Genomic DNA, 57155 nt, shown 5'->3' on the forward strand with positions numbered 1-57155 from the left:
GAAATGAAGTAGAGCGTCTGTTTCGCCGCTTGAAAGGTTTCCGAAGAATATTTAGTCGATTTGATAAGTTGGATGTCGTTTTTAAGTTCTTCATCAACTTTTCATTGATCGCTGACCGGCTAATTAGTGTTAACAGGCCCTAAGGAGTTAAATGAACTTGCAGCGGCTGCGGATAGTGGCGATGCAGTGGCCCAATATATCTATGGTTCTCGTCTTAACACCTTCCGATATTTTAAACGTTACTTGGAAAAAGTTGATCTGCAGTATAAAACTGCTAACGCTTGGTTCACTAAGTCTGCCAAAAGTGGCCTTCCCAATGCCCAGTATGAAATTGGCCGCAATATGCTTGCAGGTAGAGGGTGTGAGGTAGATGTTGTTAACGGCTATAAATGGATTAATGCGGCGGCTATCGGTGGTTACTCGCCAGCGCAAAATACTCTGGCCCAGTCTGCACTTTCTGAGCAGGATAATTTGCCTGCAAAGTCACGCGCTGCCATTGCTTGGCTGAGGAATTCTGTGCAGTCCAATAACTTTACAGCAAGGTTATTGTTGGCCTGGGAACTCTCAACTTCCAATTTCAGTGAACTCAGAAATGGAGAGGAGGCCCTGAGGTTGCTTGAATCCAAGGCCGATAATTATTTTGATGAAGTGAGAATCATGGAAACCAGGGCGGCGGCTTACGCGGAATCTGGTAACTTTAAAGCGGCCATCAAATGGCAGAAGAAAGCACAAAAACTTGCCAGCAGTCTCGGTTGGAGTATTCCGCTGATATCGGAACGCCTGGACGGATATCGCCAGAATGTGCCCTTTAGGGGATCCTACTATTGAATTCCAAAAATTGATTGAACAGGCATTCAGGGCGCCTGGAGTGTTCAAGATTTCCCCGAGAGTGCCATTGAAATCCGGCAACTCGATAAGTTGCCGGATGAAGGTAATACAAGGATGTACTACCGCCGGGCGGAAGTCTGTGCAAACCCCTGAAAAGCCAGCTATTGCACCTAATTGCGCAGCTTCTCAAGGGCGATAATCCAATCGATGAGGGATCGTCAATTGGATTACCGGGTTGATGCTGTTGGCGACCTCCCCCAGTGGGGTCAGTTGTCCTGCAGAAAACGGGCGATGGTGCGCACGCCCTGCCCCTTGGCGCCCTGGGCCCAGAGATCGGTGGCGCTGGGCTGATAGGAGCCGGACAGATCCAGGTGCGCCCAGCCCCGGCCCTGGTCGCGCACAAACCGCACCAGGAAGGCCGCTGCAGTGGTGGCTCCCGGGCTGCCCGGGGCACCCACATTGGCGATGTCCGCAAAGCCCGAAGGGATCTGCTCCAGGTGGAATTTTTCCAGGGGCAGGCGCCAGGTTTTTTCATGTTCACGGGTGGCGGCATTCAGTATCCGCCGGGCTGAGTCGTCCTCCAAGCTCAGCACGCAATTGTAATCCCGCCCCACGGCGATTTTGGCGGCGCCGGTAAGGGTGGCGGCGTCGAGAATCCAGCGCGGCTCCTCCGCCGAGGCGGCGATCAGGCCGTCCGCCAGCACCAGCCGGCCCTCCGCGTCGGTATTGAGTACTTCTGCGGTTACGCCATTCTTGTAGCGGATGATGTCCCCCAGCTTGAAGGCGTGGCCGGAAACCAGATTTTCCGCGCAGCACAGGTACAGCTTCACCCGCTTGCGGAGCCCGCGGGCTATGGCGAGCGCAAGGCCCCCGCTGACCATGGCGGCGCCACCCATATCGGATTTCATGGTGGCCATATTGTCCGAAGGCTTGATGCTGTAGCCGCCGGAGTCGAAGGTGATGCCTTTGCCCACCAGGCAGAAGTCCACCGGTGCACTGTCGTCGCCCCTGGGGTTGTAATCCAGTTGCAACATGGCCGGCTCGCGTTCACTGCCGCGCCCCACCTGGTAAATGCCGGCGAAGCCCTGCTGCTGCAGCTCCTCGCCGGCAATGATTTGATAGCGCACCTGGTCCGGGGCCAGCTTGTGCAGCATTGACGCGGCGCTCTCGGCCAGAACCCGCGGTGACACTTCCTCGGGGGAACCGTTGGTGATTTCGCGCACCCAGCGCAGGGTCTGCTCCCGCGCCTGCAGTTCCTCCAGCTGGGCCCTGTCCCCGCTTCCCCATTCCAGCTGGTTGTCGCGCCTGGGATTGTAGTAACCACACCAGAATGCCCAGCGGCTCTCCATATCCCAGCCGTCCCCACTCAAACTGACCGCCGGCACGCCCATGCCGTCGAGGCGGCGCGCTGCGCGCTGCGCCGCGACCGAAGCGCCGCCGGTCGCTTCGCTGGCGTGCACAGTGGCGCCCTGGGCGGAAAAACTCAGCAGCGCGTTTTGGCCCCAAATCTCCGCCGCCGGGGTTTGTACCAGTTGAACCTGCATAGTGTCGGTCATAGGGTTTCCTGTTGTCGGTCAGTTGTCGGTCAGTTGTCGGTCAGTTGTCGGGCGGTGAAATTAACCCAAAGTGGTGTATCCCGTCCAAGCTTCCGGCTGTGGAGGAAGCAGTTGGCCGGCCACTATTTGGGGTGGGCTATATCGCTGTGATTGACCAGCTCCCAGGGCAGGCCCCGGTTGCGGTAGATTCTTTTGTTTTTGTTGGGGTAGTCGGCCACGTCGTGATCCAGGCGCTGGCCCACCACGATACACCGCAGAAGTTCTCTGCCCGTATTGCGCATGGTGTGGGGCGGACCGCCTGCGGGATAGCCGATAAAGTCCCCGGCGGTCACTGTGTGGATCTCCTCGCCGATCTGGACTTCGGCTTCTCCCTGAAGAATGTATACGCATTCATCTTCAAACTGGTGGCAGTGATATTCGGTGGATTCCCGTCCCGGTTCCAGTTCGATGATATGGAACCCAACACCGGATATTCCGGTGAGATCGCCCAGGGATTTATTGCGACGCACGGCGTTGGGGTTGAGAAAGTGCACCTTGTGCTCGCCTTCCATTGCCACAATCTGCGCTTTTTTCAGGATATATTCACTCATGTTCCCCGCTCCGTTGTCGCTTATATTGTCGACGGATCTGCCGCTGCCTCTGTGGCCCCCGCCTGTGGGCGCCGGTAGAGCATCAGCAGGGCGAGGACAAAACCCGCCAGCAGGCCGCCGGCGTGTGCCCAGTAGGCGACGCCGGCGTCGCCATAGAAATAGCCGAACAGTTCCTTGGCCAGCCACAGTGGCAGTATCAGCAGCGCGGGCGCGCTGAATTTCCCCAGCAAAGAGCCGCTCCTGCCCAATGCGTGCAGCCGGGCCAAGCCGTAAATGGCTACGCATGCGCCCATGACTGCGGAAACGGCTCCGGATGCGCCGACCATCGGCATGGGACTGCCGGCGTCGGCCACCAGATGCAGGCCGGCAGCGGCGAGACCGCCGAACAGATACAGGGCCAGAAACCTCAGGTGTCCGAGGGCCAGTTCCACCGACAGGCCAAACAAAAGCAGGAAGATCATATTGCCGATCAGGTGATCCCAGCTCCCGTGTAGGAACATATGCGCGAGCCAGGGGGAAATTCCGGGATCGGACGGCACCAGCCCGAGGGCAAAGCTGCTGAGCCTGTCGCGCAGGGTGGCGAATTCACGCCGGGCGCCCAGCCACTCCGCCTCTCCCTCGGCCTGTAACTGGGGCAGCAGCCAGCGGTGGAATTCCCGATTGGCCATCAACTCGCGGTAGACGAAGTCCTGCCCCTGGGCGTCCAGCTGAGAGCGCCACTCGGGGTGCCTCTCGTTGACATAGATCAGAAACCGCTGTTCCTCCAGCAGGGGCAGTTCGCTGGAAAAGTAATAGTCCTCGGCCTTCTGCCAGCGCTTTTCATCACCGCTCTGGTAGAACACGAAAACCAGCAGGTTCAGCGCGATGAGGGCAGCGCATACGAGGGGCAGCCCGGGCCGGCCGGATCTGTAGTGGGCGGGGGTGGTCAGCACAGGCTGCGGTGTCCCGGGGCAGTGAGTGAAAGGTGTGGGCACCAGAATACAGGCCGGGGGCCGGCGAAACAAACCGCCCCCCTGGTGCTGGGGTCTGCCGCGCGGGCGATGGTGATTGCCGGGGATTGGCTATTTCTTTACCTGGCGGGTTACCGACAGGGGCGCGTCCCAGCTGCGCAAGTGGAGATCCCGCTGGGGGAAGGGTACTTCGATGCCGTGCTCGCCGAATGCCCGCAGCAGTTCCAGGTTGTAGAGCGCATGCGGGTCACCCAGGGGGGATACCATGTTGCTGTTAATCCATACCACCAGCTTGAAGTTGAGGGCGCTATCGCCAAACTCCATCAGCCAGACTTCGGTTTTGCGACGCCAGTCAGTGTGGGTGATGGGCACCCGCTCAGCGGCCTGAATGGCGGCTTCCCGCACCAGGTCGGGGTCGGAACTATAGCCGACCCCGAAGGGCACATGGATGCGCCGCACCGGGTCATCCAGGGTGTGGTTAATGACCTGATTGGCCACCAGCTCTGAGTTGGGCACCAGAATGTCGATGTTGTCGCGGGTGGTGATGCGGGTCGAGCGGACATTGATGTCGCGGATGCGGCCGAAGACTCCCGATTCCAGTTCCACCAGATCCCCTACCCGCAGGGGTTGTTCAAACAGCAGGATCAGCCCGGAAATAAAATTGGAAAAAATCGACTGCAGGCCGAAGCCGATACCCACAGACAGTGCGCCTGCCACCAGCGCCAGCTTGGAGGTGTCCAGCCCCAACATGATAAGCGCGACCAGTAGCGCTATGGCGATGATGCTGTAGTGGAGTACCCGCCCCAGGTTGTACATGGAGGATTCGGCAGCTTTTTTTCTGCGCACCAGGCGGTTGAGGAAGCGGCGGATCAGGTTGGAAAGCAACCAGGCGGAGATCAGTACAAACAGGATTCTTGCCACCACCCGCAGGGTGATGGGGGTCTGCGAAATGGTAAACAACTGATAGTCTGCCAGAAGGCGCCAGCGCGAGTAGGCGATATTGGAAAAGTATGCGGCCCGTTCCCGAACCGTTGCCCACCACCCTTTGCGCTGTTTGAATACCGTGAGCTGCGCGGTTTGGTACCGCTCCAGATCCTTTACCAGGTCGTCGATACGGGCGATGCCGCCGCTCACCTTTTCAAAATACTCCCACCAGCGACTCATTGCCTGAGGTTCTTCGCTGGTCCAGCTGGCGATCTGGCGCTGGCGCAGGTTCAGCTCGCGCAGGGTTTGGTCCACCACCGTACGGGACGCTGCCACCAGTTCGCGAATTGGCACCAGTGATTGGTCTCCGCCCTCGGGATCCAATGCCGAATTGATGGACAGGAGTATTTCCCGTTTGCGCTTTTCCAGCCGCAGTTCCGTTTCCTGCACTTCCAGCTCCAGCGCCGCCAATTCATTTTCCGCCGCTGCAGCCGAGTCGCTGGATAGGAGTACGGCACTCTGCAACTTGTTGCGCCGCTCCACCAATGTGCCAATTTCCCCATCCTGGGTTTCGATCTCCCTCTCCAGCCGGTCGCCGCTGGCGGCGCTGAAAGTCAGTTCCGCCAGCATGCGCGTCAACTGTACATTGGCCAGTTCGATTTCCTCCTGCCACGCCTCCAGTTGTTGGGTGGTCACGGCAAGGCGCTCGATGGTGTTCAGGTGTTGCATCTCGGCCAGGAAGAGTGTCAGGCCGGCTACCATGGCCGCCCCCTCGTCGTCACCAACTCCGCGAAATACGGTGACCTGTTGGCGTAGCTTGCCCAGCGACTGCTTGGTGGCCTGGTCCAGTTTGCGCGTCTCCAGCTTTACACTGAGTGAGCGTTTGCGTGCCCGCGCCAGAATCGCGTCGGCTTGCGCCCACTGATCCACATTGGGGTTTTGCGGAAATTCGATGCCCGGCAGCAGGGCTATTTGCTGATACTCCTGCGCTTTATCCCAGGTTGTTTGAATGTTGGTAAAGCTGTTGTCGATCTCCTGCGCCAGTTCCTGCAGGGGCGCGGATGGGGGTAACCGCTTACTCCACTCGCGCCAGCCCTCCTCTAGTGCTTCGAGCCACTGCTGCCGCTCCTGCAGAGACAGTTCCGGCCACTGGGTCCACCAGTCGGCGGTGGGCGCGCTGAAGTCGGGCACCACCGGCTGAAACTGTGCTGGCTTGTCCAGGCCCGGCAGCTGCGCTATGGCGAGGGTGCTGAACAGGGTGAAGGTGAATCCAAGCCACGCAAAAGCGCAGCGACGGAGCAGGCGGCGCCACCGTTGTTCGGAGGAGAGAGAGAAAAGATGGCTGGTGCCCACCATAGCCGGCCTGTTTCCCTGGCACTGTTGAGCCGACATTCGGCATAAATTGCCCCGGCAGTTTTTAGAGTTGCCGGGTTAATGGCTGCAAGGTACAGCCCTGGTAAAAGTGTAGCTGAGGCGTTGGAGCGCCCGCGGCCGCTGTACCCCCCATTCGGGTCTGGGGCGTTGGCGTTAATTGTTGCGGTCGCGACGATACTCGCGCAGACAGCGCCGATAGACCAGGCGGTTGCTTCTGTGCAGATCAAGCCGGCGTCGATCTTCCCGGCCGGCGGAGCGGGTGCGGCGGCCGGCATCGGTGGCGATAAAACGGCAATAGCTTTCTCGATCGACACGGTCTTCCCAGTAGGGTGCCCGCAGGGTTTCGCTGTCCCTATCCCCGGTATCGGAGCGGGTTCTGACGGGAGGGAAGGCGCGCGGATAGACGGTAATTTCCGGGGCCAGTGGATCTCGATAGTAATTGCGCCAGTTATAAGGGGGGCTGGCTACGGTATAGGTTCTGCGGGTGGCGCTGTAGAGAAAGAAGGTCCCGGTACCGGAGAGAAAATAGCGTTTGTCGTCGATGGAAAAGAAGGTGCCCTGGGATGGCAGCCGCGGAACTGTCGCTCCCAGCGGCGCCTCTACGGGCAAAAAGTACCGCTGTTCCTTGCGATAAAAATAGCCGTTGGAAAAATAATAGGTTTGTCCCTGGTGGCTGAGTGTTACCGCGTCACTTGGCAGCGCAGGCACAAGATCCTGTGTCCTACCCTTGTCTGTGTGGAAAACCGCCCCCAGGGCGACGGTGACAACCAATGCAGAGACCAGTCCCATGACAGACAATCCAACAACCAGTGGATTGTCCCAAGTGTAGTCGGTGACCTATAGGCCACCCAGCCACGGGGTCGAACTCGTGCAGTTACAGAGTGGACTGGGATTCGGTATCCGTGGCTTCGCGCCCGGCGATTTCCGGCAATACCTTGACCTTCTGCCCCGGCTGCAACCGCTCGGCACCCCGCACTATGACTTTGTCGCCGGCCAGGATGCCGCCATTGACCCCGATCCAGGCGCCGTCGCCGCTGGCGGTTTGCACCGCCAGTCGTTCGGCAGTGGCGTCGTCGGACACGCGAAACACAAAGGCGCTCCCCTCGCGCAGCACCAGCGCGTCCCGCGGCACCGCTACCCTCTGCTGGCTAGGGGCGACGGGCACCGCCACCTGAACCGGCATACCCACTATCCAGCCGGACTGTTGCGGCAGACTCACCATCAATTTCACGCGGCGTGAATTGTCGTTGGTCACCGGTACTGACTGGCGCACCCGTCCCTGCAAAAGTCCCTGGCCGGGAAGACTGTCGGTGTCCGGCTGCGAAATTGCATCGCTGCGCAAGGTAATTACATCCCCGCTTTGCAGCAGCGGTAGGGAGACGATGGGAATGTCCGCCTCCACCTCCAGCTGTGACATATCCAGCGCCCGCAGCAGCTGTTCGCCGGAACGCACATACTCGCCGGTCTGGCGCTCGCGGCTCACCACCAATGCGTCGAAGGGTGCGCGGATATCGGCCTTGGCCAGCTCATAGGCGATACGGTCGCGCTCAATCCGCGCCGCCTGCAGATCTTCCGCCATGGCCTCGCGTTCCGCCTGCTGTTCATCCAGTGCCGCGCGGGAGGTACTGTTGGTCTCGCTGAGCTTGCGCAGGCGTTCCAATTGGGTATCCAGATAGGTGAGGCGCGCCTGCAGCTGGCGTATGCGGCTCTCGGCACTGCGCAGTTGCAGGTGCCAACGGGTGGCGTCCAGCTGCGCCAGACGGCCCCCCTTTTTGATGATGCTGCCGGGCTCGGCGACAAACTCCAGCGCGCCTTCCAGTTCGGCGGCGATTCTGATGTCCCTGCGACTGACCACCCGGCCCGGCGACCACTGGCTCGGGGCTATGTTTCGCAGCTCGGCGCTGTCCACAGCTACGGCGGCCGGTCCGGGTTGGGCCAGGGCCGGCATAGCTGCACTCGCCAACAGGAGAAGCGCCCAGGCCGGTATAGTCTTTTTCATGGTGTATTCCTTATGGCCGCCCGGCCGCGCCACCCTGCAAACCGCGGCAGGGAGAAACCGTCGGTTTGCAACAGGGCCGGCAGTAGAATCAGGGTGAAGAAGGTGCTGACCGCCATGCCGCCGACGATCACTGCGGCCATGCCGCGGTAAATGACGCTGCCTTCACCCGGTGCGAGCAGTAGTGGCAGCATGCCGAACACACTGGTGAGAGTACTCATAAAGATGGGCCGCAGGCGCAGGCGCAAAGCCTGTTCCACCGCCGCTGTGCGCGTCGCCCCTTCCCGCTCGGCAGTGCGGGTCTGGTGAACCAGCAGTATGGCGTTGTTCACCACGAGTCCAAGCAGAATGACGAAGCCGATCATGGTGAGGAGGTCCAGGGGCTGAAAGCCAATCAGGTTCAACAACCGCAGGGCCAGCACCCCGCCCACAGTCGCCAGTGGCACTGTGAGCAGTACCAGCGCGGCGTCCCGCAGCGAGCGGAACAGTGCGCTCAGTAACAGGAACAGGATAACTAGCGCGAGGATAAAATTTTGTGCCAGGGCGCGCAGTGCCTGGTCCAGGTCGCTGGCATTGCCGCCCACCAGGATGTTGCCGTCGGCGGGCATTGCCGCTTCTATTTGGGGCAATATCTCGGTATCGATTTGCGCCCGCACTTCCTCCAGGGAGACGTTGTCTGGCGGCACTATATTCAGCGTGATAGTGCGGCGCCCATCCACCCGGCGCAGACTGCCGGGGCCGACGTTGCGCTCGATGCGGGCCAGCTGGTTGAGGGGCACAACCTCACCGCGAGGGGTTGCCAGTGGCGTATTCTGCAACTGCTCCGGAGTATTCCACTGGCGCGCTTTGAAGATGACGTCGAGACGTTTTTCGCCGTTGAAGTATTCGCCCACATAGAGACCGTTGCCGAGGGCGCGGATCAGCCCACCCAGATCCTGGCGGTTCCAACCCTGCTCGTGCATGGCGCGGTCGTGGGGATGTACCGTGAGTTCTGGCTCCGACAGCGACAGTCCCGGATTCGGCTGCACCGGCACTCCGGGCATCACTTCTTCGATGACCTCGACCCCGCGCGCCGCCGCCTGCATCAGCCCGTCGGCGTCACGGGATTGCAGGTGCAACGTGATCTGGCGGTCGCCGCCGAATTGGCCGAACAGGTTGCCGCGCGCGGCGAAGCCCTGCAGGTCCGGGATATCCACCAGCACTTCTTCGCGCAGAATACGCTCCATTTCCCCGGCCTGGTCCATGTTCTTGACCCGCACGCCCATGGTGCCGCCATTGGGCCAGGCGAGGATATAGTAGTTTTTCAGTGCCGGTTCCCGCTCGCCCCGCATGTAGGGCCCCATGCGGTGGTCCAGCTCGGCGATTATCTCCCGCGAGATGGTGCCGGTGTTGGTGGCGGCGGGAAAATTCAGCCACACGTCCACGGCGTCGCGTTTTACCGGCGGCAGATAGTCGAGCTTGGGCAGCAGCATGTAACTGGCCCCCACCGGCAACAGCAGCAGTGTGCAGATCACACGCCAGCGGCGCCCGGGTGTGCGGGTCAGGCGCATGACTCCCCCGGTGAGTTTTCCCCAGGCGGGCGCCAGGCGATCGCGGCTGGAGAGGTCCGGCAGCCACAACCTGGCGGCTACCGGCACCACCGCCACCGCCACCAGCAGGGAGAATACGACAGCCACAGCGATGGTCAGCGCCAGGTCGCCGAATACCTGTCCCTCCACACTGTCGAGGAAAAATACCGGCAGGAAAATCGCCACAGTGGTGGCGGTGCTGGCCAGCAGTGCACCCCACACCTGACGGGCGCCATCGAGACTGGCGTCTTCCGGCCGGCGGCCGCTCTCGCGCAAGCGCAGGATGTTTTCCAGCACCACTATGGCCGCATCCAGCACCATGCCGGTGGCAAATGCCAGCCCTGCCAGGGAGATGACGTTCAGGCTGCGTCCGGCCGCCGAGAGCACCACGAAAGTGGCGCACAGGGAGATGGGAATGGCCGCCGCGACGATCAGGGTGGCGCGCATGCGGCGCACGAACCACCACAGAATTCCCACCGCCAGCAGGATACCCAGTACCAGGTTGCCACCCAGTAGATTGAGTGCCCGATAGACAAACACCGATGCGTCGAAGGACTGCACCAGAGTCAGTTGTTCCGGCCCCAGTGTCGTCCTGTTCAACGCCTCTACTTCGGCTTTTACCCGCTCCAGGGTGGCGAGCATGTTGGCGTCGTTGGCGCGGTTGATACGCAGGGATACCGCCGGGTTGCCATTTTGCGTGGCGAGACCATTGGCGTCCGAGGGCGCCACGCGAATCTGGGCGATGTCGCCGAGGCGGACCGGGCGGCCGTCGCGCCATTCCAATACCAGCTGCGCCAGGTCATCGGGGTGGTATTCGCCGGCGAAACGCAGTGTGTAGCGGCGCCTCCCGACATCGGTAAACCCGCCGGAAACGTCCCGCGCTGAGGCCAGCTGCTGGGTGACGGCGGGCAGTTGGATGCCCAGTTCGGCGGCCTTCCAGGGATCGAAAACCACCTGCAGCTCCTCGCGGGCGGAGGCGCCGTTCTGCGCTTCGACACTGGCAACTCCAGGCACAGCTTCCAGCGCCGGGCGAATGACATCGTCGATCAGGCCGGTGTAGTCATTCAGGCTGTTTGGGTTGCCCGGCAGTTGTTGCAGAAAGAAATAGGTGAGGGCTGGGGTGCCGCCGCCCCAACCCCCCAGCATCACCCGGGGCGGTTCCGCATCCCGGGGCAGGGGCGGCAGGCTGCCCATGCGGCTGATAACATCGATCAGCACCTTGTCCATGTCGGTGCCCATGGCGAATTCCAGATTCACCCAGGCGCCGCCGCGGCCGGCATTGACCTGCATCTGCTCCAGGCCGGTGAGGCCCTGCAAAACTGATTCGATCGGTTCGACAATTTCCGCTTCGATTTCTTTCGGTGAAGCGGCGCGCCAGCTGGCCTGAATGGTAATGCGCGGGTTGTCGATGTCCGGAAATAACTGGACCGGAAGCTGACTGGCGAGAAAGAGTCCCAGCAGAACCGCCATGACGACCGCAACGGCGGCGGCGGCGGGGTTTTTCAGTGCAGTGGCAGTGAGGGCCATACCCCAATTCCGTATTGGTTTTTATAGTCTGGCAGATTAGCTGTTCGGCCGGTCCGGGCAACAGACTTGCGTTCAGTCGTCGGTTTTTTCGGACCAATTCCGGGATGGGGTTTTGGCGCAGGTTAATGCGGCACAGGGATGCGCCGCCGCTAGCTTTTGGAAGGCAAGCGATTCCGTTTAATTAATCAGAGATTCTTTAGTAGTTACAGGAAGTGCTGCACTTTGTTCTTGTAACTGCGGCTCATTTTCAGGCGCTCACCATTGTTGAGCACCAGATAGTATTCGCCGTTGATATGGGCACAGATTTCCCGCACCCGCTCCAGATTGACGATTGTGGAGCGGTGAATGCGCTGGAAGCTTTTGGGGTCCAGCTGTTGTTCCAGCTCTTTCATGGTGATGCGCATGACGTGTGTTTCGCCCTGCGCATGTACGCACATATAGTCGCCGGCAGCGTCTATCCAGTCGATTTCCCGGGCTGGCACCAGGGTGATTTTACCGGCGTCCTTGATGGCGATTTTTTCCGGGTACTGGCTGCCGCCGAGATCTCCGGCGGCGAGTCGCTGTTCGAGTTCCAGGGGCGATTCGTTGGTCAGGCCGGCCACCGCTTCCAACAGCTGTTCGCGCTGATTGGCGATATCCGCGCTGGCGCGTTTTTCACGCACCCGCTCCAGTGCCGCTGCCAGTCGCTCCTCTTCAATGGGTTTTAGGACATAGTCCACAGCGTTGATCTCAAACGCTTCCACTGCATACTGGTCGTAGGCGGTGACGAACACAATCTGCGGCAGCTGTTCCGGGGGGAGGTCGCGCACCAGTTCGAGACCGCTGATGCCGGGCATCTGAATATCGATAAAGGCCACATCCGGCTGCAGTTCCAGTATCCGCTCGCGCGCTTCGCGCCCGTTGGTGCATTCCGCCACTATGTCCACATCGCGGAGTTTTTCCAGGCGCAAACGCAGACCCCGCCGGGCCAGCGGTTCGTCATCCACAATGACGGCGGAGAGTTTTGTCGTGCTGTCGCTCATGCGCTATTCCTTTTCGAACGGAATTCTGATGTGGACCGCCAGGCCGCCTCCCGGCTGGTTGCGGAAGCGGACTTTCTGTTCCACACCGTAAAGCGAGCGCAGGCGGTCGCAGGTATTGCGTATGCCCACGCCGCGGCCGGAGCCCAGCTGCGCCAGTTCCGCTTCCGCAATCCCGGGGCCATTGTCACTGACCTCCAGTAACAGTTCACCGGCAAAGGTGCGTGCGCCAATGGTAATTTTCCCTCCCATTTCACGCTGAGAAATGCCGTATTTTACCGCGTTTTCCACCAGTGGCTGCAGCAGTAGCCCCGGGACCAGGGCCTGGGGTGAATCCCCTTCCAGGTCGATGTCCACCTGCAAGCGGTCGGCGAAGCGCACTTTCTCGATATCCAGGTACAGCATCAGCGCCTCCACTTCCTTTGCCAGGGTCACCTTCAGCATGGGGTCGTTGTCCAGGGAGTGGCGCAGAAACTGCGACAGGCGTGTGACCATGGTGTTGGCGGTGCGCCCGTCCTGGTCCAGGATCAGGGTCGAAATGGCGTTCAGAGTATTGAACAGGAAGTGAGGATTGAGCTGGTAGCGCAGCATTTTCAGCTGCGCCTGGTGTGCCATGGATTCGGCGCGGAGAGTCCTTTCCTGCTGGGTCAGGGAGGCCTCGTAGTATTTGATTCCATAGTAGAGCGCGCCCCAGGTCAAAAAAATCAGAAACGAGTAGGAGAACCAGTAGATCGCCAGTACTATCGGGTGCTCGTCGCTTTTTATTCCGTAGAGCCACACCGATCCGCCCCACTTGAATGCCGCCCACACCAACGCCGCGGCTATGACCACGCCGAAGGAGCCGAACAAACGCTCCAGAGGTCCTTTGTCCCAGAGCCTGCGAAAGCCGCGACGCATGAGTTCGGACAGGGCGATTCCCGAGGCGGTGGCCGCGGCAATATAGCCGGTGTGGAGCCAGTGGTTTTTCACCCAGAAGAAGCTGCCCACGAACGTCAGCAGGGTATAGCCACCCCAGCCGGAAAGCTGCAGTGCCCAATAGCGCCACCGATGTGAACCCAGCCGCTGCCACAGCCATTCAATTGCTCTGTTGCCCATAAAGCCCCACAGTTGCCGCTAACCGCCGCCGCGGGTAGCGAGTTGACACTTCTACAAGCCTTCATACTAAATGGGCCGGGGCGATGGCGGAATGCCACCGGGCGCAGCATTGTCACAGGTTGCCGCATTGGGGTGTGCCGGTGCGGCACTATTGACCCGGTGCGGGAACTGTCGATCGAGGATGCAGATGAACTACTGGCTGTTTAAGTCGGAACCGGACGTGTACGGAATCGCCGATCTGGCGGCAGAACCCGACAGGACGGGGCGCTGGGATGGTATTCGGAATTATCAGGCGCGCAACTTCCTGCGCGATCAGGTGCAGGTGGGGGATGGGGTGCTCTTCTACCACAGTGCCTGCCGGGTGCCGGCGGTGGTGGGTACGGCGGAGGTAGTAAGGGCCGCCTATGAGGACCCGGCCCAGTTCGACCCTGGCAGCGAATATTTCGATCCCAGGTCTTCCGCAGCCAAACCGCGCTGGTACTGTGTGGACATCCGCTGGCGCAGCCAGTTCGCCCGGCCGGTGCCGTTGGCCACAATCAAGCGGGATCCGAAGCTGGCGGCGATGGTGCTGGTGCGGCAGGGGCGGCTGTCTGTTCAACCGGTGACGGCGCGGGAATGGCAGAGAATTCTGGATCTGGGCGGTCACTAGCCGCCGGCGTCACAGGAATTCCGCTATCTCTTCCAGTGGTTTTTTCTCGATAGCTGGTACCAGGGCGCCCTCCGCCGGCAGGCCCGCCACCAGGATCATATAGGGTTTTTCGGTGGCCGGACGGCCGAGGATCTCGTTGAGGAATTTCATCGGACTGGGTGTGTGGGTCAGCGTCGCCACACCGGCATTGTGCAGCGCCGCTATCAGCATGCCGGTGGCGATACCCACGGATTCGGCGGTGTAATAGTTTTTTAGCTTTTCGCCGGCGTCACCGCTGCTGAATTTTTTCAGGAAGATCACGATCAGATAGGGCGCGGTCTGTAGAAAAGGTTTGTGCGCATCGGTGCCCAAGGGTTCCAGTGCATTGAGCCATTCGGTGGACGCGCGGCGCTGGTAGAACTCGCGCTCCTCCTCCTCCGCCGCCAGCCTGATCCGGCGTTTGATCTCCTCGCTCTGCACCACCGCGAAGTGCCAGGGTTGCATATTGGCGCCGCTGGGCGCGCTGCCAGCGGTGCGGATCGCGTCCTCAATTACCGCGCGCGGTACCGGGGCGGCGGAAAAATCACGCACACTGCGGCGCGCCCGCATCTGTTCATAGAAGTCGCGCCCGCGCCGGCGCATTACCGCTTCATCGAGATGTTCGAATTCCAGCGGCTGAAAATTTTTGCTTTCACTCATGGGGACTCCGGTACAGCATTTCACACGACGCCCTTGGTGCGCGCGATCATCAGGCTCAGCAGCGAAAGCAGGGTGAGAACACCGACTATCACCGCCAGCAGCAGCCATGGTCGAAACGGTTTGCGCTCCACATCGTTGACACCACTGTGCAGAAATTTGTCCACCCGGGCCTGGTCCTCGTCGGACAGTTTCTTTGGGTGGACCCCGCTGTCAGAGGTTTTGGGTGCGTCTCGTTTATCGGGCATAGGGGCTGTGCGCTTATATTTTTTCTGCATCGAGTTTAGAGGAAAGACTCCCCTGATGAAAGCGCCGCCGCTGCGCCCGGCGTCCTGTTGTTGGGTTTGTTTGCGGGGGATAAATACCGCAGCTGAAACCCCAGGCGCCGGTGGTTCCCACCCGGTTTTGGCGGGAGCTGCGCACCCGGGCTAAAAGCTGTCCGGGTTGCGAATGATCTGCTGCGCCCTGGATTTCAGTGCCCGCAGCTCCTGGGGCTTCATCCTGTTCAGCAGACTCAGCATCATCGCCATGCGGGGATTGCCCTGGAAGTATGCCCGTTTCTCCGCCAGGAAGTTCCAGTAGAGACTGTTGAAGGGGCAGGCGCTGTCCCCGGTTTTCTCTGTGACCCGGTAGTGGCAGTCCTCACAGTAGTTGCTCATTTTGTGAATATAGCTGCCGCTACTCACATAGGGCTTGGTGGCCACCAGGCCGCCGTCGGCGAACTGACTCATGCCGCGGGTGTTTGGCAACTGTACCCACTGTACGGCGTCTGTATAGATGCCCAGATACCAGGCGTCCACCTGATCCGGGTGCACCTGGGCCAACAGGGCGAAGTTGCCGGTGATCATCAGCCGCTGTATGTGGTGGGCATAGGCGTGTTCCAGACTGTTCCTGATGGCGTGGTGCAGGCAGTTCATACGGGTGTGGCCGGTCCAGTAGAATTCCGGCAGGTGCCGCCGGTTGCGAAGGCGGTTGCAGCTTGCGTAGCCGGGCATTTCCCGCCAGTAGACACCGCGCATATACTCCCTCCAGCCGAGGACCTGCCGTACAAACCCCTCCACCTGACTGATATGGATCTGGCGTTTGTGGGCCCGCCAGTGGGTGAGTACTGCCTCAATGACCTCGCCCGGGTGCAGCAGTTTGCTGTTCAGGGCGAAGCTGAGGCGGCTGTGGAACAGGAAGTCTTCACCGGGATCCATGGCGTCCTGGTAGTCGCCGAAGTGCACCAGCAGTTGCCGGCAGAAGTGGCGCAGGAGCTTCAGGCAGTCGGCGCGGGTGCTTGGCCAGTTGAAGTGCAGCGGATCTATTTCGCCCACAGTGGCGACGCCAGCGGCTGCAATGCGCTCCAGGGTGGCGCGAACATCCTTGCGAAAACCAACCCCGCGGGGAACCGCGGGCCGGCCCCGCCACTTTTTGCGGTTGCTCTGGTCGTAGTTCCACTGTCCGCCCTCCGGTTTGTCGTCGCCGGTCATGAGGATCTTGTGCTTGCGGCGCAGCTGGCGATAAAAGCTTTCCATCAGCAGGGTTTTTCTGCCCTGGAAGTATTCCGCCAGCTCGGTGCGTGTGGTGAGGAAGTGCTCACTGTCGACGGCTTCGCACTCAATGTCGAGATCCTCGCTCAGCTGCCGGAGCTGCTGTTCGAGCCGGTATTCGTCTGGCAACTGATATTCGAACCTGTCGATGCCATGCCTGCGGATCAGATCGCGGATATTCTGTTCCAGCCACTGGGTATTGTGGGGGTGATCCAGTGGGTAGTGGATGACCCTTTTGCCGCGGGACTCCAGCCAGCGGGCGAAGGCCTGCATGGCCTCGAAGAAGGCCACCAGCTTCTGGATGTGGTGTCTGGCGTAGTCGGTCTCCTGGCGCATCTCGGCGATAAAGTACAGGGTGTCTTTGTGGTCGTTGCGATACCAGCTGTGCCTGTGGTTGAGCTGGTCGCCGAGGATCAGGCGCAGAGTCTTCACAAACAGTGTCCGTTTTTGGGTTGCGCCGCCGCGGAGTCGGCAGCGTTCATCTGCGGTGTCGCTGGTCGGCGCCAATGCCTGGGGCCTGTTGTCCCGAACAGGGATCTTCGGGGCGCAAATCAAGTTTGTAGCTGCTTGATTTATCCTGGAGGCTTTGCGGACATCGCCGCAAACCCGGTTGAGGAAAGCCTGGGAAGGCTTTTTCAACATTCTGATAGAGGTTAGTTCAGAAGCGGTATCGCAAGAGCCTTGTCTTAGTGTCAACAGGCCCTAGGCAATTATCCCCTGGGTCTGAAACTGTTGGATTTCTTCCGCGCTGTACCCCAGCGTGCGCAAAATCTCGCCGGAGTTTGCGCCGGGTTGCACGCCGGCACTGTGGCGCAGGGGTTTGTCGGAGCCAAAGCTCAGAGGGGTGTTGATTTGTGTCTGCTCGCCGCCTCCGGGCAAGCTGGCCTGGCACAGCATTTGTCGCTCCTTTATCAGGTCGCTCTGCGCGGCTTCGGAAAAAGTCAGCACCGGTTCCACGCAGGCATCCAGCGATGCCAGGTCCCTCAGCCAGTCGTCGAGACTGCGCGTGACTATGACTGCGGCGATGTCCCGTTTGAGGGGTTGCTGTTGCGCCGGGTCCAGCAGGCGCTGCTGCCAGTCGGGGTGCCCCAGCAGCTGAAAAAAGCGCTCGGCAAACTGTGGTTCCAGCCCACCCACGGCCAGGTGACGGCCGTCGGCGGTGGCATAGTAATCGTAGTGGCTGCCGCCGTTCAGCAGCTCCTGTTCCAGCTTTGGTTCCCCGGCGCCGGCCAGTGCGTTGGCGCCGCAGATGGCGTTGAGGGCAAAGGCGCAGTCGGTAATGCTGAGGTCGATATGTCCGCCGCGGCCGGTGCACTGGCGCCGATACACGGCGGCGAGAATACCCATTACCGCATGGTGGGCGCCGCCGGCGATATCCGCTACCTGGGTGCCGCTGAGACTGGGGCCGCCGTCGCGCCGGCCCGAATAGCTGGCCAGGCCGGACAGGGCCAGGTAATTGATGTCGTGCCCGGCGCGAGCCCGCAGGGGGCCGCTGTGGCCATAGCCGGAGATGGAGCAGTAGATCAGGTCCTCGCGGACCTGCTGCAGAGCGGTGTAGTCCAGCCCCAGTTTGGCCATCACCCCGGGGCGGAACTGCGCCAACACTATGTCGTACTCGCTTAGCAGACGCCGCACTATTTCTGTGGCGCGGGGGGCTTTTAGGTTCAGTGCGAGGGATTTTTTGTTGCGATTGATGGTGGCATGGGCCGCCGACACGGCGCCGACCATGGGGGGCAGGTTGCGTAGCAGATCGGGGCGCGTGGGGGATTCGATACGCAGTACTGTGGCCCCCATATCCGCCAGTAGCATACTGGCGTAGGGGCCCGGCAACAGGGTGGAGAAGTCGAGTATTTTGAGGCCGTTCAGCGGGCCCTGGATTTCCCTCATGGTCGTTTCGTCACCCGAGTGCCGCCCCCCGATGTCAATCCTTGAGCAGCTCCCGGGAGATAATCACCTTCATAATCTCGTTGCTGCCGGCGTAAATACGCTGCACCCGCGCATCCGCCCAGGCGCGGGCAATGGGGTATTCCCACATGTAGCCGAACCCCCCGTGCAACTGCACACATTCGTCCAGCAGTTTGCACTGGAAGTCGGTAGTCAACAGCTTGGCTTTGGCCGCGGTGGCCACGTCCAGTTTGCGCGCATAGTGCAGTTCCAGGCAGTGGTCGACAAAAACCCTGAGTGCAGTCAGTTCGCTGGACAACTCCGCCAGCTTGAACTGGGTATTTTGAAAGGCGGAGATGGGTTTGCCAAACGCTTTGCGTTCGCGCACATAGTCGATGGTCCACTGGAGAGCGGCCGCAGCATTGGCTATGGCACCGATGGCCACGCTGAGCCGCTCCTGTGGCAGCTCCTGCATGAGGTAGACAAACCCCTTCCCCTCGGCCCCAAGCAGATTCTCCGCCGGCACCTCGACGTCGTCGAAAAAGAGTTCGGAAGTGTCCTGGGCTTTCATGCCGATTTTTTCCAGGTTGGTGCCCCTCCTGAAGCCGGGCAGGTCCGCTTCTACCAGCAACAGGCTGATACCGGAGGCGCCCTCACCCGGATCGGTCTTGGCCACCACCACTATCAGGTCGGCCATCTGGCCGTTGGTGATAAAGGTCTTGGAGCCGTTCAGAACATAGTGATCGTCGCGCCTGACGGCTGTGGTGCGCACGCCCTGCAAGTCGGAACCGGCGCCCGGCTCGGTCATGGCGATGGCGGTGATGATTTCACCGCTGATGCACCTGGGCAGGTATCTCCGTTTCTGATCCTCGGAGCCGTAGTTGACGATGTAGGGGACGGCGATATCGGAATGCAGTCCCCAGCCGATGCCGGTGAGACCCAGATGTGAGATCTCTTCGCCGATGATGGCGTTGTAGCCAAAGTCCAGTTCCAGCCCGCCGTAGGCCTCCGGAGCCTGGGGGCACAGGAAGCCCATTTCGCCGGCCTTGTTCCACAGGGCGCGGTCCACCTGTCCGTCCTTTTCCCATTGGGAATGGTGGGGTACCGCTTCATTTTGCAGAAACTTGTGCACTGTATCGCGGAACTGTTCATGTTCTTGGGTGAATACGGTTCGGGGGATCATGGCGGGTCTCCGAATTTATTGCCGTTCATCTCTCAATTGTTGCCTTTGTGCAGCCAGAATCCGCAGTGATTCCGTCGGTTGCAGCTGCTGGCCGTAAACTTCGCTGAGCGCCAGGGCGCGGCGGTAGAAGGCCTCGGGTCCGTATTGATTGATATACTGCAGTGCGCCACCTGTCCAGGGCGGGAAACCAATACCGAAAATGGAGCCGATATTGGCATCGCGCACGCTGCGCAGTACCCTTTCGTCGTAGCAGCGCAGGGTCTCCAGGGCCATAGTGAACAGCAGTCGCTCCTGAACATCCCGCAGTGGCGGCTGTTCACCATTCGGGGCAAACTCTCTGCGCAGAGCCGGCCACAGACATTTTTTGCGCTCCTCTGGGTAATCATAAAAGCCACCGCCCGCGGCTTTGCCGGCGCGGTTCAGGGCCAGCATGCGGTCGATGACCGTATCCGCCGGGTGGGCGGCGGGGATCCGGTTTTCCCGCCGCATATCGGCCAGGGTCTGCTGACGGATTTTCGCCATCAGGGCCAGCGACACTTCGTCACTCACCGCCAGTGGCCCCACGGGAAAGCCCGCCAGCAATGCCGCGTTTTCGATCAGGGCGGGGCTGACGCCCTCTCCCAGCATGGCAATGGCTTCCCTGGTATAGCAGCCGAAAACACGCGAAGTGAAAAAGCCGCGGCTGTCGTTGACGACGATAGGTGTTTTGCCGATTTGTATGGCGAAGGCAAAGGTGCGGGCGAGAGTGGTGTCACTGGTGTGCTCACCGCAGATGATCTCCACCAGTGGCATCTTTTCCGCCGGCGAGAAAAAGTGCAGGCCGATAAAGTTCTGCGGCCGCTCCGAGGCCTCGGCGAGACCGGTAATGGGCAGGGTGGAGGTGTTGGAGGCGAAGATGGCGTCCTCCGCCAGTTGCGCCTCGGTATCTGCAGTAACTTTCGCCTTGAGGGCGCGATCTTCAAATACCGCTTCGACAACCAGTTCGCAGCCGCGCAGATCCTCTGCCTCGGTGGTGGGGTGAATGCGGTCGAGGATGGCCTCCATGCCGGCTGTATCCATACGTCCCCCTTGCACACGTTTCTGCAGGGACTTTTCCGCGTAGTCTTTCCCCTTTGCGGCGGCTTCAGCGGAAACATCTTTCAGGACCACTTGAACACCCTTGGCGGCGCAGGCGTAGGCGATTCCGGCGCCCATCATGCCGGCGCCGAGAATACCGACTTTGTTCAGGGGGGCGGTGTCTATCCCGCGCGCGTCTGCGGGCAGAGAGGCGCCGGCCTTGATGGCGTTCAGCCCGAACCAGAAGCTGCCGATCATGTTTTTCGCCACCTGCCCACAGGCCAGCTGGACAAAGTAGCGGGATTCAATGCGGGTGGCGGTGTCGAAATCCACCTGCGCCGCTTCCACTACCGTTGACAATATAGCCGCCGGTGCCGGCTGGTGGGCCCCGGCTCGCTGTTTCAACATCGCTGGCGCCGCGATGAGAAACCGGGCGTTGAAGGGGTCTTTGGCATCGCCACCGGGCATCTGGTAACCGGGCCTGTCCCAGGGCTGCGACATGGCATCGCCAGCGTTAGCGAGGACAAAGGCGCGGGCGCGGGCCAGCAGTTCCCCCTCGTCTTTGGCCAGCTGGTGGATGAGGCCGGCTGCCAGGGCCCGGGCCGGCGCCAGCTGCCTGCCCTCCAGTAAATAGGGCAGGGCGTTTTGCATACCCAGCAGGCGCGACATGCGCACACAGCCGCCGCCTCCGGGGAGCAGCCCCAGGGTCACTTCCGGCAGGCCAATTTTTGTGGTGTGGCGGTCGATGGCGATACGGTGGTGGCAGCTCAGGGCAATTTCCCAACCGCCGCCGAGGGCGGCGCCGTTGATGGCTGCCACCACCGGCTTGCCCTGGGTTTCCAGCCAGCGCAGATCCTCTTTCAGTGCCTGGCACTGCTGGAACAGCTGCTGCGCATCGTCCTCGGTGGCGGCGTAGAGGCGGTTCAGATCCCCACCGGCAAAAAAACTGCTTTTGGCGGAGCGCACAATAATGCCGGCGTAGTCCTCCCCGGGCAGCGCCTGTACCACTGAGCGCAGCGAATTGGTGAAGTCGCCATCCATGACGTTGGCGGAGGCGTTGGGATTGTCCAAAATCAGGTGGATTATATTGTCATTGTCTTTTTCTACGCGGATGGATTTCATGGTCTGCGTCCCGCTCTAAAGTCGCTCTATGATGGTGGCGACACCCATGCCGCCGCCCACGCACAGCGTCACCAGGCCGTAGCGCAGTTGGCGTCGCTCCAGTTCGTCGAGGAGTGTACCGATCAACATGGCGCCGGTGGCGCCCAGCGGGTGGCCCATAGCGATGGCCCCGCCGTTGACGTTGACTTTTTCAGGATCGATATCCAGCTCGCGCTGAAAACGCAACACCACCGCGGCGAAGGCCTCGTTAACCTCAAATAAATCAATATCCTCTATTTTCAGCCCCGCCGCCGCGAGTGCTTTTAAAGTTGCGGGGGCCGGGCCGGTGAGCATGATGGTGGGATCGGTACCCACCACGGCGGCGGCAGCAATACGCGCGCGCGGGGTGAGACTCTGTTCCCTGCCCGCCCGCTCGCTGCCGATCAGCAACACCGCAGCACCATCGGCGATGCCGGAGGAGTTGCCGGCGGTGTGCATATGCTCGATGTGCTCCAACTGGGGGTAAGTTGCGCGGGCGACGCTATCGAACCCGACTGCACCCACTGCGGCAAACGATGGCTGCAGCTGTGTCAGCCCTTCCAGGGAGGTGTCGGCGCGCACCAGTTGATCGCGTTGGAGAATGATCAGGCCGCTCTGATCCCGCACCGGCACCACAGACTTCTGGAAGGCGCCCCCGGCCCAGGCGGCATCGGCCCTTTGCTGTGAGCGGAGGGCGAAGTTGTCCAGATCCTCGCGGCTGAAGCCATCGAGAGTGGCGATCAGATCGGCACTGACGCCCTGGGGAATGAAGTTGGTATCCAGTGCGGTGCGCGGATCTGTCGACCAGGCACCGCCATCGCTGCCCATGGGTACCCGTGACATGGACTCCACACCGCCGGCCACGATTAGGTGCTCCCAACCGGAGCGCACTTTGGCCGCGGCCAGATTCACCGCTTCGGCGCCGGATGCGCAAAAGCGGTTCAGGGTGACGCCGCCCAGATTCCAGTCCCAGCCTGCGACCAGAGCGGCGGTCTTGGCGATATCGGCACCCTGGTCGCCGATGGGAGTGACACAGCCCATCACTAGGTCGTCCAGTTGCCCCGTATCGAATTGGGAGCGGCTTTGCAGAGTGTCCAGTAGACTGGCGAGGAGGCTTATGGGCTTGACTTCGTACAGCGCACCGCCGGGCTTGCCTTTGCCCCGCGGCGTGCGGAGGGCGTCGTAAATATAAGCTTCGCTGGGCATGGCTCGGCCTCTCTTATCATTGATCCGGCACAATCCGGCGCCGGGCCGGCAACCCGGCTGTTTTGATTCCCGCGCAACCGGCTGGCGCTGAGGCTACCTTAGTCCGGCTGTCGGGTGGCGCAATGACGACAGGCGCCAGCGTCAGTGACGTTGGCGCCTCGGGGAACGGAAAGGAGGATTGGTATCGAAGGTGTTGACCATAAAGCCACCGCTGAAAAATCGCAGTGGTTTATTCGGAATCGGACTAATACGCCGATGTGGTGGCCATACACTGAGTGGAGGTATTGAGCGGTATCCAGTGGTGAGGACAGATCATGGCCGACAATGTATTGGAGTTGGCGGGGTGTCAATTGGGTTCCCCGGGCCTGAATGCACTCGGCAGTGCCCTGGGTCTGCCGTCGGGGGGTGAGGCGGCTGCTGTCGATAGTGGAATAGCGTCAGTACTGGCGGGCATGCTGAACAAAAGCGAGAGCAAGACCGGGCTCACCAGTCTCTTCAAAGCGATCGCCGACAGTGATGAGCTGGATTTTGCCGCAATCGGTATTACCTTTGGCGACGCGGCCGGAATGAGCAGCCTGCAGCAGACCGGGGGCAAGATATTGGAATGCCTGTTTGGCAGTAAGGCCGCCGATGTGGGCGGTTTACTGGCGGGCAGCCTGGGGGTGGGCAAGAATACCGGGCTGGGCCTGTTGCAAGTGGCCGCTCCGGTGGCGATGTCACTATTCAGTACCAGGGTCAGGGACGGCGGCCTCGACATGGGTGGCTTTGCCACCCTTCTGTTTAGCCAGAAAACATTTATTCAGGACAAGCTGCCCGATGGCCTGTTGAAAACCATCGGGGTACACGAGTTCGCGGACCTGGGGCAGCATCTGGAGCCCCATGGCCACCGGGAACCCCTCACCGTGCGGCCGCGAAAACCGGCCGACAAGGGCAGAGCTTACGGCAAATGGGTCTGGCCACTGTTGATCGTGCTGGCGGTGCTCTATAGCCTCAATATGTGCGCGCGCCGGGATGCCGGCAGAGAGAACAACGGTGCCATAGTCCTGGAAGAGGAACAACTGGTGGTGCAGGCAGCGCCGGATTTTGCCCGCAGTCTGCGCGACCATATCGCCAACGCCGAACGCGACCCCAACCGCACTTTTCCCCTGGACATCCGCTTCGGCGACCGCAATGCCATCGCCACCAGCGCCTCTGTGCCGGATGTGCAGGCCCTGGCAGCCGTCATGACAGAGTATCCGGGTCTCACCATCGCTATCAGTGGCCATGCCTCAGGTGAGGGGAGTGATGCGGCCAATCGCAAGCTGGCACAGGAACGCGCTGACACAGTGCGGCGGATGCTTTTGAGATTGGGTATAGCCCCCGACCGGATTACCGCTGCCGCTATGGACTCTGCCAAACCCGCAGTGGACAAAGGCGGTGTGCAAGGCGGACAAAAGAGTCATCCTATTACTGTGCAGGTAGTGACGGTCCGCTAACCTCTGGATGGATTTGTTACCCGCTGACTGCGAATACCTGCTTTAGCGCCCCGCGTTGTTGCGATATTTGTCCCGATAGGCGCCCGGTGCCAGGCCGGTCCATTTTTTGAAGGCGCGATTGAAGGCGCTGGGCTCTGAAAAGCCCAGCCGTTCCGCTATTTCCGCCACAGCGGTTTCCTGCTGCTTCAACTGGTATACCGCCATGTCGCGGCGCACCGAGTCCTTGATGTCCTGCCAGCTGTTGCCCTCTTCCTTTAAGCGCCGGCGCAGGGTTTGTGGGGACGTGTGCATCCGCGCCGCCACGCCGTCGAGGGACAGGTTTTCCACCGTATCCTGCTGTTGCAGCATGCGGCGGACACGGCCGGTGTAACTGTTGTCGGACTTGTATTGCGTCAACAGGCATTCCGGTGCGCGGGCGAGAAATTCCCCCAATTGCTGCTCATCCCGCACCAGCGGCATCTGCAGGTAGCGGGTGCTGAATACCAGGCAGGTCTCCCGTTGGTGAAAGTAGTGCCGGCAGGGAAACATGTCACTGTAGTCCTCGCCGTAGTCCGGTGGCGGAAAGGCCAGGTGTACGCGCTCCAGCAGGATAGTGCGGTCGATCAGCCAGCTGAAAAAGCGCAGCCAGATAACGGCAATGGATTCAACGAAAATCTGGTTTGGCAACTGCCGGCGGTTGCTGTGGTGGATCAGCAGGCGCGCCTCCTCGCCATCTTCCACCAGTTTTATGTGTAGGTCGTCACAGACCATGGCCACGAAACGGCCCGAGCGCGCCAGGGCCCGTCTCAGGTTGGGGCTGCTGAGCAGGGCGTGCCCCATCATGGCGAAGGTGCCGGGCAGCCAGGGGCGGGAGAGAAAACCGCCGGACTCGTCGCCCAGTAGATCCCATTCGCGGCGCAACAGGCTGGCGACTTTTTCCCGGCCGATGCGGCAGTCGGCGTCGTCCAGCCGTAGGGGGTCTATCCCCGAGTCCAGCAGCAGTTGTTGTGTGTCCAGGCCCGCCGCACGGGCTCCCGCCAGTTGCGCCTTCAGTGCAGTGGCGAGAATACCCGGCTGCACTTCGCTCGGTATCTGAGTCTCGGTTTCCACAGTCTCAGCCCTCGATCTTGTCCTGCACCGACAATGGATCGCCGGTGTGGCCTGGGATTATGCGCCAAGCAGTGCTGAAAGTCAGGCCAGTCTTGCGGCCCTGTCCGGGAGTAAGCCAAACAGGCCCTGTTCAGGTGCATCCTGTGTCTGATCCTCTGTGGTTGCTGCGGGCCTCGCTTCCGCAGTGTGAATACAAAGCCCGGGGCAGGTGGGAAAGATCATCCGCTTCGAGAATGGCGGCCCCATGGCCGCCCGGAAGGGTGAGCTGGGAATCGCACTGTGTTACAACAGTGTTCCAGGTAACGGTGGAAGTGGATTATGTCTCTGCAACTGGAAAGCCAGCTCAACCCAACAATTTGTCGGCGGATGTTGATCGCCTACCTGATTGAACTGCTGCCCAAAGCCAATAATCCGGCTCTGGAAGAGGCCACTGGCTGGCCGCGACGCACGGTACAGGACATCATCGCCAAGGGATTGCCCGGGCACGGCGCCCGGGTCGAGTTCATACAGGAGGGAGTGCGCAACAACGACGGTTACTATGTGTTGCGCGACTGGGGTTCTTTCGACCGGCAGTGGGTGCGCGAACACCTGCCGGCAATCCGTCGGGCACTGGGGGTGCCCGCGGACTGATACAGGCCCAGACAGCTGCCGGTGGTGGCAGCTGAATCTACTCGGCGGGTTGCGCAGCCTGCTGCAAAATCTTGTTGACCCTTTCCAGCAGCGCCGGATTGTTTCTCAAGCTGGCGGCAATCTGTTGATACTCCTCCTTGGACAGGCCGGCCTGATTGATCGCCGCCACCATTTTCCCCTGGGCTTCCCGGTTGATGGCTTCCGCCTCCTGAATATCCGCCGCAGCCTGCAACTTGGGCGCATATTCGCGGCTCAGGACGACGATGGCCTGGTAGGCGCTGGCAAACTGCTGCAGCTTGGGCTCGCTGTAGGCCGGCGCTTTCGCTTCCGTTGTCTGGGCCTGGACCGCGGCGGTGGGAAGGGCCAGCAGCAGCGCCACCAGCGCCAGGCAGTGGAGGAGAGTTTTCATTGTGCACCTTTGGCAATACTGGGGACGCTTTTGCCGGTAGAGAAGGCGCCCAGCGTCGTAAAGGGGCTGCAACCGCGCTCTTTCGCAGCAAAAAGCGCCTGATGGTCAGTTCAGGGTAGCCAATCTGACCAGTGGTTTGCGTCTTTTGCTGCCAGAAGGAAAGATATGGCCCCAAATTGGATTGGCACTGCGGGAAGCCCGGGGCGGTGCTAAAAAATCCCCAGAAACCTGCCCCGTTTGGGCAGAGATTTCTCGCACCCCGCCAGCTGGTGCCGATAGGTGCGGGCCTGGGCGGAGACCTTTTTGGACACCCCTTTCAGCCAGGCCTTGTTGCGGAAACTGCGGCGGTTAAAGCCGCCGTGACCCTCGTGGTAGGCCAGGTAGAGGTGGTAGGTATCGTCTGTGCGAATGCGGCACTGCCTGGCGCTGGTGTTGTTGTACCAGCCGACAAAATCGATCGCATCCCCGAAATCGTCCCGGTCCGCGCCGTAATTGCCGGAGGCGCGTTCATAGGTTTGCCAGGTAGTGCCGAGAGCCTGTGGGTAACCGTAGGCATCGGATGGTCGAGGGCCGGGGATAAAGCCCAGGATCTTGGTGCGGGGGGGGCGCGCATCGTGCACAAAACGGGATTCCTGGTGCAGCACCGCCATCATTATGGGGATGGAGGATCCCCACTTGCGCTCTGCCTTTTTGGCGTCCCGGTACCAGTGTTTCTTTTCGCGGAAAATGGCACAGATATCGCCGGTATTGCTCGGAGGCGTGGTGGTGCAGCCGGCCAGTGACCCCGCTGTCCCCAGTATCAGTATCAACAGCCGGCATTTTATTGTTGTGGCGTCCATGGTGGCTTGGCATCCATATCAGTTTGGCATTTATTTGGCGGTGATTGTCTTTACCCCGGAGCTGGTTCCCAGCAACAGCAGGTCCGCGGGCCGCTGGGCAAAGATACCGTTGGTAACCACCCCGGTGAGATTGTTGATGGCCCGCTCGAGCTGTGGCGGATCGGTAATACACAGGTTGTGTACGTCGAGGATGACATTGCCATTGTCGGTAGTCACGCCCTCGCGGTAGACAGGATCACCGCCCAATTTGACGATCTCACGACCCACCAGGGAGCGCGCCATGGGAATCACCTCCACCGGCAGGGGAAAGCGGCCCAGTACCGGAACCCATTTGCTCTCGTCGGCGATGCAGACGAATTCGCCGGCGCAGGCGGCGACTATTTTCTCCCGCGTCAGGGCTGCGCCGCCGCCCTTGATCAGCTGCAGGGCGGCATTGGTTTCGTCGGCGCCATCCACATACACCTGAATGTCGTCCACGCTGTTGAGATCGTAAACCGGGATGCCGTGGGCCCGGAGGCGCTGTGCCGACGCCTCGGAGCTGGCGACGGCGCCGTCGAAGCGGCCTTTCAGGTCCGCCAGCAGGTCGATGAAAAAATTGGCGGTGGAGCCTGTGCCCACGCCGATGATGGAGCGCGGCTCCAGTTTGGGGGCGATATAGTGGATGGCGGCACCCGCGGTGGCGCGTTTGAGTTGGTCCTGGGTCATGATAGGGTAGCTTTCCGCAATTTTTTCCGGCTATATGCCATTTTTGTGAAAATAATGTTCGCGCAGTTGGCTTTGAGGTGGCATTGCTGCTGTTGCAGGGTTAGACTGGCACCTTGTGCCACCTGTTGTCACGCCCGGCCCCAGGCACTGATTTTAACTGTTACCACGACCGATTCATCCAATGCCCGAGTCTTACATCAAGCGCATTTTAGACGCGCGGATTTACGATGTCGCCACCGAAACACCGCTGGACGTTCTGGGGGCCCTGTCCCATCGCCTGCACAACCGGATTCTGCTCAAGCGCGAGGATCTGCAGCCGGTGTTCTCCTTCAAGATTCGCGGCGCTTACAACAAACTGCTGCGGCTGCCGGCAGAGCAGCGGGCGCGGGGCGTAATTGCCGCGTCTGCCGGCAACCACGCCCAGGGGCTAGCGATGGGGGCGGCACAGCTGGGTGTGCGCGCCACCATAGTCATGCCGACCACAACACCGCAGATCAAAGTCAACGCGGTGCGTATGCGCGGTGCCGAGGTGGTGCTGTGGGGCGATAGTTTTGACGAGGCGGCGGCGCACGCCCACCGGCTGGTGGAGGAGCGCGGCTTGGTGCCCGTGCATCCCTACGATGATCCGGATGTGATCGCCGGACAGGGCACTGTCGCCATGGAACTGCTGCGACAGCACTCCGGTCGTCTGGATGCGGTTTTTATTCCGGTTGGCGGCGGCGGCTTGGCCGCGGGTATGGCAGCTTATATCAAGTATGTGCGACCGGAGGTGAAAGTATTTGCCGTGGAGCCGGAGGAAGCGGCCTGTCTCGAGGCGGCTCTGGCGGCCAATACCCGGGTGCGCCTGCCCCAGGTGGGGCTCTTTGCCGACGGGGTGGCGGTGGCGCAGATAGGTAGCGAGACTTTCCGCGTACTGAGGGAGACGGTGGATGGGGTCATTACTGTTTCCACCGACGAGATGTGCGCGGCAATCAAAGACATATTCGAAGGCACCCGCTCCATTGCCGAGCCAGCCGGTGCCGTCGGGCTGGCGGGCCTGAAGAAGTATATCGAGCGGAACCGCTGCAGCAATGCAGTACTGGCGACAGTCTGCAGCGGTGCCAACATCAACTTCGACCGCTTGCGGTATATCAGTGAGCGCACCGAAACCGGGGAGCGGCGCGAGGCGGTGCTGGCGGTTACGATTCCCGAGCGCCCCGGTAGCTACCTGCAGTTTTGCCGGGACCTGGGGGACAGGGCCATCACCGAGTTCAACTACCGCTACGCCAATAGCGGCGAGGCGCATATCTTTGTGGGGGTACAGGTGACGGCGGACGGCGACCGACGCCGCACGGTGGAGGGGCTCTCGGCCGCCGGCTACAGCGTGACCGACCTCACGGACGACGAGATGGCCAAGCTGCATATCCGCCACCTTGTCGGCGGGCGGGCCGCGGGTCTGGAAAACGAGGTGGTGTACCGGTTCGAGTTTCCCGAGCGCCCCGGCGCCCTGCGCAAGTTCCTGGAGCAGCTGGCGGGGCGCTGGAATATCACCCTGTTTCACTATCGCAACCACGGCGCCGCCTATGGCCGGGTTCTGGTGGGCCTGCAGGTGCGCCCGGCGGAGCGCGGCGAACTGAAGGCACTGCTGCAGCAACTGCAGTTTCCCTTCTGGGACGAGACGGACAGTCCCGCCTACCGTTTCTTTCTGGCCAGTTGAAGCTGGGGGGACGGTGAGGGCCAAGTGACTGCCCGGCAGGGGCGCGACTGAACTTTTTCAGGTGAAAACGCGACAGTTTTCACAAAATTCCGCTGGAGATCCGTTATTATTTGCTTGGCGGACAATTATTTTGCCAATTGTGGAACCTTTGCGTTGAGCCGAATCTAATGCAGGGTGAAACACCGATAATAAAAGTATATATCCTACAGGATGGTCCTTATGAAACCCGATGCACTGACAATCGCTGTGGTTGTCTTTGTCGCGGGCGTCCTGCTGAGTAGTGTCGGCCTGACCGAGGTTTTCGCTTCGGATCCGGAACCGCCGGCGGCCCTGCAGCAGGGGGTGGTGACGCGCTGAGCGTGCACCTGGCCCGCAGTTAAAAAAGCCGAGTGCCTTGTGCCCTCGGCTTTTTTATTGGGTTTTCAGCGGCAGGGGTAGAGGCGCCGGTCGGTCACTACCGCCTGCAGTGGTATGTCCCAGCTGTCAGTGGGCAGTCTCGCCACACACTGAAATTGATGGGCCACCCCCACCAGGTCCGGGCCGGCGCCCCGCAACAATCCTTTGAAGGCGAAGGTGCGGTCGTAAAAGCCGGCCCCCATTCCCAGCCGGGCACCACCGGCATCGAAGGCCACCAGTGGCAGCAAGACCAGGTCGAGCTGTTGCGGCGGCCGACTGTGGCCCTGCAGCGGCTCGGGTATCCGGAAGCGGTTGCGGTAGCCGGGGCTGTCACCCCGCCAGCGACGGAAATGCAGCTGTGGCCGCGGGGTGGGTGCCAGCACCGGCAGATAAAAGTATTTGTTGGGTTGGCGTTGCAGCAGCCCGCGAATATCCACCTCTCCGTCCATGGGCCAGTAGATGCCGATGTGTCGCGCGCGCAGCAACTGTGGCGTGCGTTGCAGGTGGTTGATCACGTTGCGCCCGTTCAGGCGCTGCTGATAGACGCTGAGGCTGCGTCGCGCGGAACGCATATGGCGGCGCAGTTGCACTTTGCTTTCCGTCATAGTGTCAAGCGTCTGGGAAAAGAATCCGGAGGGAGGAATGTTTAAGGGCCCCGAGTGTGCGGCTGCAGACATAGCCTTGAACCGTAGGGTTCAAGGAGGTGGCTTCAGGAATACAAAAGGCTTTCCGCTGCGTGGCGGACCTGCACACCAGCATCCGCTGGAAGCCCCCATGATCGGATTATCGGCTCGAGGACATAGTCAACTGGCCAACACCCCAGGGTCTAAAAATTATAACCCGTGTCGCTGCAAAAGGGTAACGATGGCGGTTGCGAAAGCGTTGTTGACTGGCCCTGTAAATCCTGCGACCGGGCCAAAGCGGAACCCAACCGCGCGTTGATGCCAGCCGCTGGAAAGCGCCGGGTACAGCGGGTTTTACCAGTCGGGGTGAGAGGTAGTGGGAAGACCAGGTCGCTTTTGAGAATCAGGTTTCGCCCGAGTCGATTTCACTGAGCGCGGAGCGCACCTTGTCCCGCAGCCGCGAGACCATTTCCTGCTCCAGGGGTGCCCGGATCAGTTCCGCCTTGGCCTGAATCAGCTCGTGGGCGATGTTGAGAGCCGCCATCACTGCGATACGCTCGAGGCCGACCACCGAGCCACTCGCGCGAATGCGCGACATACGCTCGTGCAGCAGGCGGGCCGACGCCTGAAGCTCCGCGCGCTCCTCTTCGGTGCAGGCGACACGGTAGTCTTTGTCGAGGATGGAGACCGATACGGTTTCCAGGGTCGGTTTTGCGTCACCCATCAGGAATCTTGCGCTAGCCCTTTGAGGCGGTTGATCATGGACTCTACCCGACTGCGGGCCACTTCATTATTTTTTACCAGGCGCTGCCGCTCCTGCTGCCACTCGGTTTCCTGCCGGCGCAGTTCGCGATTGTCCTTCGCGAGCTGCTGGCAGCGCGCGATGAGCGTATCCACCGTGCTTTCTAACGCTTGTAACTTGTCCATATTTCCCGCGTCTTATGTCCGTGCCCCATTGGCTCGCAGCGGGACAGACTGCGAGGGATTCCGCTACTATATTGCCGCTGTATGGGGTGGTCAATCGCCCCGCCTTGTCGGGCCTGTGCAATTCTAATCCCGACCTCGCCTGTCTGCTGTCGACTGATTCCGCTTGCGGTAGAAAACGACAAGTTGCATAAAGTTTGAACGAAATTTCAGGAAGTGATTATGAGCGCCGCTCCGCCCAGCTACGATACCCTCTCCGCAGCTATTCTCGCAGCGGGCGGCGAGAGCGATCCCAGTGAATTGCACGGTTTTGTATGCGGCCTCCTGTGCGCCGAGAAAGAACCGGATAGCAGCTTTTGGCAGGGTGAGCTGGCCCGGATACTGGCACTCGAAGCGGTGCCGGCGGCACTGGAAAATTCCATGGCGCGATTGGCCCAGGTCAGCGCTGAACGCTTGCGGGACGATAGTTTTGAGTTTCAGCTGCTGCTCCCGGACGATAGTGGCATAGACGTGCGCGCCCAGTCACTGGGGCAGTGGTGTCAGGGATTCCTGCACGGTTTAGGTGTCGGGGCGCCGCCGGGGATAAAGTCGCCCGGTTGTCGCGAGGCGCTGCAGGACTTGAGCGAGATAGCTCAGATCGATGCCTTGGCGGTGGAGGAGTCCGGGGAGGCGGAGCAGCAGTTGTTGCAGGTACAGGAATATGTGCGTGTGGCGGTGCTGACTATCTTTACCGAGATTGTGCAGGTCGGCGGCGCCGATCAGGGCAGTAACGCCCGCGGCCAATGAGCATCGGCAAGCGAGAATACGCCCGCCGTCGCGCGCGCCTGATCGCCGGGCTGCCGCAGGGCAGCCTTGCTGTGGTGCCCGCGGCGCGGGAGCAGCTGCGCTCCCGGGACACCTATTTTCCCTTTCGTCAGGATAGCGATTTCCTCTATCTGACCGGATTTGCCGAGCCGGAGGCACTGTTGGTGCTGGTGCCGGACCGGGCTCAGGGACGGGAGCTGCTGTTTTGCCGCGAGCGCAACGCGGACAAGGAGCTTTGGGACGGGCCGCGCCTGGGGCCGGAAAGGGCCGCCGAGCAGTGCGGTCTCTGCGATGCTTTCCCGATCAGTGACCTGGACGACATTCTGCCGGGCCTGCTGGAGGGACGCACGCGGGTCTATTATACGTTCGGGCGCTACCCGCAGCTGGATCGGCGCCTGCAGCGCTATCTGCACACCATAGGCCAGGCGCCGGGCAGTGTCGGGGTGCCGGAGCTGGTGGACCTCGACCGCCAGTTGCACGATTTGCGTCTGATCAAAAGTGCGCAGGAAGTGCGCCTGATGCAGAGTGCGGCGGAAATCACTGCGGAGGCACACTGCCGGGCCATGCGCCGTTGCTGCGCGGGCCTGTATGAGTTTCAACTGGAGGCGGAGATTCTGCACACCTTCGTCGGTGCCGGCGCCCGCCAACCCGCCTACCCGACAATCGTTGGCGGCGGCACAAATGCGCTGGTGATGCACTATTGCAGCAACAATGCGGTGTTGAAAAACGGCGACCTGGTGCTGGTGGATGCCGGCTGTGAGCACCGCGGTTACACCGCCGACGTGACCCGGACTTACCCGGTCAACGGGCGTTTCAGCGGCGAGCAGAAGGCCCTGTATGAAATCGTGCTGGCGGGCCAGGCGGCGGCCATCGACAAGGTTCGCCTGGGTGCCCACTGGGACCACCCGCATATGGCCAGTGTAGAGGTGATTACCCGCGGTTTGGTGGACCTGGGCCTGCTGCGGGGTGACGTTAGCGGGCTGATTGAGGCGGGTGCCTACCGCCGTTTCTATATGCACCGGACCGGCCACTGGCTGGGGATGGATGTGCACGATGTGGGCGATTACCGGGTACACGGCCAGTGGCGCCAGCTGGAGCCGGGAATGGTGATGACGGTAGAGCCGGGTATTTATATCGCCGCGGACGATGACCAAGTACCGGAGAGGTATCGCGGCATAGGTATCCGGGTTGAGGACGATGTGGCGCTGATGAAATCCGGTCCTCTGGTGCTGTCATCCGCCGCACCCAAGACGGTGGCAGAAATTGAGTACACTATGCGCCAGGGTGCAGTGCAGGAGGAATTGTGGTGAAACTTGGGTCCCGCATCGATGTGGCTATCGTCGGCGGAGGCATGGCCGGTGCCAGCCTGGCACTGCTGTTGGCAAAGTTTTGCCCCAATCTCTCGGTGGCACTTCTGGAGCAGCGCCCTTTGATGGACCCGGGTGCCAGCATTGCGCTACCGAGTTTTGATACCCGTGCGACGGCTCTGGCGGCGGGGAGTCTGCAGTTGTTCGATGAGCTGGGTCTCTGGCCGCAACTAAAGCCCTACTGCGCGCCTATCTCCCGGGTCAGGGTCAGTGACCGCGGGCGCGCAGCGGGCGTGGCCTTCACTGCAGACAAACAGCGGCGGGCCAGCTTTGCCGGTATGTTGGGTGCGGTGATCGAGAATGCGGCGCTGGGACCGGTTCTGTATCGCGCCCTGGCGCGGCTGCCGGTAACGCTGGTGTCCCCGGCGCAGGTGGAGCGGGTGCGGGTCTGCGATCAAGGGGTGGACTTAGGCTGGCAGGGTGAGGACGGGCCCGGCTGTCTTGCAGCGCGCCTGCTGGTGGTTGCGGACGGTGTCGACTCACCCCTGTGCCGGCAGTTGGGCATTGAAACCGAGAGGGTCGAGTATCGACAGAGGGCGCTGGTGGCCACACTCGCCACCCAGCGGGATCACGGCGGCGTCGCCTACGAGCGCTTCACGGACCGGGGCCCCATGGCGATGCTGCCGCTTCCGCGACGGGACGGCAGCCACCGCATGGCTCTGGTGTGGACCTGCCCCGAAGAGGACGCCGGCGAGTTGCAGGCGCTGGCACCGGCGGCATTTGTGCAGCGGGTACAGTCTGCATTCGGCTGGCGCGCCGGGCGTATCCTCAGGTCGGGGGAGCTACAGGGGTATCCCCTGAGCCTGCATGTGGCCTGGGAGCAGTGGCGGCGCAATCTGGTACTGCTGGGGAACTGCGCCCATTTTCTGCACCCGGTGGCGGGACAGGGGTTTAACCTGACACTGCGCGACAGCTACCACCTGGCGACGACACTGGCTGCGGGTTGCTGTACGGGTGAGTCACCCGGTCAACTAAACTTGCTGGAGGAATACGGCCGCGCGCGTCGACTCGACCAGCAACTGACCATCGGATTCAGCGACCGCGTGCCCGCCCTGTTCGCAGCGCCGGGATTGCTGGCGGGCGGCCTGCGCCAGGCGGGGCTGCTGGGATTAAATCTTGCCCCATCCCTGCGGGCGAGCTTTATCGGCCAGGCGGCGGGTTTTGGGCTTTAACAGGCCGCTGTCCCGGACGGGGTCCGGGGCGCAAATCAAATGAGTAACCACTTGATTTGTCGTGGAAGGATGCGGGCAGGGGCCGCAAACCCGGATTGAGGAAAGCCAGGGAAGCCTCCATCAACAACCAATTAAGGGTCCGCGGGCCGGTGCGGAAACATTGCAAACAGGACGCCATGAGCAGACGACGGCTGGATATTGTAATTGTGGGCGCGGGCATGGTCGGCCTGACCCAGGCCGCCCTATTGGCAGTGCGTCACCCGCAGCTGCGCATCGGGGTGCTGGAGGCGTCCACCGATGCACCGCGGATTGCGCCACAGCACTATGATCCAAGGGTAGTGGCCCTGACCAAAGGGTCCCAGAATCTGCTCGAGGAGGTGGGTGTCTGGGGTGAAACCACAGCCCGGCGCGCCTGCCCCTATACGGTGATGCGGGTTTGGGATGCCGACGGCACCGGCTCTGTGTGTTTCAACAGTCGCGACGTGCAGATGCCGAACCTGGGACACATTGTGGAAAACAATGTGCTGACCGCGGCCCTCTGGGCCAGGGTGGCGCAGTTGCCCAACGTCGAGATGGTGACTGGTTTCCGGCTGGAGAACTGGTGGCGGGACTGCGGCCACTGGTTTCTGCAACCCCGCGGCGATGACGAGAATGTGATCGAGGGGCTGCAGGAGAGTGTCGACACGGTGAGCACCCGCCTGCTGATCGGCGCCGATGGCGCGCGCTCCCGGGTAAGGGATCTGCTGCGTATCCGCGCAAGCGACACCGTCTATCGCCAGATGGCGCTGGTCTGTATCGCCCGCTGCGAGCGCAACCACCAGCACACCGCCTGGCAGCGCTTTCTAAAGAGCGGTCCGCTGGCGTTCCTGCCGTTGGAGGGCCTGGGGGACGACAATCACTGCGCCGTCGTCTGGTCGGCGGACGACGAACTGGCGCGCGAGCTGCTGATGCTCGACGACGCTGCCTTCGCCCTGAACCTGGAGAAAGCATTCGAGAGCCGCCTGGGTGCGGTGGAGTCGGTCGGCGAACGCCTTTCCTTTCCCCTGCGGGCGCGCCATGCGGAGCGCTATTTCGGCCCGGGCGCAGCACTGATCGGTGACGCCGCGCACAGTATTCACCCCCTGGCCGGCCAGGGAGCCAACCTCGGCTTGCAGGATGTGCGGGTGTTGAGCGAGGAAATAGCGCGCGCACTCAAGCGGGGGCTTGAGCCATCCGATGCATCGGTGCTGTCGCGTTACCAGCGCCGCTGCCGCGGTGAGAATGCGGCGACACTGAAAGCGATGAGCACCTTCAAGTCGCTGTTTGGTGCCGGGGACCTGCACTGGCGCTGGCTGCGCAATACCGGGCTCAATATGGTGGACGCCAGCCCGCTGCTGAAAAAGCGTATTATCCTCCGCGCTATGGCGGTGTGACGCCGGCGGAGTGGAGTGATACTAGCCCCTGTTTTTTCGCGCCGGTTTACTTTAGTCTCATCCCTCTGGTCCCTGACCTGTAACTGCAATCTTAAAAGGCACCGGCCTTGGACGACTGGATTCCCGTTCGTGAATTTCCCCTCAATCAGGATCTGGCGGAGCTGGCACAGTTTATCCAGCGCTGCCGGCTGCCCCTGCGTATCTCCGAGGCGAACAACTGTCAATTGCTGACTACTCTGGATCCCGAATTGCGTCGCTTGTTGCCGCCGCTTTTGGACCGCTGGCAGGCGGGGGAAATCAGTCTTGCCGATATCCGTGTGGGGCCGGCCGCTACCCCATCTGAAGTCGATACAGCCAGAGAGAAAGGCAGCGGGACGGTAAAGCGTACGCCGGTAGCGGTACCGCTGCCCAGTTGGCCCTTGCGCAGGACTCCCCTCTGTCTGGTGCTGATTGTGCTGTGTTTTGTCGGCTGGCTGTTGTTGCGGGAAAATCTGGTACAGGCACTGCTTATTTTTCCCGATCGCGGTGGCGGCCTGGAACTACCGCAGTCGACACTGGCGTGGCATCTCGAGCGGGGTGAATTCTGGCGGCTGTGGTCGCCGGCAATGGTGCACTTTTCTCTCCCTCACGCCCTCTTTAATGCCCTCGGAATCTGGATACTCGGGCGCCCGCTGGAGGTTCGCGCCGGTACGCTGGCCTTTGCACTCCTGGTGGGCATCAGCGCGCCGGTGTCCAATCTGGCGCAGTATTTCTGGGCTCCTGAGACGCTGTTTGGCGGTATGTCCGGTGTGGTCTACGCCCTGGTGGGCAGTGTGGCAGTGCTGCGCTATCGCTACCCCCAGTGGCGCGATGTCCCTTCAGGGTTGGTGGTGTTGGCATTGGCTTGGCTGTTGCTGTGTGCCAGTGGCATAGTCACCTGGGTGTTCGGCGTGGGAGTCGCAAATGCAGCCCATATCGGCGGCTTTATCTGTGGGCTGCTGCTGGCCTGGCTCTATATTCTGCCTGGCGGGGGGCGATATTTTGCCGCGTCGCGAAGCCCTGTCGCGGTCGATGGAAAAGATACGGAAAACCGATGATCCTGCTGTTTGTCTATGTCCTGATTGCCCTCGGCTTCTCATTTTTGTGTTCCATCGCCGAGTCCGTCATCCTCAGTGTGACGACGCCTTATATCAGCCTGCTGGAGCGCGAAGGCCACAGGGCGGGCCCGGTGCTGCGCAGACTCAAAGGAGACATCAACGCGCCCCTGGCGGCCATTTTGACTCTGAACACCATCGCCCACACCGCTGGAGCCGCCGGCGCCGGTGCACAGGCGGCAGCGGTGTTTGGCAGTCAGTACCTGGGTATTGCGTCCGCCATCCTGACGCTGCTGATACTGGTCTTCTCCGAAATTATCCCCAAGACCTTGGGCACTTTTTACTGGCGGCAGTTGGCACCGGTGACGGCCTATGGCCTGCGCTTTTTGGTGTGGGTGCTGTTCCCTTTCGTAAAAATGTCCGAATGGCTCACCCGGGGCCTGTCCCACGGCCCGACACTCACCGGATTCAGCCGCGAGGAATTTGCGGTGATGGCGGAACTCGGCCGTGCGGAGGGGCAGCTGGAAGAGCGCGAGTCCAGTATTTTGCGCAACCTGTTTTTCACCCTGCAGGACCAGTCAGTGCGGGAGGTGATGACGCCGCGCACCGTGGTGTTTTCCCTGTCTCAGGACGCGACTATCGGCGAGGCTTACGAGGAGGTGGAGAAAAGCCATTTTTCCCGTATACCGATCTACGAGCGCGGTGATCCCGTGTGTGTGGTGGGGTTTGTATTGAAACAGGATCTGTTGATGGCTTACCTCAGCGGCCAGCGGGACGAAAAGCTGGCCGATTTCCGCCGCGACATGCTGATGCTGCCGGAAACGGCGACCATTTATCAGGCATTTCAGAAAATGCTCGCGCGGCGGGTGCAAATCAGCGCGGTACTGGATGAGTATGGCGGGCTCGAGGGACTGGTAACGCTGGAGGACCTGCTGGAGACACTGCTCGGGGAGGAGATTGTCGACGAAGCGGACCGGACGCCCGATCGCCAGGAACTGGCAAAGCGGTTGTGGCGCTGGCGCTCCAAACGCCACGGACTCAAGGTCGACACCAGTGAGGACGAGACGGATGATAAGGGCGCCGATTCGAGTGAGCGCGACAAGTCCGGCCGCAACAATTAGCCCGGCAATCCAACCGACGATCGCTTTTCAATTAGGTTGTCACCCTTGAAAACCTGCGCAATGACGCGGAATCGCTTGCACCGGCCTTTACCCAGTGGTAGCACATGCTTGTACCCCATTAGCCCGGCAACTTAATTTAGCGGGTCGCAAATCCAGCATGTCACTGCTTGATTTGTCGTGGAGGGTTTGCGGACATGCGCCACAAACCCGAGCTGAGAAAAGCCATAGTGGGCTCTTTCAGCAGCCTGTTAGTTGGCGGGTTTATAGCAATAAGTATGATTCAATCAGCTGCTGGAGGGCCGCATTGCCCTGGAAAGCCCACCAGTGCCGCCGGTAGAATACGCAGCTTTGATAGCACTGATGTAGAGAAGAAAGATGGGAAACAGAACGCCTCTATATGATGCACATGTCGCCATGGGTGGCAAACTGGTGGACTTCGGTGGCTGGGACATGCCCTTACACTATGGTTCGCAGTTGGAGGAGCACAATAAGGTGCGCAGCGCCGCGGGCATGTTCGACGTCTCGCATATGACGGTGGTGGACATAGACGGTGAGGGCGCGCGGGACTATCTGCGCCACCTGCTGGCCAACGACGTGGCCAAACTCGACGGTCGGCCCGGCAAAGCTCTCTACACGGGAATGCTCAATGAGAGGGGCGGAGTCATCGACGACTTGATCGTCTACCTGCGCGATCCCGGGTACCGGTTAGTCGTGAACTGCGCCACACGCGAAAGGGATCTGGCGTGGATGCGGCAGCAGGCGTCGGCTTTCGCGGTAACTCTGAGCGAGCGCCCGCAGTTGGCGATGGTGGCGGTTCAGGGCCCGGAGGCGATTGACAGGGCCAAGCAGGTATTGGGTATCGAGTGGACGGCGGCGATAGACGGGTTGAAGCCTTTTCACAGTGCGGTGGTGGGCGAATGGTTTGTGGCCCGTACTGGCTATACCGGTGAAGACGGTCTCGAGATCATGTTGCCGGGCGAGGACGCTGAAGGCTTTTGGCGTGCGCTGGCGGAAGCGGGCGTGGCGCCCTGCGGCCTGGGTGCCCGCGACACACTGCGCCTGGAGGCCGGTATGAACCTCTATGGTCACGAGATGGATGAGGATACCTCGCCCTTGGCAGCCAATATGGGCTGGACCATCGCCTGGGAGCCGGCGGATCGGGATTTTATCGGTCGCGCCGCACTGGAACGGGAAAAGGCCGCCGGTCCCGGTGAGAAGCTGGTGGGGCTGGTACTGGCGGAGCGCGGTGTGTTGCGCGCGGGGCAACCAGTGGTAGTCGAGGGGAGTGAGAAGCGGGGTATCGTCACAAGCGGCACCTTTTCCCCAACTTTGGGCCACTCAGTGGCACTGGCCCGGGTGCCTGCCGCCACTGGCGATACGGCGCAGGTGGAAATCCGCAACAAGCTGGTACCGGTGAAAGTTATAAAAGCTTGCTTCGTGCGCAACGGCAAGTCCGTTGTCTGACCGGCATGGGTCGGAGATGGCCCCGACCCCAGGCGACAGTGCGAAAAAATTATTCAAGAGACTTAATCGAGGAATCATCGCATGAGCGAAATTCGCAGTGAATTGAAATACTTGGCCAGTCACGAGTGGGCGCGCCTGGAGGAGGACGGTACCGTCACCATCGGCATCAGCGACCACGCCCAGGAAGCGCTGGGCGATGTGGTCTTTGTGGAGACCCCGGAGGTGGGTGCGGTGCTGGCCGCCGGGGACGAGGCTGGTGTGGTCGAATCCGTAAAGGCTGCCAGCGATATCTACAGCCCGGTATCCGGCGAGGTGGTGGCGGTCAACGCAGTGCTGCAAGACGCGCCGGAGACGGTCAACGCATCGCCTTATGACGACGGCTGGTTTTTTCGGGTGAAGCCCGCCGATGTCAGCGAGCTGGACAAGATGCTGAGTGCGGATGCCTACCGGGAGCAGGCCGAGGACTGACCGCTACAGGTGATTCCCAACATCTACTGGGGCTGTAGCAGAGCCTTCAGTCCCATCTTCTTCAGGGTTTGCTGCAGGGTGGCTTCGATTTCCTCCGGGCACTGCATGGCCAGTACCCTGCACAGCAGTTCCTGCGCCTCCGCGGTAGTGATTGCGCGCAGAGCCGCCTTGACCCGCAACAGGTTGGTTGCGTTCATGGACAATACGTCGTAACCCATGGCGAGCAGCAGCAGGGCGCCACCGGGATCACCCGCCAGTTCGCCGCAAATACCGACCTTGGTGTTGCAGGCGTGTCCCGTGTCGACGATTTCCCGCAGTGCCCGCAATACCGCCGGGTGCAGGGAGTGATAAATATTGGCCACGCGGCTGTTGTTGCGATCAACCGCGAGCAGATACTGGGTCAGGTCGTTGCTGCCCACCGACATAAAATCCACCTGTGCCGCCAGCTCCCGTACCTGGTATACCGCGGACGGCACCTCGATCATGAGGCCGAGGGGCGGCATGGCGATTTTGAAACCTTCGTCCAGCAGTTCTGTGTAGGCCCTTTGCACCAGTTTGCGCGCCGCCTCGAGTTCACCGACACCGCTGATCATGGGCAGCATAATGCGCAGATTGTCCAGGCCCAGGCTGGCTTTCATCATTGCGCGCACCTGGGCGAGAAAAATCTCCGGGTGATCCAGGGTTACGCGAATGCCGCGCCAGCCTAGAAAAGGGTTGGTCTCCTCAATGGGGAAGTAGGCCAGCGCCTTGTCGCCACCTATGTCCAGCGTGCGCATGGTGACCGGCCGAGGTGCAAAGGCTTCCAACTGCTCGCGATAGATCTCGCGCTGTTCCTCTTCGGAGGGGAAGCGGTCGCGCAGTAAAAAGGGTACCTCGGTACGGTAGAGACCCACGCCTTCGGCACCCCGCTCCAGGGACCGCACCACGTCGGCCATCAGCCCGGTATTCACCCACAGGCGCACCCGGTGGTGGTCGGCAGTCTCGCAGGGCAGCGCCGCCAGGTGGTCCAGGTTGCGCTCCAGTTCGCGCTCCTCGGCCACGATACTGTCGTAGCGCCGGCGGAGTTCACGTCCGGGGTGCACATACAGTTCGCCGCGGTAGCCGTCCACAACCAGATCGGCACCGTCCACCTGCTCGTAGGGCAGTTCCTGAGCCCCCATCACCGCCGGCAGTCCCATGGCGCGGGCAATAATAGCCACGTGGCTGTTGGCCGACCCTTTCACCGACACCAGGCCGATCAGCTTTTGCCGCGGTACCTCCGCCAATACTGCCGCTGTCAGCTCTTCACCGATCAGGATGGTGTTGTCCGGGTAGTCGCGCTCGCTCTGCTGCTGTTGGTGCAGGTGCATCAGCACCCTGGCACCCAGGTCGCGCACATCGGCGGCGCGGTCGCGAAAGTAGGAGTCGGACATGGCCTCGAAGCGGCGTACATGCTCCAGCATGACCTCTGCCCAGGCGCGGCTGGCGCTCAGTTGCTGGCGGATGCGGGCGATGACCTCCACCGCCAGAGAATTGTCGTCCAGCATGGCCGTATAGGCGTCGAACAGGGCGCGCTCCTCGCGGTTCAGCTCACCCTTGAGCCTATCCCCGACGGCGCGAATTTCCTCCCGCGCGCTGGCGAGGGCCTGGTGGAACAATACCAGTTCCGCCTCTACGTCCATGCAGCAGGCATAGGGCACTGCAGCTAGGTTGGCCAGGGGTGCGACGATGTGGGCGCGACCTATTGCCACCCCGGGGGAGGCTGCGAGTCCGCGGAACTTCGCCTCGCGGCGCTGCTCACCCATCACCGCCAGGGCACCGGTAGCCTCGGCGTGGGCGATAACGCCGGCCAGTTGTGCCGAGAGTGTGATCAGGAAAGCTTCTTCGCCCTCATCGAAACGGCGTTTCTCCTCCTGCTGCACCACCAGCACACCGAGCACTTCGCGGTGGTGAATGATAGGGGTGCCGAGGAAGGCGCTGAAGCGCTCTTCTCCGGTGGCGGGAAAGTAGTGGTAGGCCGGGTGCGCCTGGGCCTGTTCCAGGTTGATTGGCTCGGCGCGGGTGACTACATTGCCGACCAGGCCTTCGCCGGGTGCCAGGTAAACGTTGCCGACCGCACTGGGGTTCAGCCCCTGGGTCGCCATCAATACATAGGAGCCGGACTGCTTGTCCCGCAGGTACACCGAACACACACGGGTGTGCATCACTTCGCGCACGCGGCGCACAATAATATCCAGCACCGCGGTGAGGTCGCGGGCGCTGTTCACCTGCTGTACGATGGAACGCAATGATTCGAGCAAAGGCCTGTCCTCGCCTTGGTGGACTCGCAGTGGGGCCGCCAGGGGCGGTATGGGTCGCGCGCTTATCCCTGCCCGCGCAGCCAGCGTTTCTCCAATTGTATTTGTTGGGGCGCCAGTTCGGTCAGTGCGCGCCGGTAGACCTCGCGCTTGAAGGTCACCACTTTGGCGAGCGGGTGCCAGTAATTCACCCAGCGCCAGTGGTCGAACTCCGGCTTATAGCCGTTGTTGAAACTGACGGCGCTATCCGGCGCCTGCAGGCGCAGCAGGTACCACTTCTGCTTTTGCCCGATGCACAGGGGCTCGGTGCGGCGCCGGATCAGCCGCTGTGGCAGCCGGTAGCGCAGCCAGCCGCGTGTACAGGCTATGAAGCTGACCTGATCCCGGGTCAGCCCTATCTCTTCGTACAACTCGCGGTAAAGGGCCTGTTCCGGGGACTCGCCCGGGTTGATGCCGCCCTGGGGGAACTGCCAGGCATCCTTACCTCCAACCCGCCGCGCCCACAGCGCCTGGCCGCGGGCGTTTAACACAATAATGCCGACGTTGGGGCGAAAGCCCTCGGCATCGATATTGCTGTTACCAACACTGCCGTCTAGCTTCCGGCTTTTGTCGGGGTTGACACTGCGGTTTTGCTGTTTGGCGGATCGGCGGCGGTTCTTTCGTTCGGCTTGCGATGGCTTGCCGTCGCCCAAAATAACATCCTCACAATAGGGTGTGCGCGGCTGTAGGCCGCGCAGCTTGCCCGGCATTGTTCCACAGGGTGGGGGCAACGGCAATTGACAGTATTTGGCCGTGTGCGCTAGTCGTCAAACGGGTAACATTGCCCGCCGCCCACAGGTTTTTCGCAGTTCCGGGGCGGGGGTTTGGCGGCGACCGAAACCTGTTGGATCGACCTTCAAACGGAGGGATGGCAGTGCAACTGGCAATTTTTGACCTGGATAACACCTTGATCGGCGGAGACAGTGACCACGCCTGGGGAGAGTTCCTCGTGGAGCGAAACCATGTGGATGTCGCGCGCTATCGCTCTGCCAACGACCGCTTCCTGCGCGATTATCAGCGCGGGGAACTGGATATCTTCGCCTACCTGGAGTTTGCCCTGGAGCCCCTGGCACAGCTGTCTCGCAGCCAGTTGGACAATCTGCACCGGGAGTTTATGAACGAGGTTATCAGCGAGATCTGGCTGCCCGGTGCCGAAGCGTTAATTGGTCGGCATCGCCGCCAGGGGCGTCATATTATGATTATCACCGCCACCAACCGCTTCGTGGCGGAGCCAATAGCGACCCGCCTGGGTGTGGATACCCTGCTCGCGACCGAGCCGGAGCTGGTGGAAGACCGGTATACCGGCAGGGTGGTGGGCGAGCCCTGCTATCAGGCCGGCAAGGTGGCGCGGTTGCATCGCTGGCTGGCGGAGAATCCAGAGTTCAGCGCCGAGGAAAAGTGGTTCTACAGCGATTCCATCAATGATTTGCCACTGTTAGAACAGGTGGAAAATCCGGTGGCGGTCGATCCGGATGCACGGTTGAAAGAAGAGGCGCTGAAGCGTGGTTGGCCGGTAATCAGCCTGCGTGAAATGGACGCTTAACCCGGCGACTTGTTTAGCTGTCGGGTTATATAGCGGGGATCTCAGGGCCGCAGATTGCGTTTGTAGTTGCCCGTTTGGTCGTGCAGGGTTTGTGTACCTGGGCCGCAATGCCAGGTTGGGATAAGCTGGGTGGAGAGCAGCCGGGTAAGGTTTTTGCTGCGACCTGCCGGGGTCGGTACGGATTCCGCGCCAGCCCTGTGCCGCCTCTCTATAGCGGGCCGGCGGCTGCGATTGGGTCTGAACAGGTGCGGAAAGAGTTGTGAGGCCTGGGGGGCAAAGAAAAGTTGGGGGAACCAGTGATCGGGAATATTTGGGGTAAGGCGGGGCCGCTATTGTTTTTGGTGGTGGGGCTGGCCCTCGCCGCCTGTGACCGCGAGGCTTCGCCGCAGTTGCCGGATACGGAGCAAAAGTCGGTGGCGCGGCTGTTTAGTGTGGAGGCGGCTGAAACGCTGTCGAAGTCTATCTGGCAGTCTGGGCAGGCCCAGTTGATCGATACACAAGCGGCGGTGAATGAACTCAATGGCGCCGTTACGGGGTTGCTGGAAGCACCCAGCGAAGATCACCTGGAGGTGGCTAGGCTCGCCTGGCTGAACGCACATCGGCAGTTTGCCGCAGCGGTGCCCTACATCCGCCTGGGGTTTGCCCCGGCGACTCTGAGGGACGAAGGGCGCCGGCTGCAATTGTCGGTGGACAGCTGGCCGGTTCAACCCGGTTATCTGGATACGGTGCCCGGGTACTCTGAGAGTGGTATCGTCAATGACACCGCAGTCGAACTGACGTTGTCCAACCTGCGCAAGCAGCACCGCCTGACCGCCCACGAGGAGGCCAGTCTGGGATTTCACGCCATGGAGGTGATGTTGTGGGGGCCCACCGGGGAGCGTACCGCACAGCAGTTTGCGCCTGTGGGCGAGGGGCAGAAGCCCGAGGCGCGGGCGGCCAACCGCCGCCGGCAGCTGACCCGTTTGATCGGTCAGGCTCTGGCAGAGGATATCGACGAGCTGGCAGGGCGTTGGCCGATGGCTGCCAATGACCTTTCGCGGCATTTTCTCTCCCTGGATCCGGCAGCGCGCCTGCGGCAGATTCGGGCCATTCACACCCAGGTGGTCGATGAGGAATTGTTGCCGCGGCTACCGGAAAGCTCTGAAAGCGATGTCGAAAGCGGCCGCGCGGCGGACTCAAAACTGGCGCTGCTGGCTATGCTGGCAACCTTGCGCGAGAACTGGTTGATGAATAATGGCACCGGCCTGGCCAAGCTTTTGCTGGAAGCCCCGCAGGCAGAAGCCCTGGAGGGCACTTTTGCGATGCTGGAGGAACTGCTGCGGAATGCGGAGGACCCGATTGAGCTGGCGGAACCGGATCAGTTGGCGCGCTCGCGCGAATTGCTGGAGGAGCTGGCGGGGCTGATGAGCGGCACCGCGGAGGCCCCGGCGGCAGAGCAGGAGGTGACTCCGGTCTCCGCACCGGTCCAGGAGTGAGACCGCCCTCCCCAAAAAAGACAAACCCCGGCGCCTGGCCGGGGTTTGCGTTTGTGTGAGCCGCCTTAGCGGCGCTCCGCTACCAGCGTCGCACCGGGCCTGTGTCCACGTGGACGAAGTTGCTCTTGGGGTAGTAACCCACTCCACCCGCCTTGAGATCCAGCGCAGCTTGGCGAAGTTTGCTCAGGGCTACACCGGGCATACGGATGTCCAGAGCCATGCCGCGGGTGTGGTAGCTGCGGCGGGCAACACCGCGGCCGGCAGCGCGCAGTTTGGCGTTGGTCTTCTTTGAACGATAACCGGAGATGATCTCAATCTCGCCGTTATAGTTCAGTTTTTCCTTCAGCTTGTACACTATGTCGAACAGCTTCGGGTCCATGCGCGTTACCTCGTTGGCACGGTGGTCACGCAGCAGCCGGTTAAATTGCTTTAAGCCAGCGCTGTCATAATCGCCGTCAGACCAATAGGCGGTGTTCAGCCGTTCTCCGGTATGCAGATTGCGCATCTTCAAACTGCGGACCTTGCCTACTTTTGCCAATGCTGGCCCGGCACCCACAGCCGCCGCAGTTGCGCAGGTCACGGCCAGGAACCGGCGTCTGGATGGATTCTTCATACCCTACTTCCGCCTCGTCGTGTTTTTCAAAGCTGACTCGCATTCGCTATTGGCGCCATCGAGCATGCAGGGACTGTATAAAAAATAACCTAAGATTACAAACCTGATAGTGCTAATCAGCAATTGTTTGCAGGATTGCGCTGGTATTTTGTTTTACTTTGGGCTACCGCCTGGTCCTGGCTATGGGCTTCTGGAGGAAGTGGGCGGGGTGCGGCGAAGATAGCGTTGTCATTTTGTTTTCAGTCCGGGAATTTCATTTCTCTGTGACTGGTTGGTTTTAGCTTTGTCTTTTGTGGGTGAGGGGCCCACTTGAATACCGCTGTCCGACTTGTGCGAGCTGAGTTGGGAGGGGGGCGACGGTCAAGCCTGCCTGCTGTGGACCAAGTGAGTTGAACTAGTCGGATTCGTCCGATGGGTCGCGGTGATAGATGTCGCGGCGAAACTGCACCTGTCCGCTATTGTCCACCCAGGCGGTGATATAGGTGATCACCAGGCGCGGTGGCCGTTCGACACGGATATTGACCCTTTCCCCTGCGGCCGTGGCTCGCGCGACGCTCACCCTGTCCCAGCCCTGGCGGCGCAGCAGCGCATATGCCAGCTCCTCCGGTTCTTTCAGTCGCACACAGCCGTGACTAAAGGCGCGCTGGCGTCGTTCGAACAGGCTCTGAGCCTGGGTATCGTGCAGGAAAATGGCCTGGTTGTTGGGGACAATGAACTTTACCCGCCCCAAGGAGTTCTCCGGGCCACCCATCTGGCGCAGAGTGGCCTGGCCCGCCGCGGCGCGGGACAAACTGTCCTCTGTGATCGGTACCGTATTGCCTCCACCGTAACTGATCACGCGATAGCCGCGCCGGTGCATGGCTCCCGGATTGTTGCGTGCCTTGGGCAGCAATTCCGTCAGGAGAATATTGCGCGGTACAGTCCAGGTGGGGTTGAACACAATATTGGTAATGCGGGTCCGCAGTTCCGGTGTGCGGGTACTGGTTTTTCCCACTACGGTTTTCATGCGCAACACAACCCTGCCCTTTTCCACCAACTGCAACTGATAGGCAGGCACATTGACCAGGACATAGGGGCGCTCTTTCGGTAGTGAGAGTTTTTCCCAGCGATCCGCATTGACTTCCAATTGCCGCGCCCGCGTGCGCGGAGGCACCGCCAGCTCGCGCCGGGTGTATCGGTCCAGCCATCCGGTGGGTTCGAGACCATGGCGCCACTGATAGTGCTCAAGGGCCCTTTGCAGGCTGCCGTCGAAGCGCTGTAGATCCAAACCGGTGGAGTTCTGTAGGGGTCCCGGCAGTCCCTGGTGATCGCCATACAGCTGCATTATCCGGTAAAGCTGACGCACCCGCGGGCCATAGTCGCCGGGTTTCAACGGTGGGCCTTGGGAAAGGGGTTGCCACGACACTGACAGCCGGTGGTAGCGTTGGGCCTGGGTGCGCAACTGCGCACCCGCCCGCGCCGGGTCTAGGGCGGCCTCTGCCCGCTGCGTGTCAATGCCGTTTGCGGGGGTCGCGGTGGGCGGAACGCTGAGCGCTGCCGCCAGGCCGATTGCGGCCACCAGTGCCAGGTGGCCGCTCCTGAGTGCCATTGTTCAACCCCTCTGATCGCTTTGGGAGCCATTGTCTGCCGATGCATCGGTGGGGTCTGTTTGGTCGCGGCCGTAGATATCAGGCCGGAACTGCAGCAGCCCCTCCTCGTCGACCCAGGCACTCCAGTAAGCGATATACACCGGCAGTGGTTTCTTCAGCTCCACTGCCCGGGTGCGGTTGCTGTTGATATAGTGTTCCGCCCGTTCAGGGCTCCAGCCATTTTGCTCAGTCAACATCAAGCGGGCGAACTGCAGCGGTTTCTCCAGGCGAATGCAGCCGTGGCTGAAGGCCCGCTGGCTCTGTTTGAACAGGTGTTTGCTGTTGGTGTCGTGGAGAAAGATGGCTTCCGGGTTGGGAATTACAAACTTGACCCGCCCCAGTGCATTGCCGGGTCCGCCCTTCTGCTGCAGGGTGACCTTGCCCCGCCGGGTCGCGGCGATATTGTGGGCCGTAAAAGGTACAGAGCGCCCCTTGTGGTTCACCAGCCGGTAGCCGCTGGCGGTCAGTCTGGCGGCCCCCTTGGGCAGCAGCTCGCGCACGGCGATACTGGGGGGCACCCGCCAGATGGGATTGAACACCAGTCGGGTCAGGCGGGTGGTGAGCTGCGGTGTGGCGTGCACCGGCTTGCCCACCACCACGCGCATACGGAGTTGCTCGCGTTCATTGTGGATCAGTCGCAGGCTGAAATCCGGAATATTCACCACTATGTAGCGGGGTCCAAGGTCCCTGGGCATCATTTCCCAGCGGGTAAGGTTGGCCGCCAGAGTCCGCACCCGCTGCTGCGGGTTGACATTGAGAAGTCGCCGGGTGCGCTCATCCACCAGGGCGTCCTCCTGCAGTCCGTGGCGGCGCTGGAAGCGGCGCACTGCCCGCTGCAGGCGCGGGTCGTATAGATCGGCCAGATTGGTGTCGGTATGGTCACGCAGCGTAAGGTCGCCATACTGCATCAACAGGCTGCGCAGCCTTCTGACCCGGGGATGGCGCATTCCCGGCGCTAGTGTCTGCCCTCCGTCCAATGGCTGCCAGACGTCGCCCTGGGTCAGGGCGGTGTAGCGGGCCAGCTCCTCGCGCATCAAGGTGTACTGCCGGTCCACCGGAGTGAAGGGGTCCATGGTGTCGCCGGTGCCGCCCTGTAGCGGTTGACTGAGCATTTCCGGCGCGGTGGCAGTTCTGCTGTGGTCTGTCCCGTCAGCGGTGCAGGGTGTGCTGTCCAGCGCCAGGTAGAGTGCCAGCACCAGGGCGCCGCAATAATGGGGCGGGGCGTGCAAATACCGGTGATCATAGCCCATAAACTACCCCCGTGAGCCGGGAGGGCTCGCCATGGTTGGGAGACCTTACTGGCAGTGGTAATTTGTGACCGCCGCAGCGCCAATAATTTTTATGGCGCAGGCTTCCGGTCTAAGGGGGAAATGGGAATATGCCCCGGGGTCGCTGAGAGCCCGGGGGCGCTGAGGATCCCGGAATACCGGGGAGTCATTGAAGCTTGCGTCAGTACCGGGAGGAAGCCAGCCCAGGGGCCTTGAGGGGTCGATGGGTTGGCCATGAGGGGCGGTGAACAGCCGTCACCTAGCCGGTGAAGGTCCGGTCTAAAACTGATTGGCGCTTAGGCCGTCCTTATCGTAGATATCGGGGCGGAAATTGAGCAGTCCATCTCCATCGACCCAGGCGGTCCAATAGGTCACATACACCTTTACCCGTTGGGTCAGATTCACCTCAGTGGTCTCGTCGCCTACGGTGAGCTGATCGATACGCCACTGGTCCCAGTGGCCCTCGGGGCTCAGCAGAGCCTCCGCCAGGTGTCGCGGCTTCTCCAGCCGAATACAGCCGTGACTGTAGCCGCGCTTGGTCAGTGAGAAGAGGCTGCGGGCACGGGTGTCGTGCAGATAGATATCGTGTTTGTTGGGGATCTCGAATTTGATCCGCCCGAGAATGTTCTCCTCCCCGCCCATCTGGCGCATCAGATAGGAACCGGCACCGGCAGCGGACAGGTTTCCGTTAGTGAGGGGCAGGTGCTCGCCGCTGCCGCTCACCACCCGGTATCCCAGTTTTTCCATTCCGGCGGGATTGGCGCGGGCCTTGGGCAGAATTTCCTTTACCAGGATGCTGCGGGGCACTGTCCAGGTGGGGTTGAACACCACGCGGCTTACCCGTGTGGTGATTTCCGGTGTGGCGTGCTCCTTCTTGCCCACCACCACATTCATCGACAGTCGAACCCGGTCATTTTCCACATAATGCAGCTTGTATTCCGGGATATTGACCTGAATAAACCGGCTGCCGAGATCATTGGGCAGGGATTCGCGGCGGCGAATATTGAACTCCACGATACGTGCCCGCGCGGTGGGAGAGAAGTTCAGCCGTTTGCGGGTGCTGCGGCCGACAATGCCATCGGGTTTGAGGCCATGGCGCGACTGGAAACGCAGCACTGCTTCGTGCAGCCGGCGGTCGAAGCGGTTTCTCTCGCCATAGCTGTAGTAACTGGGAAAGTCACCATAGAGGGTGAGCATATCCCGCAGCAGGGCCACATGCGGGTGCTTGGCGCCGATGGTCATAGCCGGGCCGGCCGGCATGGGCCGCCAGCGGCCACTGGCGGCCAAATCCCGCAGGCGCACCAACTGGTCGCGCAGGGCGACAGCATCGCCACCGTAGGGGGCATTGTCCGGATAATAGGGGCCTTCGTTGTTTTCCGCCTGCCCGCTGGTTGTATTTGGGCTGTTACCGGCCTGGCGGTGTTGCAGTGTGCCGTAGCGAGATGGTGGACGGCCGGTGGAAAAGCGGGACCGGGTGCCGCCGCGCGCCGCATCGTTGGAATAGTGCCGCGAGCGGTCGATCTGGTATTGCTGCCGGTAGCGCCGGTAATTGTTGGTCGATTCGGCCCGGCGGCGATCATAACCGCGAAAATACAGGCGTCCACTGGGTGTCGGTTCGCTCTGGCGCTGGGGACGGAATGACACCAGGCGGAATCCCGGATCGTAATTCTGTACCGGTGTGATATCGCGGCGCGGCCGGTTTTTCGGCCTGATCTTATCCAGCTGAGTATCCTGGGCGTAGGAAACAAAAGCATCCGTCAACAATACGTCCAGCACTGCCGCCATTTGCAGGCGTTGGGGCGTGTCGCGCAGGGTGCGATCGAAATAGCCCAGGTGATAGCGGTAATCCACCATGCTGCTGGGGTTGCCGGAACTGGAGGCAGTCAGCTGCTTGAGCAGGTCGTTGGCGGTATCGCTCAGGCTGTAGTTGTCGAACCAGAGCAGCCGGTAGTCGGTTCGCTCGTAAATGCGCTTTACCGCGGCGGGGTTGAAGATCGGATCCTGGGCCGGCCAGGAATCCGGGTTTTCCACCAGCCAGCGCACTAGATGGGGGCGCACGGCATTTTCCGGCAATACCGGCACCGTTTTCTGATTGGCGGTGAAGGCGTAGAAGAGGACGAACACACACAGGCTGCCAAGAAAAAGCAGTGGCAACGGCGACTTGCGGGTGCGGTGCTTAGGGTTGAAATAAAACATGGTACCTCAGCGATGCTGCGGGGTCCGATGCGCCAACAGCCGCGCCCGCCGGACACCGGATCCTTCATACCTTCCCAACCGGTGGGGAGCCGGTCCCATGGTCTATCCCTGGTGGCGGCTCACCTGCGTCATGCGTCCCGCGCGACCTTCCTTATATATAGGCCTGGGCTGGCCCTTACGTTGCGCGTAAGTCAACCAACTTCAGCCTGTGAAACTAAGTATGGCAATAAACGCAAAACTTGCCTGACGCTTTAATCTTTTTATTGTCCCTGGACAGGTCTTTTCCTGACTATTCGGTCGGGATGGCCTGCCCGCCCCCTGGGCAGCGCCAGCGCGGGTCTGAAGAGGTCTCTGTGGCGTAGGTCAGTCGAGTGCAAAATGGCGCAGGGGCGCCAGTTTCTCGCCCCGCTGGTAGCTTTGCTCCCAGAATTGGATACGGCCATCTTTATCGACCGCAACCAGAGTGCTGGCGCGGGTGCCGTAGCCGCCGGAAGGGTCATCCGCATAGGCTGCGGGTAAGTCCCCCCGCCCGATTTGCACAAATATTGGCGACAGGGCCAGTTCCATCTGTTTGCCCACACCTGTGTCGGGCAGCGCCGCTTCCGCTCCGGGCTGCCGGTCCTGCAGCAGGGCCAGGCCTGGGTCCACAAAGTTATCGTCGTTGAGCTGTGTATCGATACCCTGCAGCAGCTGTGCAACCAGGTGTTTACCCTTTTCCACTTTGGGCCAGGGTGCATCCGGAGCGCCGTTGGAGATGCCGTGAATACCCGGTGTAAAGGCAAAGGGCTGGTGGCGGTTGCCGGCACAGATCAGCTCGCCGACCGCTCCGTGTTGATACAGCAGTGCATTGAAGCCGCGGTAACGCGACAGCTTCAGAGTAGCGGCATAGCGTGCGGGCAAAACCCGGTGGCGTAGGAAGGCCAGGGGTATGTCGCCGCGGGAAAGCGGGTCTACAGGGACCGGTTGCAAGGGTTCACGGATATTGGTTACCGCTGCGACCCGGCCGGGTGCCACGCCGGCCCAGGTGCCGCCGCCCTGCAGGTCCCGCCCGGCCACCAGGTCCGTGTCGGGCCAGCGTGCGGCGGGCTGGGTGGGGCGCCGGTAGTACTCGTCCCGGTTGGCGAATAGCAGCAGCGGGTATTCGGTGTGGCAACGGTAGGCGAACAGGAGAAGACACATGCAGTTTTGGGCTCCGTAGCGGGAGACGGCCCTTTCTCTTTGGGGGCCTTTGCCACCATAATACGCGCTCAGCTCCCAAACCTGACTAGCCCATGCTGACTTACCCAGAAATTGACCCGGTTGCGGTGTCCATAGGCCCGTTGAAAGTGCACTGGTACGGCTTGATGTACCTGGCCGGCTTTGCCGCCGCCTGGTGGCTGGCGTTGCGTCGCGCGCGCAAACCCTGGTCGCCGGTGATCAAATCCGAGGTGGAGGACCTGATCCTCTACTGTGCTATCGGCGTCGTAGTTGGTGGGCGGCTGGGTTACATGTTTTTCTATAACTTCCCGCAGTTGGTGGCTGATCCGCTGGCACTGGGGCGGGTATGGGAAGGCGGCATGAGCTTCCACGGCGGTCTTATCGGTGTGATGCTGGCCACAGTGCTCTATGCGCGCCGGATCGGCACCACCTTTGCAGACCTGATCGATTTCGTGGCACCGCTGGTGCCCATCGGCCTGGGTCTGGGACGGATGGGCAACTTTATCGGCCAGGAGCTGTGGGGGCGTGAGACGACGGTGCCCTGGGGCATGGTATTCCCGCGGGATCCGGATTTGCTGGTGCGCCACCCGTCCCAGCTCTACCAGGCTTTTCTCGAGGGCTTGGTGCTGTTTGCGGTACTGTGGTGGTTCTCCAGCAAGCCGCGGCCGCGGCTGGCGGTGGGGGGGCTGTTTGTGCTGCTCTACGGAATCTTCCGTTTTGCGGTGGAATTTGTGCGGGAGCCGGATAGACTTATCGGTTTCGACCTGTTCGGTTGGATGACCAGGGGCCAGCTGTTGAGCCTGCCGATGATTGCCGCCGGGGTCCTGCTGCTGGCATGGAGCTACCGTACCCAGCCACTGCCCCAGGGGCGTGTGCGGGAATCTGGCGGTTCCTGACATATGCGGCAATATCTCGACCTGATGCGCCATGTGCGCGACCAAGGCGCGGTCAAAAGCGATCGTACCGGCACCGGTACGCGAAGTGTGTTCGGCTACCAGATGCGGTTTGATCTGGCCGCGGGGTTCCCGCTGGTTACCACCAAAAAGCTACACCTGCGCTCCATTATTCACGAGCTGCTATGGTTTCTGCGCGGCGACACCAATATTGCTTATTTGCAACAACACGGCGTGCGTATCTGGGACGAGTGGGCCACGGCGGAGGGTGATCTGGGGCCTGTGTACGGCCGGCAGTGGCGCTCCTGGCCGGCCCCCGACGGCCGCTGTATCGACCAGATCAGGGCGTTGCTGCACCAGCTGCAAACCCGGCCCGACTCCCGCCGGTTGCTGGTCAGTGCCTGGAATCCCGCGGACCTGCCCGATGAGGGGGCCTCCCCGGCGACGAATGCGGCCGCCGGGCGCATGGCGCTGGCGCCCTGTCACTGTCTGTTCCAGTTCTATGTGGCGGATGGCAGGCTGTCCTGTCAGCTCTACCAGCGCAGCGCCGATATTTTTCTCGGTGTGCCGTTCAATATCGCGTCCTACAGTCTTCTCACTCTGATGCTGGCCCAGGTTTGCGGGCTGGCGCCGGGGGAATTTATTCACACCTTCGGTGACGCCCACCTCTATACCAACCATATGGAGCAGGTGGCGCGGCAGTTGGAGCGCGCACCACTGCCTTCACCCACCATGCACCTGAACCCGGAAGTGACGGATCTGTTCGCCTTTCGTTTTGAGGACTTCGAGTTGCGCAACTATGAGGCGCACCCCCATATTCCTGCTCCGGTGGCGGTCTGAAATGACGGCTGCTATTGCTATAATCGCCGCGGTTGCGCGCAATCGGGCCATCGGTATCGGCAATGGTCTGCCCTGGCGGCTGTCCGGTGACCTGAAGTTTTTCAAGCAGGTGACCATGGGTAAGCCGTTGGTCATGGGGCGCAAGACGTACGATTCCATCGGACGGCCGCTACCGGGACGCCGCAATATCGTCGTTAGCCGCGACCCGGACTGGTTCGCCCCCGGTGTTGAACCGGTGCCTTCCCTGGAGCGGGCGCTGGAACTGGCCCAGGGGGCTGCGGAGGCCTCCGGGGTCGGAGAGGTGATGGTCATTGGCGGGGCAGAGGTCTACCGCCAGCTGTTGCCCCTGGCGACCCGGCTGTACCTGACCGAAGTGGAGGCTGAGGTCGCCGGAGACGCTTTTTTCCCGCCACTGGGAGAGGGCTGGAAAGAGGTGACCCGAAGCTGTTACCCGGCTTCGAAAGTGGATGAATACCGATACTGCTTAGTTCAATACGACAGGTTAAAATAAAAACAACTTGATTAAATCATCATCTAACTGGTAGTTTTGCTTACTAATTGTACAAATAGCTGACTGCAAATGTGTGCGTAACACCCGGGATTGTTACCTGTTTGTTACCTTGCTACTCATGCAGGTCGATGGGAATCATCGGCATTTGAATAATCAATTCGGCTGTTTACAATGTGCGGCTCTTAGCTGTCTTCAAACCAAAACCCAACCGCGTTGTGGCAGCTAATCCATCGCGACCATGTTGTGAAATATCGAACCCACTGGGGGGTCTAATGAAAACCAAGCGATTCATGGCTGTGGCGCTGACCACTGCGCTGTCTGCCGGCGCACTCTATGGCGGCGTAGCCACTGCGGATACACTCGACAATGTTCTGGCGGTTGGCCAGCAGCGTACCACCGCTGCTCAGGCTTCCCAGAAGCGCATTGACAAGATCGCCGAAGAAACCAGCAGCCTGCTGCAGGACTTCAAGGTGGTCAACAAAGAGATCGACGGTCTGCAGGTGTACAACCGTCAGCTCGAGAAGCAACTGGCCAACCAGCGGACAGTGCTCAACGACCTGGACGAATCCATCGAGAATGTGACTGTAATCGAGCGCCTGATCCAGCCGCTGATTCTGCGCATGCTGGATGGCCTGGAGCAGTTCATCAAACTGGATGCCCCATTCAAGCTGGAAGAGCGCCTGGGCAACCTGGAGGGCGTCAAGTCCACAATGGATCGCTCCGACGTTTCCGTGGCGGAGAAATTCCGTCAGGTGCTGGAGCTCTACAATTTCGAAATGGAATACGCGCGCAAGATAGACAGCTACGGCGCGACCCTGGATGTGGACGGTCAGGAGCGCGAAGTCAACGTGCTGCAGATCGGGCGTATTGCACTGGTGGCGCAGACCACTGACTCCAAGATTTCCCTGGCCTACGACAAACAGCAGAAGGGCTGGGTCGAAATCGATGCTGGCGAATACCGCCGGGCCATTCTGCAGGGGCTGAAAATCGCCAAGAAACAGGCCACCACTGATATCCTGACCATGCCGATCCCGGCTCCGGAGGCTGCGCAATGAATACCTCTATCGCCAAACGCCTAGTATCCATGACGGCCGCCCTGGCCGCGGCTGGACTGATCAGCGTTACCGCTGTGGCGCAGGAAAAAGCCGCCACCCTGGATCAACTGTTGCAACTGGTGCGCAGCGCCAAGATCTCCGAATCTGCGGAGCACAAGAAGCGTGAAGCCGACTTCAGACGCCAGAAAGCCAATCAGCAAAACCTGCTGACCCAGGCTGAAAACACCCGCGATGCGGAAGAGCGCCGCTCGGCGGAGCTGGAGAACCAGTATCAGGAACAGGAAACCCTGGTGCAGCAAAAGCGTCAGCAGCTGGATGAGCGCATGGGCTCCCTAAAAGAGCTGTTCGGTCATCTGACCTCCACCGCTGGCGACCTTCGCGCCAACCTGGACAGCTCTATAGTCTCCGCCCAGTATCCGGGCCGCACCGAGTTCCTCGACTCTCTGATCGAAAAGATGAACTCCCAGACCAAACTGCCCACCATCGAAGAGATAGAGCGTCTCTGGTATGAGCTGCAGCGTGAAATCGTGGAATCCGGCAAAGTGGTCAAGTTCAGCGGTGCGGTGATCAAACCGGATGGCGAGCAGGCGGAGCAGGAAGTGGTTCGCGTGGGTAACTTCAACCTGGTCTCGGACGGTCGCTACCTGGAAATGACTGACGCCAACAAGATGGCCGAATTGATCCGCCAGCCGGACAGCAAATACCTGTCCATGGCCGCCGATCTACAGGCCGCAACCTCCGGCTTCCACGCCTTTGGTGTCGACCCGACGGGCCCCACCGGTGGCTCCTATCTCAAGGCCATGATCAACACTCCGGATTGGGTTGAGCGCTGGCACCAGGGTGGCCCAGTGGGCTACATCATCACCGCCGTGGGCGCCTTCGCCATGCTGCTGGCCATCTGGCGCCTGATCGCGCTGTCCGGCATGAGTGCCAAAGTGACTGCCCAGCTGCGCTCCTCTACCCCCAACACCAACAACCCGCTGGGCCGTGTGCTGGCGGTGGCCGAGGAGAACAAGGGTATCGATGGAGAGACCCTGGAGCTGAAGATGGAGGAGGCGGTACTGAAAGAGCGCCCCGCAATCGAGTCCGGTCTCAACCTGTTGAAGATTATCGCTATGGTGGCGCCTTTGCTGGGTCTGCTGGGTACCGTGACCGGTATGATCATCACTTTCCAGGCGATTACCATCTTCGGCGCCGGCGAT

Annotated in this window: 51 protein-coding genes and 1 other RNA gene (1 of these 52 running past the window's edge); 21 read left to right on the top strand and 31 right to left on the bottom strand. The window is 61.2% G+C overall.

What is annotated here, in order from left to right; translation table 11 throughout:
- Positions 1 to 126 precede the first annotated feature (126 nt).
- Positions 127 to 828 (top strand): tetratricopeptide repeat protein, encoded by a 702-nt coding sequence (locus AB1S50_RS01365; RefSeq protein WP_367148574.1) that lies wholly within the window; start codon positions 127 to 129, stop codon positions 826 to 828.
- Between the two features lie 266 nt (positions 829 to 1094).
- Here the strand turns inward: AB1S50_RS01365 and pepB are convergent, their stop codons facing one another.
- From pepB to AB1S50_RS01410, 9 genes are all read right to left on the bottom strand, one after another.
- Entirely contained in the window at positions 1095 to 2384 is a 1290-nt protein-coding gene (gene pepB, locus AB1S50_RS01370; RefSeq protein ID WP_367148575.1) for an aminopeptidase PepB, read from the bottom strand.
- Positions 2385 to 2506: 122 nt separating this feature from the next.
- On the bottom strand, positions 2507 to 2974 hold the full coding sequence (locus tag AB1S50_RS01375; RefSeq protein ID WP_367148576.1) for a cupin domain-containing protein: 468 nt from the start codon (positions 2972 to 2974) through the stop codon (positions 2507 to 2509).
- A gap of 20 nt (positions 2975 to 2994) precedes the next feature.
- The gene (locus tag AB1S50_RS01380) at positions 2995 to 3906 is read right to left on the bottom strand and encodes a rhomboid family intramembrane serine protease (RefSeq protein WP_367148577.1); all 912 of its coding nucleotides are present in this window, start codon (positions 3904 to 3906) and stop codon (positions 2995 to 2997) included.
- Between the two features lie 129 nt (positions 3907 to 4035).
- Positions 4036 to 6204, bottom strand: coding sequence for a mechanosensitive ion channel family protein (locus tag AB1S50_RS01385; protein WP_367148578.1), 2169 nt, complete (start codon positions 6202 to 6204; stop codon positions 4036 to 4038).
- Between the two features lie 171 nt (positions 6205 to 6375).
- Positions 6376 to 7011 carry a DUF6515 family protein gene (locus AB1S50_RS01390; RefSeq protein ID WP_367148579.1) on the bottom strand — a complete coding sequence of 212 codons (636 nt, stop codon included), beginning with the start codon at positions 7009 to 7011 and terminating at the stop codon, positions 6376 to 6378.
- An 85-nt stretch (positions 7012 to 7096) separates the two neighbouring features.
- Positions 7097 to 8221, bottom strand: coding sequence for an efflux RND transporter periplasmic adaptor subunit (locus AB1S50_RS01395; protein ID WP_367148580.1), 1125 nt, complete (start codon positions 8219 to 8221; stop codon positions 7097 to 7099).
- On the bottom strand, positions 8218 to 11313 hold the full coding sequence (locus AB1S50_RS01400; RefSeq protein ID WP_367148581.1) for an efflux RND transporter permease subunit: 3096 nt from the start codon (positions 11311 to 11313) through the stop codon (positions 8218 to 8220). Before AB1S50_RS01400 ends, AB1S50_RS01395 begins: the two co-directional genes overlap by 4 nt.
- A 203-nt stretch (positions 11314 to 11516) precedes the next feature.
- Positions 11517 to 12335: a LytR/AlgR family response regulator transcription factor gene (locus tag AB1S50_RS01405; RefSeq protein WP_367148582.1), complete on the bottom strand. Its 819-nt coding sequence runs from the start codon at positions 12333 to 12335 to the stop codon at positions 11517 to 11519.
- A 3-nt stretch (positions 12336 to 12338) separates the two neighbouring features.
- Positions 12339 to 13427, bottom strand: coding sequence for a sensor histidine kinase (locus tag AB1S50_RS01410; protein ID WP_367148583.1), 1089 nt, complete (start codon positions 13425 to 13427; stop codon positions 12339 to 12341).
- A 187-nt stretch (positions 13428 to 13614) separates the two neighbouring features.
- Here AB1S50_RS01410 and AB1S50_RS01415 point away from each other — a divergent pair, with 187 nt between their 5' ends.
- A complete protein-coding gene (locus AB1S50_RS01415; RefSeq protein WP_367148584.1) occupies positions 13615 to 14076 on the top strand; it encodes an EVE domain-containing protein in 462 nt (153 codons plus the stop codon).
- A gap of 9 nt (positions 14077 to 14085) precedes the next feature.
- Here AB1S50_RS01415 and AB1S50_RS01420 read toward each other — a convergent pair whose 3' ends face one another.
- The 7 genes from AB1S50_RS01420 to AB1S50_RS01450 all read right to left on the bottom strand — a co-directional run bounded on the left by AB1S50_RS01420 (position 14086) and on the right by AB1S50_RS01450 (position 22752).
- On the bottom strand, positions 14086 to 14754 hold the full coding sequence (locus AB1S50_RS01420) for a nitroreductase family protein (protein ID WP_367148585.1): 669 nt from the start codon (positions 14752 to 14754) through the stop codon (positions 14086 to 14088).
- A 20-nt stretch (positions 14755 to 14774) separates the two neighbouring features.
- Positions 14775 to 14999, bottom strand: a complete 225-nt coding sequence (locus tag AB1S50_RS01425; RefSeq protein ID WP_367148586.1) for a DUF3094 family protein — start codon at positions 14997 to 14999, stop codon at positions 14775 to 14777.
- A gap of 180 nt (positions 15000 to 15179) precedes the next feature.
- Positions 15180 to 16715: a cryptochrome/photolyase family protein gene (locus AB1S50_RS01430; protein WP_367148587.1), complete on the bottom strand. Its 1536-nt coding sequence runs from the start codon at positions 16713 to 16715 to the stop codon at positions 15180 to 15182.
- 270 nt (positions 16716 to 16985) lie between these two features.
- Positions 16986 to 18170, bottom strand: coding sequence for a CaiB/BaiF CoA transferase family protein (locus tag AB1S50_RS01435; RefSeq protein ID WP_367148588.1), 1185 nt, complete (start codon positions 18168 to 18170; stop codon positions 16986 to 16988).
- 34 nt (positions 18171 to 18204) lie between these two features.
- On the bottom strand, positions 18205 to 19350 hold the full coding sequence (locus tag AB1S50_RS01440; RefSeq protein ID WP_367148589.1) for an acyl-CoA dehydrogenase family protein: 1146 nt from the start codon (positions 19348 to 19350) through the stop codon (positions 18205 to 18207).
- Between the two features lie 15 nt (positions 19351 to 19365).
- Complete coding sequence (locus AB1S50_RS01445; RefSeq protein WP_367148590.1) at positions 19366 to 21528, bottom strand: 3-hydroxyacyl-CoA dehydrogenase NAD-binding domain-containing protein; 2163 nt, start codon at positions 21526 to 21528, stop codon at positions 19366 to 19368.
- Between the two features lie 15 nt (positions 21529 to 21543).
- A complete protein-coding gene (locus tag AB1S50_RS01450; protein WP_367148591.1) occupies positions 21544 to 22752 on the bottom strand; it encodes an acetyl-CoA C-acetyltransferase in 1209 nt (402 codons plus the stop codon).
- 314 nt (positions 22753 to 23066) lie between these two features.
- Here AB1S50_RS01450 and AB1S50_RS01455 point away from each other — a divergent pair, with 314 nt between their 5' ends.
- Positions 23067 to 24227 carry a DUF937 domain-containing protein gene (locus AB1S50_RS01455; RefSeq protein ID WP_367148592.1) on the top strand — a complete coding sequence of 387 codons (1161 nt, stop codon included), beginning with the start codon at positions 23067 to 23069 and terminating at the stop codon, positions 24225 to 24227.
- 42 nt (positions 24228 to 24269) lie between these two features.
- On the opposite strand, the gene AB1S50_RS01460 is transcribed toward AB1S50_RS01455, so the two are convergent.
- On the bottom strand, positions 24270 to 25316 hold the full coding sequence (locus AB1S50_RS01460) for an AraC family transcriptional regulator (protein ID WP_367148593.1): 1047 nt from the start codon (positions 25314 to 25316) through the stop codon (positions 24270 to 24272).
- 318 nt (positions 25317 to 25634) lie between these two features.
- Here AB1S50_RS01460 and AB1S50_RS01465 point away from each other — a divergent pair, with 318 nt between their 5' ends.
- Positions 25635 to 25946 carry a helix-turn-helix domain-containing protein gene (locus tag AB1S50_RS01465; protein WP_367148594.1) on the top strand — a complete coding sequence of 104 codons (312 nt, stop codon included), beginning with the start codon at positions 25635 to 25637 and terminating at the stop codon, positions 25944 to 25946.
- A 37-nt stretch (positions 25947 to 25983) separates the two neighbouring features.
- On the opposite strand, the gene AB1S50_RS01470 is transcribed toward AB1S50_RS01465, so the two are convergent.
- The 3 genes from AB1S50_RS01470 to rpiA form a co-directional block, all read right to left on the bottom strand.
- Complete coding sequence (locus AB1S50_RS01470) at positions 25984 to 26355, bottom strand: DUF4168 domain-containing protein (protein WP_367148595.1); 372 nt, start codon at positions 26353 to 26355, stop codon at positions 25984 to 25986.
- Between the two features lie 209 nt (positions 26356 to 26564).
- Entirely contained in the window at positions 26565 to 27194 is a 630-nt protein-coding gene (locus tag AB1S50_RS01475; protein ID WP_367148596.1) for a transglycosylase SLT domain-containing protein, read from the bottom strand.
- 30 nt (positions 27195 to 27224) lie between these two features.
- Positions 27225 to 27899: a ribose-5-phosphate isomerase RpiA gene (gene rpiA, locus AB1S50_RS01480; RefSeq protein ID WP_367148597.1), complete on the bottom strand. Its 675-nt coding sequence runs from the start codon at positions 27897 to 27899 to the stop codon at positions 27225 to 27227.
- A gap of 181 nt (positions 27900 to 28080) precedes the next feature.
- On the opposite strand from rpiA, the gene ilvA reads away from it, so the two are divergent.
- Together ilvA and AB1S50_RS01490 are read left to right on the top strand one after the other, a co-directional pair.
- Complete coding sequence (gene ilvA / locus AB1S50_RS01485) at positions 28081 to 29595, top strand: threonine ammonia-lyase, biosynthetic (protein WP_367148599.1); 1515 nt, start codon at positions 28081 to 28083, stop codon at positions 29593 to 29595.
- A 219-nt stretch (positions 29596 to 29814) separates the two neighbouring features.
- Positions 29815 to 29952, top strand: coding sequence for a hypothetical protein (locus tag AB1S50_RS01490; protein ID WP_367148600.1), 138 nt, complete (start codon positions 29815 to 29817; stop codon positions 29950 to 29952).
- 65 nt (positions 29953 to 30017) lie between these two features.
- Here AB1S50_RS01490 and AB1S50_RS01495 read toward each other — a convergent pair whose 3' ends face one another.
- From AB1S50_RS01495 to AB1S50_RS01510, 4 genes are all read right to left on the bottom strand, one after another.
- Positions 30018 to 30596, bottom strand: coding sequence for a 5-formyltetrahydrofolate cyclo-ligase (locus tag AB1S50_RS01495; protein WP_367148601.1), 579 nt, complete (start codon positions 30594 to 30596; stop codon positions 30018 to 30020).
- A gap of 43 nt (positions 30597 to 30639) precedes the next feature.
- Positions 30640 to 30820, bottom strand: a non-coding RNA gene (ssrS, locus tag AB1S50_RS01500) — 6S RNA.
- Positions 30821 to 31017: 197 nt separating this feature from the next.
- Entirely contained in the window at positions 31018 to 31338 is a 321-nt protein-coding gene (locus tag AB1S50_RS01505) for a cell division protein ZapA (RefSeq protein ID WP_367148603.1), read from the bottom strand.
- Positions 31338 to 31541 (bottom strand): TIGR02449 family protein, encoded by a 204-nt coding sequence (locus AB1S50_RS01510; protein ID WP_367148604.1) that lies wholly within the window; start codon positions 31539 to 31541, stop codon positions 31338 to 31340. The genes AB1S50_RS01505 and AB1S50_RS01510 overlap by 1 nt, the downstream gene beginning before the upstream one ends.
- A 219-nt stretch (positions 31542 to 31760) precedes the next feature.
- Here AB1S50_RS01510 and AB1S50_RS01515 point away from each other — a divergent pair, with 219 nt between their 5' ends.
- The 8 genes from AB1S50_RS01515 (at position 31761) to gcvH (ending at position 40419) form a co-directional block, all read left to right on the top strand.
- The gene (locus AB1S50_RS01515) at positions 31761 to 32324 is read left to right on the top strand and encodes a UPF0149 family protein (RefSeq protein ID WP_367148605.1); all 564 of its coding nucleotides are present in this window, start codon (positions 31761 to 31763) and stop codon (positions 32322 to 32324) included.
- Positions 32321 to 33652, top strand: a complete 1332-nt coding sequence (locus tag AB1S50_RS01520) for an aminopeptidase P N-terminal domain-containing protein (protein WP_367148606.1) — start codon at positions 32321 to 32323, stop codon at positions 33650 to 33652. The genes AB1S50_RS01515 and AB1S50_RS01520 overlap by 4 nt, the downstream gene beginning before the upstream one ends.
- On the top strand, positions 33646 to 34881 hold the full coding sequence (locus AB1S50_RS01525; protein WP_367148607.1) for an FAD-dependent monooxygenase: 1236 nt from the start codon (positions 33646 to 33648) through the stop codon (positions 34879 to 34881). The genes AB1S50_RS01520 and AB1S50_RS01525 overlap by 7 nt, the downstream gene beginning before the upstream one ends.
- Positions 34882 to 35057: 176 nt before the next feature.
- Entirely contained in the window at positions 35058 to 36293 is a 1236-nt protein-coding gene (locus AB1S50_RS01530; protein WP_367148608.1) for a UbiH/UbiF/VisC/COQ6 family ubiquinone biosynthesis hydroxylase, read from the top strand.
- 107 nt (positions 36294 to 36400) lie between these two features.
- Positions 36401 to 37369 (top strand): rhomboid family intramembrane serine protease, encoded by a 969-nt coding sequence (locus tag AB1S50_RS01535; RefSeq protein ID WP_367148609.1) that lies wholly within the window; start codon positions 36401 to 36403, stop codon positions 37367 to 37369.
- Entirely contained in the window at positions 37366 to 38487 is a 1122-nt protein-coding gene (locus AB1S50_RS01540; RefSeq protein ID WP_367148610.1) for a CNNM domain-containing protein, read from the top strand. Before AB1S50_RS01535 ends, AB1S50_RS01540 begins: the two co-directional genes overlap by 4 nt.
- Positions 38488 to 38862: 375 nt before the next feature.
- Entirely contained in the window at positions 38863 to 39951 is a 1089-nt protein-coding gene (gcvT, locus tag AB1S50_RS01545) for a glycine cleavage system aminomethyltransferase GcvT (RefSeq protein WP_367148611.1), read from the top strand.
- Between the two features lie 81 nt (positions 39952 to 40032).
- Positions 40033 to 40419, top strand: a complete 387-nt coding sequence (gene gcvH, locus AB1S50_RS01550; protein WP_367148612.1) for a glycine cleavage system protein GcvH — start codon at positions 40033 to 40035, stop codon at positions 40417 to 40419.
- A gap of 23 nt (positions 40420 to 40442) precedes the next feature.
- Here the strand turns inward: gcvH and ptsP are convergent, their stop codons facing one another.
- Together ptsP and AB1S50_RS01560 are read right to left on the bottom strand one after the other, a co-directional pair.
- Positions 40443 to 42698, bottom strand: coding sequence for a phosphoenolpyruvate--protein phosphotransferase (gene ptsP, locus AB1S50_RS01555; RefSeq protein ID WP_367148613.1), 2256 nt, complete (start codon positions 42696 to 42698; stop codon positions 40443 to 40445).
- 62 nt (positions 42699 to 42760) lie between these two features.
- A complete protein-coding gene (locus AB1S50_RS01560) occupies positions 42761 to 43264 on the bottom strand; it encodes an RNA pyrophosphohydrolase (protein ID WP_367148719.1) in 504 nt (167 codons plus the stop codon).
- Between the two features lie 344 nt (positions 43265 to 43608).
- On the opposite strand from AB1S50_RS01560, the gene AB1S50_RS01565 reads away from it, so the two are divergent.
- Both AB1S50_RS01565 and AB1S50_RS01570 read left to right on the top strand, forming a co-directional pair.
- Positions 43609 to 44277, top strand: a complete 669-nt coding sequence (locus AB1S50_RS01565) for a histidinol-phosphatase (RefSeq protein ID WP_367148614.1) — start codon at positions 43609 to 43611, stop codon at positions 44275 to 44277.
- Between the two features lie 296 nt (positions 44278 to 44573).
- A complete protein-coding gene (locus AB1S50_RS01570) occupies positions 44574 to 45752 on the top strand; it encodes an imelysin family protein (RefSeq protein WP_367148615.1) in 1179 nt (392 codons plus the stop codon).
- A gap of 79 nt (positions 45753 to 45831) precedes the next feature.
- Here the strand turns inward: AB1S50_RS01570 and AB1S50_RS01575 are convergent, their stop codons facing one another.
- From AB1S50_RS01575 to AB1S50_RS01595, 5 genes are all read right to left on the bottom strand, one after another.
- The gene (locus tag AB1S50_RS01575) at positions 45832 to 46365 is read right to left on the bottom strand and encodes a DUF882 domain-containing protein (protein WP_367148616.1); all 534 of its coding nucleotides are present in this window, start codon (positions 46363 to 46365) and stop codon (positions 45832 to 45834) included.
- Between the two features lie 394 nt (positions 46366 to 46759).
- Positions 46760 to 47953, bottom strand: a complete 1194-nt coding sequence (locus tag AB1S50_RS01580; protein ID WP_367148617.1) for a L,D-transpeptidase family protein — start codon at positions 47951 to 47953, stop codon at positions 46760 to 46762.
- A 3-nt stretch (positions 47954 to 47956) separates the two neighbouring features.
- A complete protein-coding gene (locus tag AB1S50_RS01585) occupies positions 47957 to 49243 on the bottom strand; it encodes a L,D-transpeptidase family protein (RefSeq protein ID WP_367148618.1) in 1287 nt (428 codons plus the stop codon).
- 297 nt (positions 49244 to 49540) lie between these two features.
- Positions 49541 to 51457 carry a L,D-transpeptidase family protein gene (locus AB1S50_RS01590; RefSeq protein ID WP_367148619.1) on the bottom strand — a complete coding sequence of 639 codons (1917 nt, stop codon included), beginning with the start codon at positions 51455 to 51457 and terminating at the stop codon, positions 49541 to 49543.
- Positions 51458 to 51820: 363 nt separating this feature from the next.
- Positions 51821 to 52636: an NRDE family protein gene (locus AB1S50_RS01595; protein ID WP_367148620.1), complete on the bottom strand. Its 816-nt coding sequence runs from the start codon at positions 52634 to 52636 to the stop codon at positions 51821 to 51823.
- Positions 52637 to 52728: 92 nt separating this feature from the next.
- On the opposite strand from AB1S50_RS01595, the gene lgt reads away from it, so the two are divergent.
- From lgt to AB1S50_RS01620, 5 genes are all read left to right on the top strand, one after another.
- The gene (lgt, locus tag AB1S50_RS01600) at positions 52729 to 53550 is read left to right on the top strand and encodes a prolipoprotein diacylglyceryl transferase (RefSeq protein WP_367148621.1); all 822 of its coding nucleotides are present in this window, start codon (positions 52729 to 52731) and stop codon (positions 53548 to 53550) included.
- Between the two features lie 3 nt (positions 53551 to 53553).
- Entirely contained in the window at positions 53554 to 54387 is an 834-nt protein-coding gene (locus AB1S50_RS01605) for a thymidylate synthase (RefSeq protein WP_367148622.1), read from the top strand.
- A gap of 1 nt (position 54388) precedes the next feature.
- Positions 54389 to 54898 carry a dihydrofolate reductase gene (locus AB1S50_RS01610; protein WP_367148623.1) on the top strand — a complete coding sequence of 170 codons (510 nt, stop codon included), beginning with the start codon at positions 54389 to 54391 and terminating at the stop codon, positions 54896 to 54898.
- A 272-nt stretch (positions 54899 to 55170) separates the two neighbouring features.
- Positions 55171 to 55953, top strand: coding sequence for a DUF3450 domain-containing protein (locus tag AB1S50_RS01615; protein ID WP_367148624.1), 783 nt, complete (start codon positions 55171 to 55173; stop codon positions 55951 to 55953).
- Positions 55950 to 57155 carry the 5' portion of a MotA/TolQ/ExbB proton channel family protein gene (locus AB1S50_RS01620; RefSeq protein WP_367148625.1) on the top strand. Its footprint extends 177 nt past the window's final position, so the window shows 1206 of its 1383 coding nt (coding positions 1–1206); the start codon lies at positions 55950 to 55952; the stop codon falls past the right edge of the window. The genes AB1S50_RS01615 and AB1S50_RS01620 overlap by 4 nt, the downstream gene beginning before the upstream one ends.

Source organism: Microbulbifer discodermiae (assembly GCF_040742695.1).
In the GTDB taxonomy this organism is placed as follows: Bacteria; Pseudomonadota; Gammaproteobacteria; order Pseudomonadales; family Cellvibrionaceae; genus Microbulbifer.

Coding starts and splice junctions, on each gene's coding strand:
- pepB (WP_367148575.1), bottom strand. CDS start 2,384: ATGACCGACACTATGCAGGTTCAACTGGTACAAACCCCGGCGGCGGAG.
- AB1S50_RS01375 (WP_367148576.1), bottom strand. CDS start 2,974: ATGAGTGAATATATCCTGAAAAAAGCGCAGATTGTGGCAATGGAAGGC.
- AB1S50_RS01385 (WP_367148578.1), bottom strand. CDS start 6,204: ATGGTGGGCACCAGCCATCTTTTCTCTCTCTCCTCCGAACAACGGTGG.
- AB1S50_RS01390 (WP_367148579.1), bottom strand. CDS start 7,011: ATGGGACTGGTCTCTGCATTGGTTGTCACCGTCGCCCTGGGGGCGGTT.
- AB1S50_RS01395 (WP_367148580.1), bottom strand. CDS start 8,221: ATGAAAAAGACTATACCGGCCTGGGCGCTTCTCCTGTTGGCGAGTGCA.
- AB1S50_RS01400 (WP_367148581.1), bottom strand. CDS start 11,313: ATGGCCCTCACTGCCACTGCACTGAAAAACCCCGCCGCCGCCGCCGTT.
- AB1S50_RS01405 (WP_367148582.1), bottom strand. CDS start 12,335: ATGAGCGACAGCACGACAAAACTCTCCGCCGTCATTGTGGATGACGAA.
- AB1S50_RS01410 (WP_367148583.1), bottom strand. CDS start 13,427: ATGGGCAACAGAGCAATTGAATGGCTGTGGCAGCGGCTGGGTTCACAT.
- AB1S50_RS01415 (WP_367148584.1), top strand. CDS start 13,615: ATGAACTACTGGCTGTTTAAGTCGGAACCGGACGTGTACGGAATCGCC.
- AB1S50_RS01420 (WP_367148585.1), bottom strand. CDS start 14,754: ATGAGTGAAAGCAAAAATTTTCAGCCGCTGGAATTCGAACATCTCGAT.
- AB1S50_RS01425 (WP_367148586.1), bottom strand. CDS start 14,999: ATGCCCGATAAACGAGACGCACCCAAAACCTCTGACAGCGGGGTCCAC.
- AB1S50_RS01435 (WP_367148588.1), bottom strand. CDS start 18,170: ATGAGGGAAATCCAGGGCCCGCTGAACGGCCTCAAAATACTCGACTTC.
- AB1S50_RS01440 (WP_367148589.1), bottom strand. CDS start 19,350: ATGATCCCCCGAACCGTATTCACCCAAGAACATGAACAGTTCCGCGAT.
- AB1S50_RS01445 (WP_367148590.1), bottom strand. CDS start 21,528: ATGAAATCCATCCGCGTAGAAAAAGACAATGACAATATAATCCACCTG.
- AB1S50_RS01450 (WP_367148591.1), bottom strand. CDS start 22,752: ATGCCCAGCGAAGCTTATATTTACGACGCCCTCCGCACGCCGCGGGGC.
- AB1S50_RS01455 (WP_367148592.1), top strand. CDS start 23,067: ATGGCCGACAATGTATTGGAGTTGGCGGGGTGTCAATTGGGTTCCCCG.
- AB1S50_RS01465 (WP_367148594.1), top strand. CDS start 25,635: ATGTCTCTGCAACTGGAAAGCCAGCTCAACCCAACAATTTGTCGGCGG.
- AB1S50_RS01470 (WP_367148595.1), bottom strand. CDS start 26,355: ATGAAAACTCTCCTCCACTGCCTGGCGCTGGTGGCGCTGCTGCTGGCC.
- AB1S50_RS01475 (WP_367148596.1), bottom strand. CDS start 27,194: ATGGACGCCACAACAATAAAATGCCGGCTGTTGATACTGATACTGGGG.
- rpiA (WP_367148597.1), bottom strand. CDS start 27,899: ATGACCCAGGACCAACTCAAACGCGCCACCGCGGGTGCCGCCATCCAC.
- ilvA (WP_367148599.1), top strand. CDS start 28,081: ATGCCCGAGTCTTACATCAAGCGCATTTTAGACGCGCGGATTTACGAT.
- AB1S50_RS01490 (WP_367148600.1), top strand. CDS start 29,815: ATGAAACCCGATGCACTGACAATCGCTGTGGTTGTCTTTGTCGCGGGC.
- AB1S50_RS01495 (WP_367148601.1), bottom strand. CDS start 30,596: ATGACGGAAAGCAAAGTGCAACTGCGCCGCCATATGCGTTCCGCGCGA.
- AB1S50_RS01505 (WP_367148603.1), bottom strand. CDS start 31,338: ATGGGTGACGCAAAACCGACCCTGGAAACCGTATCGGTCTCCATCCTC.
- AB1S50_RS01510 (WP_367148604.1), bottom strand. CDS start 31,541: ATGGACAAGTTACAAGCGTTAGAAAGCACGGTGGATACGCTCATCGCG.
- AB1S50_RS01515 (WP_367148605.1), top strand. CDS start 31,761: ATGAGCGCCGCTCCGCCCAGCTACGATACCCTCTCCGCAGCTATTCTC.
- AB1S50_RS01520 (WP_367148606.1), top strand. CDS start 32,321: ATGAGCATCGGCAAGCGAGAATACGCCCGCCGTCGCGCGCGCCTGATC.
- AB1S50_RS01530 (WP_367148608.1), top strand. CDS start 35,058: ATGAGCAGACGACGGCTGGATATTGTAATTGTGGGCGCGGGCATGGTC.
- AB1S50_RS01540 (WP_367148610.1), top strand. CDS start 37,366: ATGATCCTGCTGTTTGTCTATGTCCTGATTGCCCTCGGCTTCTCATTT.
- gcvT (WP_367148611.1), top strand. CDS start 38,863: ATGGGAAACAGAACGCCTCTATATGATGCACATGTCGCCATGGGTGGC.
- gcvH (WP_367148612.1), top strand. CDS start 40,033: ATGAGCGAAATTCGCAGTGAATTGAAATACTTGGCCAGTCACGAGTGG.
- AB1S50_RS01575 (WP_367148616.1), bottom strand. CDS start 46,365: ATGAAGAATCCATCCAGACGCCGGTTCCTGGCCGTGACCTGCGCAACT.
- AB1S50_RS01580 (WP_367148617.1), bottom strand. CDS start 47,953: ATGGCACTCAGGAGCGGCCACCTGGCACTGGTGGCCGCAATCGGCCTG.
- AB1S50_RS01585 (WP_367148618.1), bottom strand. CDS start 49,243: ATGGGCTATGATCACCGGTATTTGCACGCCCCGCCCCATTATTGCGGC.
- AB1S50_RS01590 (WP_367148619.1), bottom strand. CDS start 51,457: ATGTTTTATTTCAACCCTAAGCACCGCACCCGCAAGTCGCCGTTGCCA.
- AB1S50_RS01595 (WP_367148620.1), bottom strand. CDS start 52,636: ATGTGTCTTCTCCTGTTCGCCTACCGTTGCCACACCGAATACCCGCTG.
- lgt (WP_367148621.1), top strand. CDS start 52,729: ATGCTGACTTACCCAGAAATTGACCCGGTTGCGGTGTCCATAGGCCCG.
- AB1S50_RS01605 (WP_367148622.1), top strand. CDS start 53,554: ATGCGGCAATATCTCGACCTGATGCGCCATGTGCGCGACCAAGGCGCG.
- AB1S50_RS01610 (WP_367148623.1), top strand. CDS start 54,389: ATGACGGCTGCTATTGCTATAATCGCCGCGGTTGCGCGCAATCGGGCC.
- AB1S50_RS01615 (WP_367148624.1), top strand. CDS start 55,171: ATGAAAACCAAGCGATTCATGGCTGTGGCGCTGACCACTGCGCTGTCT.